Below are 51,313 nucleotides of genomic sequence, written 5' to 3' on the forward strand. Positions count from 1 at the left end.
CCCACCATCGGAATGCCTGATAAACTCCGTTGTAATCGCTATTCTTGTCATCCTTGAGTTCCGATACCCCACCATCGGAATGCCTGATAAACTCTACCACTCGGTCGATGTTCTCAATGACTTCGTTCCGATACCCCACCATCGGAATGCCTGATAAACTCTACCACTCGGTCGATGTTCTCAATGACTTCGTTCCGATACCCCACCATCGGAATGCCTGATAAACTCAGTTTCAGCAGCTATATCGCGAGTCTGGATGTTCCGATACCCCACCATCGGAATGCCTGATAAACTCATACCTTTCCCCGATCCCATCAAGTCGCTGGTTCCGATACCCCACCATCGGAATGCCTGATAAACTCATCTGCACCTCCAGCCCCACCTTCTGCTGTGTTCCGATACCCCACCATCGGAATGCCTGATAAACTCATACGGTCCCTGCTGTAACGGCAATCTTTAGTTCCGATACCCCACCATCGGAATGCCTGATAAACTCGACACACTTGACGGGGGCAACGTGCCATAAGTTCCGATACCCCACCATCGGAATGCCTGATAAACTCTGCCGAGCTACAGCAGCAAGCGCAGATGCAGTTCCGATACCCCACCATCGGAATGCCTGATAAACTCCACAATGCCGTTGTCAATTGCCGGGGTGGTGTTCCGATACCCCACCATCGGAATGCCTGATAAACTCTGGACATCATCAAGTAATCAACAATCGTGAGTTCCGATACCCCACCATCGGAATGCCTGATAAACTCTAACGCTGATGACATGCCAGCCAGCACACGGTTCCGATACCCCACCATCGGAATGCCTGATAAACTCCACCTCTCGCATATTCGTCGGGGACGTGTTGTTCCGATACCCCACCATCGGAATGCCTGATAAACTCCAAATTGACGATGTAAATGGAACTATCGTTGTTCCGATACCCCACCATCGGAATGCCTGATAAACTCTGATTGTTTGTAACTAACTGATATATAGCTTTATTTAATTAGAAAAGCTCAACTTGCTCTGGCATGTTGGGCTTTTTTCTTGTGGGGTTGATGCCAAAAAACTCTCGTGTCATGCCGTATTGTTTGTCGGTCACTATAAAAAAAACGACTTGAGCGCCAGCGGGGATATGACCGCGCAAACGGATAATGGTCGCCTCGCCTACCGCCAGCGTCGGGAAATGATGCACATAAAGTGAGTTTTGCAGTTGCACGAAATTTTCCTGTAATAGCCTTTTACGGAATACAGTGTAGTCGTGCCTAGCTTCGGCATCAGTCATTGGGCAGTCGTAAACGCATATCACCCACATAACGCGCCAGCCGTTTACGCCCATGCTTTGCCAGACGATAACGCTAGAGGCAAAGCATCCTCCGGTAAAATCAGCTTTTCAGCACGCTTATCCAGTATCCTGACAAAACTGGCAATAGTTTCATTTATTGCGGCGGGTAGACGATAACCTGCTCCATTAAGTTTGATTTCCTGTTCGACAAATCTAAGCAACTCCTTACGAGCCAAACCATCAAAATCGCCGAATGTGCCTGATGCAATATGCCGCTCAACAACAAACCGATACGGTTCGATAAAATCATCAGCCAGATTAAAAGGGTTTTCCGTACTGCAATGCCCCAAGCCTAGCGCAGGATTTAGTCCAGCCATGACCAAAGAACGAGCAACCATAGAGCGCAAAACTGCATAACCAAAATTTAGCCGGGCATTGATGTTATCTTCTGCACCTTGTTTCTCACGTTTAAAATCGTGTTTAAATAAGTAGCTCCAATAATGACGTGCCCCTTGGCCTTCACACTTCCCAGCATCTCCCGGCGCTACCTCTTTGACCAGCCGCTCCAGCCGCAATGCACCCTTACGACCCAATGTCCGCAAGTTTGCAGCTTGAGTGCTCAATCGCGATTGCACAATAGCTTGCCATAAGATGCCTTTGTGCTCTCGTGCATCCAGCTCTATTTGCTGACGTAGGCGCCTCACCAAGTCACCATTGCCCACACTAGGAAGCATCCAAGCGCAGGGAAGATGCATCGCATCCGTTACAACTACTCCAGCCCCAGCTTCGGCCAAAACACGTAAAGCATGTACGCTGATTTGGATGGTATGGTGGTGGAGGCACAGCACCGCAATGTCGAGCGGCAATACGAAACTATCGGAATAACCTTCACGTCGGATGCGGAGTCTACCTAGGTCAACCGACAAGGAGGCAGGATTCTCGATTAGCAGGATGCGATGCTCTGCCATGGCTACAGATTAACCACTTTCAAACGTCTTGCGGCAGGACGGAAGGACACAGTTTTTCCTACCTTGCACTCTTTCGAGGCTTTTTCATTTGCTTCTTTAAACGACCTTGGTTCGCAAATTGGAAGTAATGCGATGGTGCCTGCGGCCTTAAAAAAACAGATTCGATAAGTTTTACCATCTTCCATATCGATTACCGTGTCGCCTTTATAAAGTCGCTTGACCCCCTCTGCGGTCTTCTGCTTCTTGTACCTAATTGCTTGCTGGATAGTTACAGGAGCTTGTCGAATAATACGTCCCTCGCTGATCTCTGTTTCAAGATAAGCGTAACCATTGTGTAAAAGACGTTTTATATGCTCTCGACCATCTTTGCTGACGTGCCTTATCAACATGACATCCTCGGCATACTTATCTGTATAGCAGCAAACTTTTTTAACTTGGATGGGCTTGCCATAGAGTGTTTGGTAAATTGGTTCAGCCAACGCAGCCGGCGCTGTATAACCAGTTGCTATACGTGTCTCGAATACTTTAAAAATTAATTCGCGAATGGTATCGCTGACTATACTAGAGATAGCCTTTCGGGCCTGCTCGACAGTACCTTTCTTGCGATCCACTAACGTTGCCAGTGACGTACGTAAGGTGAGCCGTAATTTATCCTCGCCATCTTTTTGAGCAACACCATAAGCTGTTTCCTGAAACATAGCTCCATCTGGGTAATGATCCGGTTTAATGGATAACGGACAATTCTTAATTGCATGCAAGGCAAGCTCGCGGATGTTTTTCAGTGGTGGCTCCACCACTTGCAGGCGGGGCCGCTCTCCATTGGCAACAAGCTCGCTGTCCAGCTTGTATTGCTGTGCCATTCGCTGGAACAGACTTCGCGATGTCAATGCTATAGTGATGGCATCAATCAGGTGGTGACGGTGGTCAATTCGCTTGTTAAGTCTGCGGTCGGTATGTCGAGATTTATCCTTGGCGCGATGACCTTCCCATACGCCACGATAACGCTCAAATTCTTCCGGCGTAATAACGCTCCCCTCCTCATCCAATATCGGTAGGTTTTCGGTGATGCGAGCTTGCGGAATAACGGTTTCTAGTTTCCATTTGCGCCGCAGCATTGCCGTGAGTTCGCCTCGTGAGACGGATACAGGCTTGGCGCTGATGCTTTGCAGCCAGAGCGCAGCTTCCTTTGCGATCCACGAAGTCTGATGAAATTGACGGTCGGCAAATCCTGCGATGGATTCGTCGTTCAAGACTTCGACTTCGAAATTCTGAAGTCGTAGCAGTCTGGCTTTGCGAAATTGCCGATTTTTTTCGAACCACTCCGCGCGATGCTCAATGATTGCCCAGCGTGCGTTGTCGCGACCTTGGCCCCATGCCTCATAAGGCGTGCGATTGCCTTTCTCCTGATTACAACTACGATGCGCGAGCACGATTTCGCTACGCTTCATACCGACTTGTGTTAATGAACGGGGCAGGATGTGTTCATATTCCGTTTCGGCTCCGTTAAGCGCATCGGCCAATGTGATTGTGCGCTCGCAATAAGGGCAGAATTTCTCGCCTTGCTCACGCCATAATAAGTAGCGACGCACTCTTGACGATGTTACGGTCGCTCCATGGTCACTGATAGCTTTCTCGGCATCTTTTCGAGCCGCGCGGCTTTTATTGTTTTCGCTTTCGCGCTCGTTGCGCTTGCTAACGCCCACACTCATCTCACGTGCCATTTCCACTACGATTTCATAAGGCGGAGCGCCTAATTCATCAATCATGCGGTTGATAACAAAACGTATCTGACGTAGGGAGCCATCCACCACGGCATTGCCTGTTAGCTTTGGGGCAGACAACCGGGTTAGCTGGACTCGGGATTGGTCTTGCGATTTAGGGTAACACGCACGAATAGCGGCATCTTCATCGAGTCGCATATCATTTTTCCCGTTCTCTGGCCACCAAGGATTGGCTAGCCATTCCGTCAGGCGATTAAGCGCCTTTATAGAATAAGATGCACGTCCTCCATCAAAGCCCATCTTGACTAGGTGGTCGAATTTCTCGCTCTGCTTGAGCCTATTAATGAAGTTTACAAACTCTGGATCAAGTAAACGTTGCGTACCGTCTTGTTTGGAAAAGCGTATATGCCAGAGCGGGTCGTCTAGTTGCTCTGGAGAGCCAAGGTCGGCAAGGAAATTAATTGCTTGTACTTGTGTCCGTTTGCCTAAACTACACCACTCGTCGTAAAGCCCCAGCTTGCGAAATACATGATTGGTCTTGTTACCCGGCAATTCGTCTCGGCTCAAGCGGTCAAGATTTAAGCCGAGACCTTCCGGTTTTTGGCAGCCGTTTTTTTCGAGAGCATCGTATATGGCTTTGAAGCCAACCACATCCCTTTCGTCCAGCAAGCTGCGAATCACGGCTTTTTGATTACCGCTCAGGGCTGTAGCACGTTTTCCGGCACCCCAACGCAAATCAGCTAGAGTTTTCTCAATTCGAAAATGCTGAAAAGCAAGTTGCGCACGTGGTGCACGGGACAACGTGGGTTCAAGTCCACATTGACCAACCATACTACCAACCCCCTTTAATGAGCGCTGATGAAAAATCGCTGCGTGGAAAATTTCCTTGACAGATACTCCATCGTGTTGCGATTGTAGACATGGATAAAATGCCGATTGTGTCTGCCAAACTTGCTCAAACTCTGCTTCGACCTGTTTACGCAAAGCATACAGATTGGGCAAAGGGCTGCTGTCATCCGTACGGTTCTCCTTGATCTTCAGCTTGGTTGGCAATCCTTGTTGCCATCGATGATATAGATATTCCCCAATCGTAATGGCGGTTACCCCACGCGATTCGGCCAACGCTTTCATTTGATCTTCGAGGTCCTTGCTGCCCCCTTCAACCTCTCCTAGCTTTGCATTTTCTTTTTTATGACGGAATTCACCTGCATACCCTCGCCGCTTTCCATAGCGAATGAATATCCGCATCAAATCTGAAAGATCAATTTGCTCGCGCGCCGCACGAGCTCGAACCTCAAGCAGTGTCGAGCCGCTATCGATTGAGGGGGCGATAGCAATACCTATTAGTTTAGCAAGCGCGGCAATACGTTTTGTCCGGCCACTTCTTCTATCTATTTGCCGACGTTGCATTCGAGCCGCACGGCGACCAGCTTTTTTGGAAATTAAACCACTTTGGCTTTTCTCCAAAGGCTCGTCAAAAATCCTGATTGCAGACCATATCAAGTCCTGCGGTTCGTTATTGTGATTTAAAGAAACTGCGGCAATGCCCAATGATGCAGTACCAACATCCAATCCTAGCCGATAGCGCATTACTTGCCCCTTCTGCTTATTTTTGTTGTAACATAATAGCGTATTAGGCATTCCGATGGTGGGGACTATCGGTAACAAGGGGAAGGTTGAAAAACCAACCCCACCGATACAAGACGGCGACTTCGGTCGCCGTTTTCATTTGCATAATCAAGGTACAGTTATTAACAGAACTCCAAGGGGGCTAAAAAGCCCCTAACCCCACCCGCACTATCGCCTAGGCTCTCCGCTGCACTTTGGCCTAGCATGTTTTGCACCAATGGGATTGGCTTGATAACCTCACGCTTCCCCTTAAAGGTAATGCTCCATTGCTCTAACCTCGTTGGCACAACCACTGTGCCGCACTCAATGCCAATGATCTGATTGCCACTCGGCTCCCTGTAACGGTTAGGCTTGTCGCTCCATACCTTGGCAAGTTGCACAGGCATTTCCTTCCGCTTGCCTAACGGGCCACCCATAAGCGCCATGAAGGTTTTCCAGTCGCCTTTATCAGCAGCCTCCCAGATAGCCTGCATGTCAGGGCTCAACTCTGCTTTCTTGAGTCGTCGCATTTCCCGATAGATGCCGACAGGCGGCCCACCAATTTGCTGATACTGACGAATACCCCATGTGCGCGCCCATGCGGCGATGCGCTTCGCCGATTGCTTGGCGTCTTCGTTGTAGAGGTCAACATCCATCCCATAGCCATCAAGACCTTTAGCAATGTATTTGGCGATATAGCCCGTTGCACTGCCCTTGGCGGGGTCGATTTTCTCGGCTTTAAAGCGATGTTCGGCGGCTCCGCGTTCATCGGGGTCCGCCTTTAACGCGTATTCGCGCAATACTTCGGTGAGGCGATTAGATTGATTAGGGCTAACGAATAACAGCAAGTGCCAATGTGGCGTGCCGTCATGGTGTGGCTCAACTACCCTGAAGCCGTATACGTAGATGCCCTCTCGCGCCAGTTGCGCCCGTATCTGCGCCCATAGCTTGCTTAGATACTTCTGGGCTTCCCGAGGTGTGGTCTTGTCGTATTTTGTATTGAGATAGGTTTTGATATTGCCTTTGGCATCTACCCGCGATTTATACCGATGCATGCGGGATGGGCAGGTGATGGTATAGAACATGGCCTCATGACCGAGCTCTTTACTGGCCTCTTCGAAGCCACGTATACGTACCATTAATTCCCCGCGCCTTAGTTTGGGGTTGGCCTGGCTCTTCTCAGCCAGCTCATATAACGAAACCTCTTCGCCCGTACTCTCGTTAACGGCGAAGGTGTTCTTTAACGTACGTATGTTACGTTGGCTCTGCTGTTGGATAAATTTATAGGATTCATCGCTAACGTATATGTAGCCGTTACGATGCACGAGACCTGTGCTGACGGCATAGCCTTCAACGTTACGTACGTATACGTTACGTAACGTACGACGCCACCAGTATTCATCACACAAGCGATTGAGTGCCCCGGTAACCGTCATGCCCTTTTTGTCTGTTCCTGTAACAGTACCGCCTACGGTTACCGATACCGTTACAGGAACAGACTGAAGCGGCTCATTTAGCAACGCAGGATGAAGGTTGAATCGTTCCTGTAACAGATACCGTATGCCATAAAGCCCCGCTTCTTCACTCGGGGCCGTATCACGAAGGCGTGCACAACGCTGGCTCAAGTCTTTTGCGCGGGCATTCAAGTCATCATCGTTAGCCGCTAGCGGTACGCCTAATTCGGCAAGCTCATCCTGTACATCCAGCAAATACAGATTGGCCCAGCGGCGGCCCTTTATCTGATATAGCTCCGTATACGTATGCGCTACCGGAATAGCAAAGCTATCCGGGAGGCTACGTAGGGGCTTGCGACGAAACTTAACGTCGCTCCCGTCCTCATCAAACTTTGCGGCGATGATTTCCGCAGGCGTGGCATCGTTGGGTAAATAGGAAAATTGGGCGGCGATCATTTGCGCACTCCAGTATCAGAGGTGGAGAGGCGAACGCGGGATTCGATATAGGCTTGCAAATCCTCCAGCCGATAGCGCACAGCGCGTGCGCCTATCTTGATGAAGGGGACTTTAGCGCCTGCCCAGCGGTCACGTTCTAGGAAGGCTTTAGACAGGCCCAGGAATTGGGCTGCTTGTTGGGTGTTAAGTAGTTGTGCTTGCATGTTCTCGCTCTTTCAAAGTTAAGGAAATGCGAGAATGCCTGCACGATATATTTTTGTAGATGGGTGTATACGTATACACCCATTGACAAAGAAGAAGGCTGATTTAATGCGGGTTTTCGAGGAATTGAGTTTTTAAAATATTTTTTACTTGCTGGTGATTGATTGTCTGTGATAGTGACTGATGCAGATGGCGCACACATCTAAGCATTCCTCCGCGATTTGGGGGGGTGGGTGTTTTCTTAGTGCGCGTTGGCTTGTGCTAGGCGTTCATGGCGGCCAATAGATAATCCGTTATCCGTTGCATAGGCGCCCTTAGGCGTTCTGCATCGCCAATAATGTACCCGGCAGTCACATCATTCGCCATTTTGTGATTGGCTAATCGTTTAAGTGCATACGCGGATATATCCAAGCTTTCCGCGATCGTGATGAATGTGCGCCGTAAATCATGCGGTGTAAACGACACGCCTGAGGCTTCAATCACTTTTTTCATCTGCTTACCGGGGTCATCCATATACCCTTTGGCACCAGAACCGGGAAACACGAATAAGCTTTGCCCCTGATTTTGCTCATACCGTGCTTTGAGCAGATCAAACAGAAAGTCACTCAATGGCAAGGTGTGAGGCTGTCGATTCTTGGGATCGGGCACCGTTAAGGTTTTGGCCTTGAGGTCTACATATTCCCACCTCAGCCCTAAAGCCTCCTCGCGGCGTAGGCCTGTAAAAATCAATAGTAATAGGTAGTCCTTTACCGCATGCCGATTAATGCCGTTAGAGGTCTCAGGAAGTGCGTTAACGGCCTTAAACCATGCAGGTAGCTCATGGGCTTTAATGACGGTCTGCCGTCGATCTACGCGATACCATGACCGCGTCTGTGATAGGCGCTTGATCGGATTGTCCGAAATAATCGGGTTCCCTTCGGAGTCCTCATATTGCCCAATGGCAAAATTGAAGATGGCGCGCATGAAGCGCATGGCAAGATTGGCTTGGGCTTCACTGCGTTCACCAATCTGCCGATGCTTGCGCTCGATGAGGTCTTTCGTAATGTCCGCTAGGGGCTTGTTCTGCCACTCCTCGAAATAGGTTTTCATGAAACGGGAGTAATCGTAGACGGTTCTGGGCTTTAGGCTATTACGTGCCTTAAGGTAAGCATCGAACACTTGCTGAAGTGTGACGCTTTTAGCCCTTTTGGCTTTATCTGCGTCATTAGGGTTAATGCCACCGGCAATCATCCCTAAAATGTTTTTGGCTTGTTGTCTGGCTTGCTCTGCGGTAAACACACCATGATGGCCGATGGTTACCCGTACCGTTTTATTATTGACCTTGCCTTCCGCGAAGTAGACTTTACTGCCAGTGCCGACGCGCAGCCCAAAGCCTTTCAATTCGGTATCGCGGTAAAACATTTGCCCCGAGTCGGGGTTGGGGATGGAGTCCACAAGGGATTTGGTGAGTTTGTGTGCCATGGCTACTAACCGTAATTTAGTAGCCATATAGTAGACTGGATATTTAAAACAACGTCAACAGTCCTCAATGAATATAAAACATTAATTCATTAAAAACATAAAGTTATAAAACATTTTAAAACACGATAAAATCCAATAAAACTTATTTTATAGAACTCTTAATCCGTTTGTCCGGGGTTCGATCCCCCGATCTCCCACCAAAAACAAAGGCTTGTGCTCTGCACAGGCCTTTTTTATTTGCCTGGATTGCTTCACATTCACGGGCAACACTGCCCGGCTATCATCAGCCGTCACACCGGATTCCTGCATGTCGTTCAGCGAAAGCAAAACCTTTATCGGCAACGCCAGTCTCATATGACAACAGCATCATCAGTATAATCGGTTTTTCAGAAAATCAGGTCAGGAGCAAAGCGCATGGAGACATTCAAGGTAGAAGGCATGGTATGCGGCGGCTGCGTTAATGCTGTTACCCGGGCGATTCAGAACGAGGATGCCGGGGCCAGGGTGGAGGTCGATCTGGCCAGCGGCAAGTTGACAACCGAAAGCGCGCTCAGCAAGCAGCAGGTCGCTGCCATTATCGAAGAAGCGGGTTACACGGTAGTAGGGTAACCATAGGAGCAGTGGCCTGCCATCAGATCGCCAGGCCCATTTCCAGCCCATAAAAAAGCCGACGTTTCAGCCGGCTTTTTTCATTCAGTACTGCAGTCAGCATCACGCTGATACAGCTGCATCCTGCGCGGGTTCAGAACCCCAGGCTATCGAGCAGATCATCCACTTGTGCCTGGCTCGCCACCACATCGACCGCGTTCGGGTCAATCTGTGGACCATTCAGCAGGCCGGTGTCGGCTTCTTTCTTGGGCACATTGATATGGCCTGGCGAGAAGTCGATCAGCACTTGTACCAACTGCTGTTCCAGATCCTGCGCCAGCGTAGTGATTTTCTTGATCACCTGACCGGTAAGATCCTGAAAATCCTGCGCCATCATGATTTCCATCAGCAAGTCCTTGGTTTCAGAGGTGTTCTTCACTGTCTGATCCAGAAAAGCCATGGTATCGGTCGCAATCGCATCATATTGGCTCTTGAGCGCCGGGGTTGCCAGCAAGGCATCCCAACGCTTCTGCAGATCGGCTGCCTGGGTCGACAAGGCATTTTGCAGGGGGGTGGCGACATCGGTGGCATTCAGCACGCGCTCGGCCGCTTGCTCGGTCATCTTGGCCACATAATTCAGGCGTTCGCGCGCATCGGGGATTTCTGAGGCGGCTTTTTCCAGTATTTTGTCAAAGCCCAGACCGGAGAGATTGTCGTGCAGGGCCCGCGTGACATGGCCGATACGGTTGAGGATTTCGTCGTTGGTATTCACTGGAGCTGCCGACGAGCTGTTGTCTTCAGAAGTAAGAGGCTCGCTCATGTTATGCCCCTGACTTTTCCAGTTTTTCAAAGATTTTCGCGAGCTTCTCATCCAGCGTGGCAGCCGTAAATGGCTTCACCACATAGCCGTTGGCACCGGCCTGGGCAGCGGCGATGATGTTTTCCTTCTTGGCTTCTGCCGTCACCATCAGCACGGGCAGCGATGACAAGGTGGGGTCGGCGCGGATTTCCTTCAGCATGGTCAGGCCATCCATGTTCGGCATGTTCCAGTCGGACACGACAAACTCAAAATTGCCGCCACGCAGCTTGCTGAGGGCCATGACGCCATCTTCGGCTTCATCGACATTGGTATAGCCCAGCTCCTTGAGCAGGTTGCGCACAATTCGGCGCATGGTTGAAAAGTCATCAACCACGAGAAATTTGGTATTTGGATTAGCCATCTAAAACTCCATAGTTATGTGCTGCCATGATTCAATCAGGCTGATCCGTGATGTTAGCGAATTGAATCATGTTACCGAGCATTGATTAAGGTCTTACCTTGTTTATCGTCCAAAACCGGGCAAGCTTTAATCAGCATCTTAGCAAAATTACACACGCAGCGACTGCGAGCTGTTGGCCATCAGGTACGCCAGCACGCGTGAAGGCATGTCACGCAGGTGAAGTTCCTCATCCACACCACCGTGCGCTACCGCTTCGCGCGGCATGCCATAGACCACGCAGCTCTCTTCATTCTGCGCAAAATTGTAGGCACCTGCCTCCTTCATGGCGCGCATGCCGAGGGCGCCATCCTTGCCCATGCCGGTCATGATCACGCCAATGGCATTTTTACCAGCCTGTGCGGCCGCCGAGTCAAACAGCACATCCACGGATGGCTTGTGACGACTCACCGGCGCGGCATCGCTTAACTCAGTGACGTAGTTGGCGCCACTGCGTGCCAGCAGCAAATGTTTGTCGCCGGGCGCGATAAAGGCATGCCCCGGCAGGATACGTTCACCACCTTGCGCTTCGGCAACCGAAATCTGACACAAGGAATCCAGGCGATTGGCAAACGAGCGGGTAAAGCCGGCTGGCATGTGCTGGGTGATCAGGATGCCTGGACAGTCAGGCGGCATTTCCATCAGGAATGATTTGATCGCTTCCGTTCCACCTGTGGAGGCGCCAATAATGATCAGCTTTTCACTACTGATCAGCGGGTTGCGGATGGAGGCATTCTGCTGTGGTGCACCGGGGGCAGGTGCGGTGCTACGTGGCGCGAGGGTTGAGATACGGGCTTGCTTGGCAGCGCGGATCTTGTCTGCAATGAGGTCGGCGTATTCACGGATGCCATCACTGATGGCGAGCTTGGGTTTGGTGACGAAATCAATGGCGCCAAGTTCCAGCGCGCGCATGGTGATTTCCGAGCCACGCTCGGTCAGGGTGGAGACCATCACCACTGGCATGGGCCGCAGGCGCATCAGGCGTTCCAGAAAATCCAATCCATCCATCTTCGGCATTTCCACATCCAGCGTCAGCACGTCAGGATTGGTTTGCTTGATCAAATCACGCGCGATCAACGGATCCGGCGCAGTGGCGACCACTTCCATGTCGGGCTGACTGTTAATGATCTCCGTCAACAGGCTGCGTATCAAGGCGGAGTCATCTATCACCAATACTTTGATCTTCATTCTGCGTAATCTCTTCCCTAATTTTTTTTGTTATATGTTGATTAATGGTTAAAACAGCTCAACCTCACCACCCACACTGTCCGTCTTGAGGCGGCTTGCGTATGTTTCTTCGCGCTTGATAAGCGTGTAATTGTTCAGCTGCTTGAGCTTCTTGACCAATACTTTACCCGTTTTCGGGAAAAAGTAGACTTTGCGCGGATAGATATCATTGAGGTCTTCACCGGTGACCTTGATGTTTTCATCCTTGAGGAACTGGCGCACGAACAGCGCGTTGCGTTCGCCCACGTTCATGGAAGTAAAACTGCGCAGCACATTGCCGCCACCAAAAATCTTGGCTTCGAGATTTTCGCGGCGCGCACCATTGCGCAACAGCTGGTTGATCAGCACTTCCATGGCATAGGCGCCATAGCGCATGGATTCCGACGCCGGGTTGTCTTTATCGGCATTGCCGCCATCGGGCAACATGAAATGGTTCATGCCGCCTATGCCGGAGACGGTATCGCGAATACAGGCCGATACACAGGAACCCAGCACGGTGACAATCACCATGTCCTTGTCGGTGTAGTAATACTCGCCGGGTGATATCTTGGCGGCATCGCAATCGAAGGTGCGATCGTAGTAGAGCGACGTCGAGATTTCTTCATTCACTACCATAGTTACACCGTCTCCCTTGCCAGTCGGCTCAAGGCAGACTCCGTGGCCGCACCTGCGGAGGCAGGATTCAGCTCATAGACGGTTTTCCCACGCAGCTTGATGTCGTGTGACACGTACAGGAAGTTTTCAGAATGGCCCGCAAACAGCAAGCCATGCGGCTTCATCAACGGCACAAATTTGCTAATGATCTTGGCCTGTGTCGGCTTGTCGAAATAAATCATGACATTGCGACAGAAAATCGCGTCAAACGGCTCTTTCAAGGGCCAGTCATCTGCCAGCAGATTCACCTGTTGAAAGGTTATCAGGTCGCGCAATTCATTGCGCACGCGTACCAGGCCTTCCTGCGCGCCCTTGCCCCGCAGGAAGAACGCCTTGCAACGTTCGGGGGACATCTTGCTGATACGGTCTTCCGGATACACACCACGCGCGGCAGTCGCCAGCACATTGGTATCAATGTCAGAAGCAATAATGGAGACAGGCGGATGCAGGGTGCCAAACGCTTCGCATGCGGTCATGGCAATCGAGTACGGTTCCTCGCCCGTCGAACTGGCAGAACACCAGATGGTAATGGGTTTTTGCAAATGGACCAGATGTTCGGCCAGCACCGGAAAATGGTGCTCCTCGCGAAAAAACGAGGTCAGATTGGTCGTGAGCGCATTGGTAAAAGCTTCCCACTCGTCCGGATTGGCATTGCTTTCCAGCGCATCCAGATAATACTTGAACGAATTCATGCCCAGGGCACGCAGACGGCGGCCGATCCGGCTATAGACCATATCGACCTTGGCTTCGGATAATGAGATACCAGCACGGGCATAAATCAATTTCCGTACTTTTTCGAAGTCCTGTTGCGTAAACTCGAACTCGCGCTCACCACCATGGCTGGATTTCGTTACCATATTTAACCTTGTTTTCTTTTCAACCCATCAAGCGCTTGCCACCCGGTCAGCATGATCTGATCGCTCTCTAACCTGCGGGCAACATCGCAAACAGCATCGCATGAATATGTGCGACAGGGAATCAGACGCTGCCGCAAACTGCACCCCTTAGGTCCAATGGCACATAATGAACATGGCAGGTGGAAGGTCGCACGTAGCATAGACCAGCAGCGCAGCCATCATCAGGCGACCTAGCCGAATCAAAAACAGGATAATGCATGGCTCTCTCCACCTGGCACTGGGCAATGTCCTGTGTTGGCATTACCTCTCGGTTATTGCACTGACAAACCTGGCGCCGGAAAAATCAGACTCCGGCCTGTCAGCGTATCGCGTTTACCGCCTTAAAACTCTTCCCACTCGTCATCTGTACCGGTCTTGGCTGGCGCTTGCAGCTTGGGCTGAGGCGCAGGCACGGGGCGACCTGCCGGTGCGGCAATGGCAGGCCGACGCGTAGTGGCGGCAACAGCGGCAGGCGCAGCCTGACCATCCAGCACGAATACACTTACCGAATTCAACAGGCCATTCGCTTGTTCCATCAGCGATTCGGCCGCAGCCGCAGCCTCTTCCACCAGCGCGGTGTTCTGCTGCGTCACGTCGTCCATCTTGATCACCGCGTCGTTCACCTGCGCAATGCCGGCGCTCTGCTCTTGCGAAGCCGCAGCAATTTCGCCAATGATGTCCGATACGCGTTTGACCGATTGCACCACTTCTTCCATGGTCTTGCCGGCATTTTCCACCAGGGTGGTACCTTCGGTGGTCTTGCTTACCGAGTCATTGATCAGTTCCTTGATTTCCTTGGCAGCAGCCGCAGAGCGTTGGGCCAGGTTGCGCACTTCGCCTGCCACCACGGCAAAGCCTCGGCCTTGCTCACCGGCACGGGCGGCTTCTACCGCAGCGTTCAGCGCCAGGATGTTGGTCTGGAAGGCAATGCCGTCAATCACCGAGATGATGTCTTCGATCTTGCGGGCGCTGTCGTTGATGGCGCTCATGGTGGAGACCACATCGGCGACTACTTCGCCACCCTTTACAGCCACACCAGAGGCGGCGGAGGCGAGCTGGTTGGCTTGCTTGGCGTTGTCGGCGTTCTGCTTCACGGTGGAGGCTAATTGCTCCATGCTGGCTGCGGTTTTTTCCAGCGACGATGCCTGATCTTCCGTACGGCGGCTCAGGTCAGAGTTGCCCTGGGCAATTTCTTTCGCAGCCGTGTTGATCGCATCCGCGGCTTCCTTCACTGTGCTGATCGGACCGACGATCATTTCCAGCGTTTCGTTCACGCCGTCCACAATCTTGCGGAAGTCGCCAGGATGGCGGCTGGCATCGGCACGTACCGATACGCGGCCTTCATTGGCGGCACGCACCAGCATCTCTACATCCTCATTCAAGGCCTTGAGGTTTTTGCGCACTTGCTCAACGGTTTCGTTGATATACGCCTTCTTGCCAGGGAACTGCTCCAGTTCGGCATTGAAGTTACCTTCACCAAAGGCTTTGACACAGGCCATGGCTTTTTCCATCAGCTGGATATGGCCACCCACCATGATATTGACGTTCTCGGCTACCTTGCTGAAGTCACCCTTGAACAGGTGCGCATGCAGCGTCATGTCGATATTGCCCTGCTCATGCTCGTTGCTGACCCACTTGATCGAGTCAATCAGGCCTTGCAGGTTGCCACGGACTTTTTCCAGGCTCTTGTTGATGGAAGCCTTCTTGCCGGGGAATGGATCGACCTTGATGGTGAAGTCACCGTTACCAATGGCGGTCACGAAGCTCACAATCTTGTTTTTCTCTTCAATATGGTCGCCGACCATGCTGTTCACACCGGCGGCAACTTCGGCATAGGAGCCGCTGTATTTGCTGATATCCATCACCACATCGTCCTCGCCCTCACGGTGCTGGGTCGACATGTAATGCATATCGGAGATCAGGGTCTGGATATTCTGGCGCAGGCCTTCCACGCCCTTGTTGATAAAGGCCAGGTCACCTGGCAGGGTTTGCAGGGTCTTGGTGAAATCGCCCTGGGAGAACGCCGTAATGCATGACATGGATTTATTCAGTACGTCAGCATAATTGCCCACCATGTGGTTGATCTTGTCAGCCAGGGTATTGAATTCGCCATTGAAGCGGCTGCTGACAATGGTCGCACGCATATTGCCTGCTTCGTGCTGGTCAGCCAGGGCTTCCAGATCCTTGAGCAGGGTGACGATGGTGTCGGTCATCTGCTTCATGGAATACATCAGGCTGCTTTTGTCGTCATTGGCCAGCTTGATCGCCACATGCAAATCACCCGCCGCAATACGTTTGGCCACCTGGGCAGCCAGGGCGGGCTCGCCACCGAGCTGACGCATGAGGGTGCGGATGATCATGAAGCCGATCACGGTGACCAGAGCCAGAGCCACGATGGCGATAATGATCATGAACTCGGTTGCACTGGCTTTGATGGCAGCAGCTTCATCCGCGCTCTGGATACCCAATTGCACGTTATGCTGACGATGATCCGCAATCGCCTTCTGCAGTTTGGCAATGGTGGTTTCACCGGCGAGCAGCGCATCGCGAGCTTCATCGTGCTTGTTGGCAAGCGACAAGGTCAGCACATTGCCGGCCAGGGTGTCATAGTCGGCAAGCAGCAGGCGATCTGTCTGCAGCATGCGCTTGTCTTCATCCTCGTGGAGGTGGTTTTCTTCGTATTTTTTCAGGGTATCAGTCAGACGTACATGCGCTGCCGCGACCTTGGTCTCGATCTCGGCCTTCTTGGCATTGTCCTGATTGGTCATGTGCTGCCATACCAGGGTATTCAGCTCTTCAAATTCGCTGAGCGCTTCATCGAGCCTGACAATACTGGGCATGGCATTCACATTGGAAAAGTTGGTGATGTCATAGACCCGATTAATCTGGTGATAGGCCAACCCGGCCAAGGACACCAGCCCCAGAATGGCAACCGCCATCAAAAGATACATACGCTTAGCGACAGTCATTTCTTTTCTCCGACTTCATTTTTATGTTGTTTCATGCCATGGCATTGATCCGGTACAGCGCTCGGCAAACCGAGCTACAAGCTTCTACATCTCTTACGTGTAAATTCCGCAGAACTTGAATCTTTAACGCATTTTTTTCAGTGCATCGCGCCTGTCCTGTGCAGGGTTTTACCCCATTGCCAGACTATAGCGGCTTGCAGTATCCGGTCATCGCATGAACAAGCGCGTATTTACAGCTTATTTATGCCATGCAGGCCATGTGGCCACGGCCCTGTCTGGGCAATATGCTGGATGACGCCCCAGGTACTGGCAAAAAAAAACCGCTTCAATAAGAAGCGGTTAGTACATCTTGGGAGCTATCAGTGCGAGAGCGGTGGTCGCGGAGATGAGACTTGGCTCTCGGGCACGTGCTACCCGGGGTGCTGGATTACTTGGACTGCACGTCCTTGGCATCTACCAGAACGGTCTTGCCATCCTTGGTGGTAGCAGCAAGCTTCTTGGCTTCCGCTTCGGCCACAGCGTTGCCCTTCATGTGAGCGGCGGTTTCAGCACTGTTGTCATTGGTGCAGATACGGCCCATTACGCTGACCTTGCACACTTCTTCAGCTTGTACATTGAATGCTGCCATTGCAGCTACCAAGGAAACGATTGCTACGATCATCTTTGTCATTTGTCATTCTCCATGTAGGGATATATAGGTACTGCAGACTGGTGAGGCGCTCACTTCTCGATCATCACCATCTGAACCTGCTACGACCTAACCCTCGGATTTCTTTAGGAAAATTACACATCATTAACAATAAAGTTTCCCGATATTGACGGGAATACATGGAATAAGACAAAAAATATTCAATTAAATCAATGCATTGAAAAACTTTAGGGCTTTAATTCAAAAAACAGCTACAAAATGCATATATTCATGATTTTTTACAGCATTTACACTTGATTACAGACTGCATAGGCTGAACTCCTATGCAAAAAAAACCCCGGAAATCCGGGGCTTTTTTTACTTCACTGAGATGCAATCATGATGTTTGCATTAAAACTCTTCCCACTCATCCTCATTCACGCTGGCCTTGGACGCGACCTTCAGCACTGGCGCAGCAGCCGATCTGGCAGGCGCTGGACGCGGAGCCGGGTTGCTTCGTACTTCTGGCCGGGACAGCATCTTGGCAGCGGCAGGTGCGCGGACATCGCCTTCACGCAGCTTGAAGTCGGCCACGGCATCGGTCAGCGCAGTGGCCTGCTCAACCAGCGATTCCGCTGCCGCAGCAGCCTCTTCCACCAGCGCGGTGTTCTGCTGCGTCACGTCGTCCATCTTGATCACGGCGTCGTTCACCTGGGCAATACCAGCGCTCTGTTCTTGCGAGGCGGCGGCAATTTCGCCAATGATGTCCGATACGCGTTTCACAGACTGCACCACTTCTTCCATGGTCTTGCCGGCGTTTTCCACCAGAGTGGTGCCTTCGGTGGTCTTGCTGACCGAGTCGTTGATCAGTTCCTTAATTTCCTTGGCAGCTGCCGCAGAGCGTTGGGCCAGGTTGCGCACTTCGCCTGCCACCACGGCAAAGCCGCGGCCTTGTTCACCAGCACGCGCGGCTTCTACCGCAGCGTTCAGTGCCAGGATGTTGGTCTGGAAGGCAATGCCGTCAATCACCGAGATAATGTCTTCGATCTTGCGGGCGCTGTCGTTGATGGCGCTCATGGTGGAGACCACATCGGCGACTACTTCGCCACCCTTCACGGCAACACCGGATGCCGCAGAAGCGAGCTGGTTGGCTTGCTTGGCGTTGTCGGCGTTCTGCTTCACGGTAGACGCTAACTGCTCCATGCTGGCAGCGGTTTTTTCCAGCGACGATGCCTGGTCTTCCGTACGGCGGCTCAGGTCGGAGTTGCCCTGGGCAATTTCTTTCGCGGCGGTGTTGATCGCGTCTGCGGCTTCTTTTACCGTGCTGATGGGTGCGATGATGGTATCCAGGGTCTGGTTGAGGCCCTCAGCCACCAGCTTGAAGAAGCCTTCACGCCCATCACTGCGCGCACGCTTGCTGAAGTCACCATCGGCAGCGGCTTTCACGATCTCGCCGATTTCGTGCTCGGCATGCGCCTCGGTCGTGCGATCTATCCACTGCACGGCGGTGCCCATGCGTTCGCCATTGGAACTGAAGATGGGCGAAGCATTGAGCTTGAAGATCTGCTCGCCCACCGTAATTTCGCTAGCGTAAGGGCTGTGCAGGCTGGCCAGCATATTGCGTTGGTGGCTAGGGTTCTTGTGATAAATGTCAAAGTTCTGGCCGATGATGTTGTTGGCATCAAACGCTGGCAATTGCTTGCGCAGATTGGCTTCGGAGCGCTTCATCAGGTCTTCGGTAAACTTGTTCATGTAGATGATGATGCCATCAGGGTCGGCCACCATGACACTGACAGCGGCATTGTCCAGGCTGGTCTTGATCAGTTCGGCAAAACGGGCAGCCTCGCCAGCGGCCTTCAACTGAGCACGGGTTTTTTCTATCGCCTCGTTGATGAAAGCTTTCTTGCCAGGCAACTGCTCGATGGTCGCGGTCAAATCACCCTCACCAAAGGCACGCACCACAGCCATGGATTTCTTCTTCACATCAATATGACCGCCTACCATGGTATTCACGCCATTGGCCATCTCGGCATAGGCACCCTGGTATTTGCTCACATCCATCTGCACATCGATATCACCGGCATCATGCTCCTGCGACATGTGGTTCATGTCCGCAATAAAGCTCTTGATGTTGCTGCGTACTTTTTCAATGGTGTCGTTGATGAAGGCTTTCTTGCCCGGGAATTTCTCCAGCGGCGCATCAAAATTGCCCGCACCAAAGCCTTCAACCGTAGCCATGGTCTTGCGCATCATGGCTACATGGCCGCCAACCATGCCATTGACGCCATTGGCAACGTCACGGAACAAGCCTTCAAACAGATCGGCCTTCAAGCTCTCATCAATATCGCCTTTTTCGTGCGCGGCACTGACAAAATTGAGAGAGTCGGTCAGGCCTTGCAGGGTCTTCTGCAGCCGGCGCATGGAGTACACCACGCTGGATTTATCATCTTCCGCCACCGTGATTTTCTGGCTCAGATCTCCCGCAGCAAATTTCCGGCTCATTTCAGCCAGCTCTGCTGGCTCCTGGCCCAATTGACGCATGATGGCGCGCAGCATGAAGATACCAATCACAATCACAGCCAGAGTCACCAGTACAGCCACCACAAGATTGATAATGGTGGCGCTATGGCTTGTTGCCAAGGCATCATCCGCTGCGGTAGTACCGATTGTCATGTTCAGCTTGAAGTGGTTTTCGATATGGGCGGTAAGATCCCGGGCAATATTATCGGCCTGCGCTTTCAGCAGTGCGGCGGCCTGATCGCGCTCACCTGCACGTGAAAGGCTCAGCACATTCTGCAATAGCTGCTGATATTTATCCCAGTCTGCCTTGGTTTTGTCATACATCTGGCGGTCTTCATCATTGCTGATGTAATTATCGCCATAGTTTTTCAATTCATCGTCGAGCTTGCCTTTGAGTTCCACCAGGCGCTTGTCATCCTTGACCATTTCCGCAGGCTCGGTATCCAGAATATGGCGCAGAACCACGATGCGGTAGCGCTGGAAATACTCTTGTATCAGGCCCAGACTTGCGACACTTGGCGTGGTGTTTTCGTTGCCATAGTTGGCTTTGTCGAATACCCGCCCAGTCTGAACATGACCGATGGCTACCACGATCAGCAGACCGATTACTGCAGAAGCAATCAACAGCTTGATACGATTTGCGACAGTCATTTTCATGATGTGCATACTCCTCAAATTTATAGTTATGTGCCGGCGCGACGCTCGGCAAGGTGCTTCACTTAATGCATGGCGACGCTATCCATCAGCTCCATGTCTGTACTGCTCATCAACTGCTCAATGTCCACCAGGATGAACATTTTCTCTTCCACCGATGCCAGCCCCACGATGTACTTGGTATCAATGCTGGCCACAATGTCGGGCACTGCACGAATCTGGTTGGGTTGCAGACTCATCACGTCGGATACGCCATCCACCACCATGCCGACAATGCGGCCATTGAGGTTGAGGATGATGACCACGGTGAATTCGTTGTACTCCACCTTGCCCAGATTGAATTTGATGCGCAGATCCACAATCGGCACGATACGACCGCGCAGATTGACCACGCCCTTGATGAAGTCAGGCGTATTGGCAATCTTGGTCACGGCGTCGTAACCACGGATTTCCTGCACCTTGAGAATTTCCAGGCCGTACTCTTCGTTGCCCAGTACAAAGGTCAGGAATTCCTTGGCATTGGTAACGCCGTCGTTGTTACCACTTTCCGTGATGCTGCTCATTGATACACTCCTTCAGAATTATTGTTCTGGCCCATTTTGATAATGGTGGGCACATCCAGGATGAGCGCGACCGAGCCGTCGCCCATGATGGTGGCACCGGAAATACCGGGCACTTTGCGGTAATTGGTTTCCAGACTCTTGATCACCACCTGTTGCTGGCCAACCAGACCATCGACAAACAGGGCGGCTTTTTTGCCTTCGGCTTCGATGATCACCAGCACACCATCCACCGGATTGGTGATCTGGGTAGGCTGATTAAACAGGGAATACAGCGGAATAATCGGCAGATATTCGCCGCGCACATGCACCATGAAACCGGCACCGGTGACGGTCTTGATGTCCGTCGCTTGCGGCTGCATGGTTTCCACGATGAGGTTGAGTGGCACCACGTACATGTTGTCGCCCAGCGAAACCGACATGCCATCCAGAATCGCCAGTGTCAGCGGCAAGGAGATCGACATGGTGGTGCCGTAGCCCAGCGCCGAGCGGATATCAATCACGCCGCCCATGGCGCTCACATTACGCTTCACCACATCCATGCCCACGCCGCGACCGGATACATCGGTCACCTGCTCGGCCGTGGAAAAGCCCGGGGCAAAAATCAGCTGCCAGACATCGCTGTCAGGCATGGTATCGCTCACCGGCAGGCCGCTCTGCTTGGCCTTGCTCAGAATGCGTTCACGGTTGAGGCCGGCGCCGTCATCGGTCACTTCAATCACAATGTTGCCACCGCGATTGGAAGCAGACAGCGACAAGCGGCCGGTTTCATTCTTGCCGGACTGGTGACGCACATCTGGCACTTCGATACCGTGGTCAATACTGTTACGCACCAGGTGGGTCAATGGGTCTACGATGCGCTCGATCAGGCCCTTGTCGAGCTCGGTCGCGGCACCACTGGTGACGAATTCCACCTTCTTGCCCAGACGGGTAGCCAGATCACGCACCATGCGGGGGAAACGCGAGAACACATAGTCCATCGGCATCATGCGGATAGACATGACTGACTCTTGCAGATCACGCGTGTTGCGGGTGAGCTGGCCCAGGCTGTTCAGCAGGTCTTCATGCGTGACAGGGTCCAGCTTGCTGATGCGTTCTTCCAGCATGGCCTGGGTGATCACCAGCTCACCCACGAGGTTGATCAGCTGGTCGACTTTTTCCACACCGACACGAATCGAGGTCGTTTCGACAGCGGCCGCTTTTTCCACTTCCTTTTTGGCCGCGGCGGGTTTTTTCTCAATGACCGGTGCCGGGGCAGCTTCGACAGGCTTGGCAGCTTCTGCCTCGACTGCGGGTGCTGGAGGTGGTGGCGTGATAGGCTCAAAAAAGCCAAAGCCATCGCCTTCAATAAACCCATTGGACGCAACTGCCATATCTTCAGCTGGCGCAGGCGCCGAAGCCGCAGAGGCATCCTTGATCACCAGCGTATCGAGATCGACCACAAAGGAACAGATGGATTCGATGCTGTCCTTGCTGTCTTCGGTGGTCAGCGCAAAGATGGTTTTGCCGCCCGCTTTGCTGATACTGACGTCGCCCAGCAATGCCAGCTCGGATTTCAGGTTTTCTGCATCCTTGTCGCTGAGCTCGGGCACTTCAATGTTGAAGCGGTGCTTGCCATCCGCAGAGGCAGGAGCAGACGCTGGCGCAGCAGCGCCAGACTGCAGAGTGATCTTGATATCTTCGGGTTCAACAATAAACGCGCAGATGGAGATGATGTCATCTTCACTGTCTTCTGTTTTGAGCGAAAAGGCGACATGCCCATTGTCCAGGCGCTTGCTGCTGACGTCGCCGAGCAGACCCAGCTCGCCTTCAAGGTTGGCAGTGTCTTTTTCGCTCAAGGCTTTGACGTCGATATTGTAATGACGCATCTTGTCTGCGGGTGCAGCCGGAGCGGCAGCGGCGGGCTTGGAAGCCGCAGGTGCAGGTGCCGAAGGAGCTGCAGGTGCCACTTCCGCAGCAGCCGAGACCGGCTTGCCTTCAGACAGGGCCTTCAGCTTGCGTTTGACTTCTTCCTGTACCTCACGGTCCACATCGGCACCAGAGCGGTGGCCTTCCAGCTGGGAGTTCAACACATCCTTGGCTTCGAGAAAGGTGTCCACATGCTCACCGGTCAACGCCATCTCGTTCTTGCGGATCTTGTCCAGCAGGTTTTCCAGGACGTGCGTGATTTCTGCCATGTCGGTCATGCCGAATGTGGCGGCACCACCCTTGATGGAATGGGCAGCGCGGAAAATGGCGTTCAGGTCTTCCGAGTCGGGATTGTCCAGATCGAGGGCAAGCAGCAAGTGCTCCGCCTCGGCGAGCAATTCCTCGGCTTCATCAAAGAAAGCCTGATAAAACTGACTCATATCAATCGACATTTGCTGACTCCATTTTTGCTTGCCTGCATTGCATCATGCGACTGGCATATTCATTAGGTCGAAAAAAGAGGTATTAACCGATTACTTTTTGTACAACATCAATCAAACGCTTGGGATCAAACGGCTTGACCAGCCAGCCATTGGCACCGGCAGCACGGCCTTTGGCCTTCATCTCGTCGCTGGATTCGGTGGTCAGCATCAGGATGGGCACCTTCTGGTAACTACTCATGCCGCGCAGGGATTTGATCAGCGTCAGCCCATCCATGTTGGGCATGTTCTGGTCGGTAAGTACCAGATCCACCACTTGATCGCGCGCCTTGTTCAACCCGTCCTGGCCATCCACGGCTTGCACGACCTGATAGCCAGCCGCCGTCAGACTAAACGCCACCATCTGGCGCAAAGACCCCGAATCATCGACTGCTAGAATTGTTTTTGCCATTTTTCATACTCGCTTGTTAATTAAAATTCCAACATGAACTGCTCTATACCATGAGTCCGCCGATCTCAATCCTTAGAACAACTCAATTTCTCCACTTCCCATATGGTGCTGGTCTACCGCTTTACGCAAACCACCCGACAGCTCCACACTGCGGCTATTCAGGCGTTGATTCATTTCCTGCAACAGACGGGCGATTTCCTGGTGCTCCTGCTCGCTATCCATGCTATTGCCGTGCGTAGCCAGCGCGCTCAGCAGCTCCTTGAGCCCGTTGACGCGCTTGATGGTTCTGGCAATAAGCTGACTGGTTAAATCCTGGAATTGCAGCCCGGTAACGGCCGTGTTGACTTCTTTTGCGATGTGCTCGCGATACTGGAGCAGCTTTTGCTGCTGCTCCGCAGGGAGTTGGGATTGTTGCAGCAGAATATCCAGCTCCTGCTGCTGGGCCGTGACGGCCTCATGGACAGACATGAAACAGGCGCCGAGTTTTTCAATCGCCTCACTCAGCAGGTAGGTGGTTTGCATCAGATCGGCCTCGACTTCCAGCAAATGCTGTGTCCCATGGTCGGACACGCCTGCCAACAACTGTCTCAGCTCTTCTACTGGTATTGTCTCCGACTGCATATTCCCATCATCCTTCATTTTTATTCGCCGCATTCAGTACCAGTACGGTCGTTGTTCTATGTCGTCATTGGCCAGTCGCCGCTTTCTGGACTTCAATGGCGGCGTTATCCGACGGCACATTGACCGTCGCGCCTTCATCCTTGACCGCGTCTTCTTCCGCCTTCTTGTTCATGATGATAATGCTGATACGGCGGTTCACCGGGTTCAACGGATTATCCTTGTCAAACAAGGATGCCGATGCCAATCCCACCACCCGCAACAGCTTGGACTCATCCATTCCTCCTGCCACAAGCTCGCGTCGCGAAGCATTCGCGCGGTCAGAAGAAAGCTCCCAGTTGCTGTAGCCTTTATCCCCCGTGGGGTAAGGCACAGCATCGGTATGTCCTGACAAGCTGATCTTGTTTGGCACATCGTTCAGCATGTTGCCGATCTCATGCAAAATCTGCTTGGCGTAAGGCTGCAACTCGGCTTTGGAAGAAGCAAACATCGGCCGGTTCTGCTCATCCACGATCTGGATGCGCAACCCTTCTGACGTAATATCGATCAGCAACTGCTTCTTGAACTTGCTCAAGGTGGCGCTGGCATCAATCGCCTCTTCAATCTTGAGTTTCAATTCCGCCAGTTTTGCCTGTTCTGCCTTCTCCAGAGCAGTCTTCGCATCTTTTATATCGACCTCTTTTTGCTTTCCTTTAGGCCCATCGACAGGTTTTACCTGCGCTTGCTTTTTGGTGAGGTCTTTGCCGCCGCCTTTTAGTACCGAATCGCTGGCTGCGACCGAAGGCCCGCCTTGCAGCGCAACCTTGAGCGGCATCTTGAAATACTCGGAAATGCCTTCCAGCGTGGCCTTGGAGGTGGACCCCAACAGCCACATCAGAAGAAAGAACGCCATCATGGCGGTCACGAAGTCGGCATAGGCAATTTTCCATGCGCCCCCGTGGTGGCCACCGGCCACTTTTTTGATGCGTTTGACAATTATCGGCTTGGTATCTTCTGCCACGACAGACTCCGCTTACGCTATGGACTTATTTAGATTTGGCTTGCTTGACGTGCTCTTCGAGCTCGGTGAAGCCAGGGCGTTCGGTGGAGTACAGCACCTTGCGGCCAAACTCGACGGCAATCGCCGGAGCGTAACCATTGAGGCTGGCAAGCAGCGTTGCCTTCACGGTCTGGTACATCTTGGTGGATTCATCCAGCTTTTGCTCCAGCAGGCTGGAAAGCGGGCCGATAAAACCGTAGGCGAGCAGAATACCAAGGAAGGTACCCACCAGCGCGTGAGCAATCAGAATGCCCAGCTCGGCAGGCGGCAAGGCCACGTTTTCCATGGTGTGCACCACGCCCATCACCGCGGCCACAATACCGAAGGCAGGCAGGCCATCGCCCAGGCGGGCGATACAGTGCACAGGCACATGACCTTCCTGGTGGTGGGTCTCGATTTCGTTATCCATGAGGTTTTCCACCTGAAACGCATCCATGTTGCCGGAGATCATCAGCCGCAGATAATCGGTAATGAACTCCATCAGATGGTGATCCGACTGCAAGGCAGGATATTTGCTGAAGAGCGGACTGCTCTCGGGATTTTCAACGTCGTTTTCAATCGACATCATGCCATCTTTGCGAATCTTGCTGAGAATCTCGAACAGCAAGGCCAGCAAATCCATGTACAGCGCCTTGGTGAATTTGGAACCTTTGAACAGTGTGGGCAATGAAGCCAGGGTGGCTTTCAGCGCCTTGCCATTGTTACCGACAATAAAGGCACCAATCGCACCACCAAAAATCATCAAAACTTCAAGGGGTTGCCACAAGGCCCCCAAATGCCCCCCTGCCAGCGCGTATCCCCCGAACACGGCCGCCAGGACCACAACATACCCTACGATTACTAGCACTTTTAAACCCCCCGATTAAAAAACAGCGTCTATCGCCCGTGATGCATGCCACATATTAAGCCATTCCCCTAAGCTTAGCAGGGTATTGTTATCCGCCAAACGTCGATCAGCCTGTGTTTTCCATTTTATATTGCCAATCCAGTCATGTGTCAGGCGCTCTCAAATCCAGCACGGTTTCAGGCTCGACACGCAGCATGTTGACATAGCTTCGATTGATTAAGGCCAGAATATCAAGATGCACAACGTTGCCTCAGACCTTATGAACAATCACGGCGATCAACATAATGGGTGGATAGCGGTTCGATGATTCAGAGGCAAACTAAAGACAGTCTGGTCTCATGTTTGAAAGCTTCAAGGTGCAACAGAACCAATAGATTAAGCTAAATGTGGCGGATAGCACATTCAATAGAGAAGGCTTATTGACCACTCAATAACGCGTCTGTAATTTCAATCCCAATAAACCACTAGCCTTTGAATCAGGCGAAAATAACAAAAGAATCAAGAGGGACAGCATCTTACATGTTTCATGCCGTTAACCTAATGAGACAGGTGAGCACGCAAGGGAGTGTGATCATCTTCTTATTCTTGTTGCCATTATTACTCGCCGGCTGCAAATCCATGGCCCCCCCACATCAGCGGCCAGCCATGCCTGTCGCGCAAGCCTTCCCAGGGGTGGACAATGCAGAAACAGGGGCCAATGCAGCGGCCAGTCTTGGGTGGCAGGATTATTTTGCTGATCCTCAGTTACTGGCACTGTTGAGCCGTGCGCTGGATTACAACCGGGACCTGCGCCAGGCCGTACTACGGGTTGAAAGTGCACGGGCACTGTATGGCGTTCAGCGTGCCGATCTCTTTCCTGGCGTGAATGCCCAAGGGAGTTATGCACGGTCCCGCACGCCAGCAGACATGAACCTGACTGGCCGTCCGCTGTTGGCAAATGAATACCAGGTGGACCTGGGAGCTACCAACTGGGAGCTGGATTTCTGGGGCCGTGTACGCAATCTCAAGGATGCCGCCCTGGAAACCTTTCTGGCGAGTGATGCTTCGCGTCAGGCGTTCACCATTTCATTAATCTCCGACGTGGCGAACACATACCTGAGCTTGCGCGAGCTGGATGAACGCTTGTTGATCGCCAAGAAAACCATCGAAACCCGCAGTGAATCATTCCGCATCTTCAAACGACGCTTCGAGGTGGGATCCATTTCCAAGCTGGAGCTGAACCAGATCGAGATATTGCTGGCACAAGCGCAGACGCTGGAATACCAATTGCAGCAATCCCGTGCAACCCAACTGAATGCCTTGACCCTGCTGGTCGGCAACGAGGTCAGCATCTCCCCGGCAGCACATGATGTTGAGGATGAGCAAATCCTGCGGGTCATCAAGGTCGGCTTACCATCGGACATGCTGACTGCGCGCCCTGACATTGTGGCTGCCGAGCACACACTTAAGGGCGCCAATGCCAATATCGGAGCTGCACGCGCTGCGTTTTTTCCCCGCATCACCTTGACCGCTGCCTTCGGCACGGCGAGTCGCGAGTTGGACAGTCTTTTTGATTCCGGCACCCAGGCTTGGCGATTTGCACCCAGCCTGACATTGCCGATTTTTGATGGTGGACGTAATCGCGCCAATCTTCAGCTGGCAGAAGTCAGGCGCGATATGGCTGTGGCCAATTATGAAAAAACCATACAGGGCGCTTTCCGCGAGGTAGCCGATGCATTAGCCGCGAGGCAATGGATGACCAAGCAAATCGGCAGCCAGAAGCAAACCGTGGATGCCCAGGCAGAACGCGCACGCCTTGCCGAGTTGCGTTACGACAACGGGGCCACCTCCTATTTCGAGGTACTGGATGCCCAGCGCACCCTGCTCGAAGAAGAGCAGCAACTGGTTCAAATGCGCCGCGCCTTGCTCTCCAGCCAGGTCAGCCTATATGCCGCTCTGGGGGGAGGATCACAATCCATTGCCGCGACAACACCTGCTGAGCAGCCTTCTCATTAATCGGATCAGGGATATGAATAGCACAGTTAAAAAATTTATGCCGCTGGTGGCAGTCATCTTAATGGTCATCGCTGGTTTTTATGGCTGGAAAGCGTTGTATGGAAATGATGACCTGAAAGGGCTGGCGAGCGGGAACGGACGTATAGAGGCAACAGAAATTGATGTAGCAACCAAGCTGGCGGGCCGCGTGGATGAGATCCTGGTAAAGGAGGGCGAGTTTGTACAGGCAGGGCAACCATTGGCACGCATGCAGATACAAGTACTTGAGGCACAACGGGATGAGGCAAGAGCGCAATATCAACAAGCAGTAGATACTGTGGCGGGCGCCCAGGCGCAAGTCACTTTGCGAGAAAGTGACAAGCTTGCCACTCAGGCATCGGTGATACAGCGTGAGAGCGAACTGGACGCAGCCCAGCGTCGTCTGGCCCGCTCCGAGGTTCTGTCGGCAGAAGGCGCCTCGTCAATACAGGAACTGGATGATGATCGTGCACGGGTACGCGGTGCGCAGGCGGCCGTGAATGCGGCCAAGGCTCAGGTGGCGGCGGCAGAGGCCGCGATCAAAGCGGCCCAGGCGCAAGTGGTGGGAGCTCGCTCTGCCGCGACGGCAGCCGAAGCCACCATTGCCCGCATAGAAGCAGATATCAACGACAGCCTCTTGACATCGCCCCGCAACGGACGGGTGCAATATCGCATAGCTGAGCCGGGAGAGGTGTTAGCCAGTGGTGGCAAGTTACTTAACCTGGTCGATCTCTCTGATGTGTATATGACGTTCTTCCTGCCGGAAGAAGAGGTAGGCAAGCTTTCATTGGGAGCGGAGGCCAGGATAGTGCTGGACGCAGCCCCGCAATATGTGATCCCGGCCACCATATCTTTTGTTGCCAGCACGGCGCAGTTCACCCCCAAAAGCGTGGAAACCGCCAGTGAACGGCAAAAGCTGATGTTCCGCGCCAAAGCGCAAATCAGCCCTGAACTGTTGCAAAAACACTTGAGCGAGGTCAAGACTGGCTTACCTGGTGTTGCCTGGGTCAAACTGGATAAGCAAGTTGAATGGCCTGCTGACCTTGCGGTGAAAGTACCTCAGTGAACGCTGGGCAATCCCTTTTACAGCCTGTGGCCCGTTTGCAGGATGTCAGCCTCCATTATGGCAAGGTTGCAGCATTGGACGATATCAGCCTGGAGATTCCACCTGCATGCATGGTGGGCATGATAGGCCCGGATGGTGTTGGCAAATCCAGCTTGTTGTCATTGGTGGCGGGTGCCCGTGCTGTCCAGCTTGGTATGGTTGAAGTGCTGGAGGGCAATATGGCCAGCAAGCAGCATCGCGACAAGGTATGCCCTCGTATTGCCTATATGCCGCAAGGCTTGGGCAAAAATCTGTACCCCACGCTTTCGGTGGAAGAAAACCTGCAGTTTTTTGGCCGCCTGTTTGGACATGATGCGAATGAGAGGAGGCGGCGCATTGACGAGCTGACCCGTAGCACGGGCCTGCAGAAATTCCTCTCTCGCCCTGCCGGCAAGCTGTCAGGGGGCATGAAACAGAAGCTGGGGCTGTGTTGTGCGTTGATCCATGACCCTGACTTGCTGATACTGGATGAACCCACCACAGGAGTGGATCCGCTTGCCCGTGCGCAGTTCTGGGACTTGATTGCACGTATCAGAACACAGCACAACAGCATGAGCGTCATCGTGGCAACCGCTTATATGGATGAGGCTCAGCGGTTTGACTGGCTGGTTGCCATGGATGACGGAAAGGTATTGGCGACCGGAACCCCGCAAGCGCTGCTCGACCGGACAGACACCCAGTCACTGGAATCCGCCTTTATTGCCTTGTTGCCCGAGGCAAAAAAGCGTGGCCACCTGGCGGTGACCATTCCTCCTTTGCCGGAAGGAAATGAAGCCAACATTGCCATTGAGGCACGCAATCTCACCATGCGCTTCGGAGATTTTGTCGCTGTAGACCATGTGAGCTTCCGTATCCGCCGAGGCGAGATTTTTGGTTTTCTTGGTTCCAATGGCTGTGGCAAGTCCACCACCATGAAAATGCTCACGGGACTACTACCGGCCACGGATGGTCAGGCATGGTTGTTTGGGCATGAGGTTGATCCACGTGATATTGATACCCGCCGCCGTGTGGGCTATATGTCGCAGGCATTTTCACTGTACAGCGAGTTGACCGTGCACCAGAACTTGGTGCTGCATGCTCGCTTATTCCATGTACCCGAAGCACAAGTGAATGCACGTGTAGAGGAAATGGTGCAACGTTTTGACTTGGCTGAGGTGCTGGACGGTCTGCCAGACAGTTTGCCACTGGGCATCAGGCAGCGGCTGTCATTGGCAGTCGCCATGGTGCACAAGCCCGAGTTGCTGATTCTTGATGAGCCGACGTCGGGGGTGGACCCCGTGGCGCGGGATAACTTCTGGCGTTTGCTGCTTGAGTTATCACGCCGTGATCAGGTGACCATTTTCATTTCCACCCACTTCATGAACGAGGCCGAGCGTTGTGATCGCATATCACTGATGCACGCAGGCAAGGTTCTGGTGAGTGACACACCAGCCAGCATTATCACGACTCGCGGTACAAAAAGCCTAGAGCAGGCATTCATCGACTACCTGGTCGAGGCTGGCGGCGGCACAGAGTCGTCACCTGAACAGTCGCTCAAGAGCACATCCGAGGTGACAAGCCCCGCCCAGGATGCGCCGCAGCAACGTTTCAGTGTCAATCGCATGTTCAGCTATTTATGGCGAGAGATGCTGGAGTTGCAGCGGGACCCGGTACGAGGTGGTTTGGCGTTGATAGGGTCCATGTTATTGATGCTAGTCATGGGATTCGGCATCAGTCTGGATGTAGAAGATCTGAGTTATGCCGTGCTGGACCGTGACCAAACCACGCTCAGCCAGAACTATGCCTTGAATCTTGCCGGGTCCCGCTACTTTATTGAAAAGCCTGCTATCCGCGATTATCAAGACCTGGATAAGCGCATGCGTAGTGGTGAACTATCCCTGGTCATTGAGATTCCGCCTGGCTTTGCAAGAAATGTAAAACGCGGCAACAAAGTCGAGATAGGTGCCTGGGTCAATGGCGCCATGCCACAACGTGCTGAGACAGTACAGGGATATATCCAAGGCATGCACCAGGGATGGCTGGAGCAACAATCTCAGGAACGCTGGGGCGTCAAGCCGACCAGCCTAGCCACCATAGAATACCGTTATCGCTATAACCCGGATGTACGGAGTCTGCCTGCCATGGTGCCGGCCGTCATTCCCATACTGCTCTTGATGCTGCCAGCCATGCTCGCAGCATTAGCCGTCGTACGCGAAAAAGAGTTGGGTTCCATCCTCAATTTGTATGTAACTCCCGTCACGCGACTGGAATTCCTGCTCGGCAAACAATTGCCTTATGTGGTCTTGGCGATGCTGAATTTTTTCCTCATGGCATTGCTGGCCGTCATCGTGTTTGGGGTGCCGGTGAAGGGCAGTTTTGCCACATTCACCTTGGCCGCCTTGATGTACTCCGCTATTGCTACCGGCATAGGCCTGCTTGCTTCAACATTCACCAGCAGCCAGATAGCCGCCTTGTTCTCCACCATGATTGCGTGTATCTCACCGGCAGTACAATTTTCCGGCATGCTCAATCCGGTAGCTTCGCTCGAAGGCGTTGGAAGGATAGTGGGCGAAATCTATCCAACCACTTACATGCTGATCATTTCACGCGGCATATTCAGCAAGGCATTGCATTTTTCTGACCTCTACCGTGAGTTCTGGCCGATTCTGATCGCCATTCCGGTGGTAATGGTGACGACCATCTTGTTGCTTGATAAGCAGGATAAATGAGGTAGTAACATGCGATTTATTTCCACAATCTATCACCTGAGTATCAAGGAGTTATGGAGCCTGATTCGTGATCCCATCATGCTCTGCCTGATCGGCTTTGCCTTCACCGTGATGATCCACAACTCTGCCACGGCAGTGCCCGAAACCTTGCACAAGGCGCCGATTGCCATTGTGGATGAAGATGCTTCCCCGTTATCGGCCCGCATTATCTCTGCCTTTTACCCACCGCACTTTGCCACCCCACCGCTCATCACGCAAAGCCAGATTGATCCCGGCATGGATGCAGGCCAGTACACATTTGCCTTGCATATCCCGCCGAATTTCCAGCACGATGTGCTGGCAGGCAAATCTCCAGCATTGCAGTTGAATATTGATGCCACCCGCATGTCGCAGGCCTTTTCTGGCAACCGCTATATCCAGGATATCGTGCTGTCTGAGGTCAATGAATTTGCACGACGTTATCGCACTACCACCGAAATGCCAGTGGGGCTGGCGTTGCGCATGCGGTTTAATCCTACGCTCACCCAATCGTGGTTTGGCGCCATGTCCGAAATCATCAATAACGTCACCATGCTCTCCATTATCCTGACTGGCGCCGCCCTGATTCGCGAACGTGAGCATGGCACCATAGAGCACCTCCTGGTAATGCCGGTGACGCCGACCGAGATCATGCTGGCCAAGGTCTTGTCCATGGGCCTGGTCGTGTTGCTGGCAGTAACGTTATCACTGCTGTTTGTCGTTGAAGGGTGGTTGAAGGTACCGATTCAAGGTTCCATCATTTTGTTTTTGCTGGGAACTTCATTGCATCTTTTCGCTACCACTTCCATGGGCATTTTCATGGCCACCATTGCTCGTAATATGCCGCAGTTTGGCATGCTGATGATTCTTGTATTGTTACCATTGCAGATGCTCTCTGGCGGCCTTACACCACGGGAAAATATGCCTGAAATTGTGCAGAACATTATGTTGCTGGCACCGACCACACACTTTGTGGAACTGGGGCAAGCCATTTTGTTCAGAGGTGCCGGCTTTGATGTAGTTTGGGGCTCTTTCCTGGCACTGCTGCTCATAGGCACCCTATTGTTCATCGTGTCCTTGGCTCGCTTCCGCAAGACGATTAGCCTGATGGCTTAAATTTACATTTGTCTGCGGCGGGCATGGCGGCTGGCGAGAGATAGGCAAACACCGCATCAAATTCGCCAAAGTCGAGCTTGTGGTAATCCCCAAGTACAAAAGGGGCGGATGAGCGGCGCCACTTCAATCCCCAGCATCTGGCAGTCAGGCCTCCCAGCTGGATCAGCAAGGCACGGGTAGCAGGCAATACACGAGGGGACTCAGATGCTATGAAAAAGAGGCATGTCTGGATAAAGACCGGATGCTGGATCAGGCGCAATGGCCGCCATCGAAAAAAACAGGACCACACAAGAGGCCAGGCAACATGATGTGACCCGAGCAAGCATGGCAAATAAGCTTCGCTCCGATGTCACGTTGAGATATATCCTGCGTTTGTAATCCACCCTGCCCCTGATTCAGCGCCCTGGGGCGCGGGGCGCTATTCACTGGCGATGTGGTGATACCTCAACAGCGCGAATTTGCCCGGCGCCCATTTCCCTGGTTTTTTTGGTTTTGCCAGCACGCGAAGGCACATGGCACACGCTGCCTGTCCCCGTGGTGGTTTCCGCATACCATCTGCGGAAAAGGTAAGCCCCTGCGGCCGGGAGTTGCGCATCGGCCTGTGTTCAGCAATAATTGATATTAATTCTCATTTGCTGTTGAACATCTCCCATTGAGCCACGCCTCCTCTCTTCTTGAAAATCTTTATGTCCATCATCATGGCTGGCTGCAGGGGTGGTTGCGCCGTCGCCTGGGCAATGGCGCCGATGCCGCAGACCTTGCACATGACACCTTTGTCAGACTGATCAGCGGTCGCACGCAGCGGCGTTTTGACAGCGTGGCAGAGGCGAGAGCCTATCTGCGCACCACGGCCCAGCATTTATGCATCAACCTGTGGCGGCGGCAGGAAATCGAAAAAGCCTGGCTGGACACACTGGCCAGCATGCCGCTAGCGAACCACCCTTCGGCCGAACGTCAGGCCATGGTTCTGCAGGCGCTGGAAGAGGTTCTGACCATGTTGCACCAGTTGTCCCCCAAAGCGGCCCGTGCCTTCACCCTCGCCGTGATCTGCGAGATGACGGACGATGAGGTTGGGCTGGAGCTGGGCGTCTCTGGCCGCATGGTGCGCAAGTATGTCGCACAAGCCATGCTGGGCTGCCTGAGCTTGCGCGCCCGGCAAACTGCAACCGAATTAAGCCATGAGCCCGCTGCCTGACGGGCCGCTACCAGCACTGCACCGCAAGATGAGTCGCATCACCTCCAGCTCCTTGAGTCCAGAACCTTCTCACACCATACTGACGCAGGCTGCCGAGTGGTATGCCCGCCTGCGCGATGGCAAAGCCAGCCGACATGATTATGCGAGCTGGCAAACCTGGCTAGACGCCGCCGAGGAGCACCGGACTGCCTGGCGTTATGTGGAAGAAATCAGTCGCGGAATGGACCCTCTGCGTCATATCGCAGATCCGCGCCGGGCGGCAAATGCGCTCAATGCAGCCAATGCCAGCTTGCATGCCCGGCGCCGCGTGCTGGCAAGCATAGCGGCACTGGTCGGCGGGGGTATGCTCGGCTGGTTGGGCTGGCGCGAAGCCCGGCTGCCATCAAGCCTGCTAGCGTGGACAGCAGATCACCACACCAGCACCGGCGAGCAGCGCGCACTCACCCTGGCCGATGGCTCCCGCCTGTGGCTCAATACCGCCAGTGCCATCAATCTGGACTTCAACGCCCGTGAACGCCGCATTACCCTGCTGGCAGGTGAAACCTTCATTGAAACGGCTCCGGATAGCGCACGTCCTTTCCTGGTAGAAACCATGCATGGTCGGCTGCGGGCCTTGGGCACCCGTTTCAATGTGCGCCTCAATGCAGCCAACACCCGGCTGGATGTCTATGACGGCGCCGTGGAAATACGAACCTCTTCCAACGGCATCACGCGCCTGGTGGCAGCAGGGCAGCAGTCCTTTTTCGATACGGGTCATATCACGTCTCCCAAGCCCGCCGATATGGCGCGTGAAGCCTGGATACAGGGCACCCTGGTCGCGGATAACATCGCGCTACGCGAGGTCGTCGATGAATTGCGTCGCTACCGACCGGGCCATTTGGGGGTGGCAGATGCCGTGGCCAACCTCAAGGTTTATGGCAACTTCCCCATACAGGACACCGACCGTGCGCTGCACATGCTGGCAAGCGCGCTCCCCATCCAGATCCAGCAGCCTCTTCCCTGGTGGACCACACTGGAAGCCCTTCCCTGAAAAAATCCTGATTAAGCGGTTCCGGGTTTTGCCCGCTCATTGGTTTAACAATGCAAGAAGACACCATGACCGTTAAACCCGCCAAGCCGGCGTGACGCAGACCGGGCCTCGCCCGCTGCCCATCCCGGTAGCCAGACAGTTCGTGTGATGAGGGTCTTCGTTTTATTGACCCTATTCCAGAGGAAATCCATTGATGTCTCACCATCCGAAACCCAACACGCTTCCTGCTGCTGCATCCTTGCCCGCCGTTCGGCCATTGGCCATGGCGATTCATTTACTCCTGCTGGGAAGCACATTTGCCGAGGTCGCCTGGCTACCCACTGCACAGGCACAAACCCCAGCGGCAACCCAGAGCGTGCGTCGTTATGACATTCCGGCAGGTCCGCTCAGCAGCGTGCTGATCCGGTTCTCGCGTGAATCCGGTATTTATCTGGCAGGCGCGGGCGAAGCCGCCGCAGGCAAGACCAGTGCCGGACTCAAGGGGAGTTATGCCGTGCAGGAAGGCCTGGCCGCGCTGCTGGCAGGAACCGGACTTGAGGCATACCAGCAGGCAGATGGCAGCTATGGCATGCGCGTCGCCGCCAAGGCAGAGGGCGCGGCGGATGCAAGCGTGTCAACGCTTCCGCTAGTGTCGGTCACGGCCAGCGCCGAGCCGGCGGCAAGCCTACCGCCACCGTATGCTGGTGGCCAGGTGGCCCGTGGCAGCCGACTAGGCTTGCTCGGCAATAAAGAGGTGATGGATACGCCATTCAACACCACCAGTTACACCGCCGAGCTGATGGAAAACCAGCAGGCGATCACCGCCGCGGATGTGATGCTCAACGACCCTTCCGTGCGCACCGTGTCTTACAGCCTGACCAACGCAGCTGCCGGAGGGGATATCTTCCTGATCCGCGGGTTTTCGGTTCAGGATTCCGTTCTGTTTGACGGCATCAGCGGTATCGCATCCAACCGGGCAGCACCTGTCGAAATGGCAGAACGCATCGAAGTGCTGAAGGGGCCAAGTGCCTTGCTGAATGGCATGGCACCGGGCGCCGGAGGGGCCGTGGGCGGCACCATCAATATGGTACCCAAGCGGGCGGATGACAAACCCCTGACGCGACTGACAGCCACCTATATGTCCAATAGCAACTTCGGTGGCCATGTCGATATTGGACGTCGCTTTGGCGAAGATAATGCCTGGGGCATCCGCTTCAATGGCGTATATCGCGATGGTAAAAACGCTACCGCCGGGCAATCGGTTGAACTGGGCGCAGCCACCATCGGCATTGATTACCGCGGCAATCGTCTGCGGGCATCGCTGGATGCCGGGCACCAGACCATGAACAACGAAGCTCCTCAGGGCGCCGCTGGTTTCGGCATTGCCGACGGCATCACCATCCCCTCTCCGCCTAGCGCCAAAAAACGGATTGCCCAGGATTGGGAATATGCCAACTCCAAAAGCAATTATCTGCTGGCAAAAGCCGAGTATGACCTCACCCCGGCCTGGACTCTCTACGGCGCGGCTGGCGGCAGCAACACCACCTCCAGTTATCTTTCCACCGATGTCAGCGTGGCCGATACCCAGGGCAATGCCCAGGCCACCATATATTACTGGCCGAACTGGACCAATTACCGCACCGCACAGGGCGGCGTGCGTGGCAATTTCAGCACGGGTGCCATCCAGCATCAGCTGAACATCAACGCCAACTATGTGATGAAAGATAGCGGCTATACGGCCGACTATTATGGCTTCAGCAGTTTTGCCACGAATATCTACAACCAAACTAGCATTAGCCGCCCATCGACGGCCAGTATGGACTCGCACCCGGCCAAGACCAATCGCCTGCAGCTGCCCTCATTGGCGGTAGCCGACACCATGGCATTTCTTGATGACCGCCTCGCCATCACGCTGGGGGGACGCTACCAACGGGTGCAAGTGATTGACTACGACACCACCACGGGGGAAAGCAACACAGCCTATGACGAACATGCCCTGACCCCGGTATTGGCGGCGGTGATCAAACCCGGTGCAAACTGGTCGATCTACAGCAATTACATTGAAGGGCTGACGCAAGGCGACACCGCGCCCATTGGCACCACCAATGCAGGCAAGGTGTTTCCCCCGGTCAAAACCAAGCAACACGAAGTCGGGGTGAAATACGATTTTGGCCGCTTCACCACCTCGCTAAGCACCTTCCAGATTGAAAAACCAAGCGGGCTGACGGTTTCCAATGGCGACGGCACCTCGACCTATCAGGTAGGGGGAGAACAACGCAATCGCGGTATTGAGCTGAATGTTTTCGGCGAGGTTCAGGGAGTGCGGCTGCTGGGCGGGGCGACTTACATCCAACCCAAACTCACGCATGCCAGCAGCGATGCGTATGACGGCAACACCGCACCGAATGTATCGCGCTGGCAGCTAAACCTGGGCAGCGAATATGATCTTTCGCTGCTGCCAGGCATGACACTCACTGCCCGCATGATGTCGACCAGCGCCCAGTATCTGGATGAAGCCAATACACGCAGCATTCCAGGCTGGACACGCTGGGACATCGGTGCCCGCTACAAGACAGAAGCCACAGGGCGACCCCTGGTCATCCGGGCAGGGATCAACAATCTGTTTGGGCGCGACTACTGGGCCAGCAGCACCGGAAACTGGCTTTATCTTGGCCAGCCACGCACAGTGATGATTTCGGCGACGATGGACTTCTAGTCGGCGAGACCATACTTCCTGACCCCCATACAAGCCTTGGCCTGACAAGCTTGCATGGGGATTTTAGCTTCAAGTCTGACTACCCGGCATGATCCAGCCATACAGCGACTTCCCCGCTTCGCCGACAGGACACTGACAGGTCGGCACCACGCCAGGTATTTCAAATTCATAACTGATCAGCAAGCTGCCCGGCCGCATCTCCTCACTCGCCTTTTGCCAAAGCGCGGGCATGGCCGCGGGTGACAGATAGGCAAACACCACATCAAACTCCTGAAAATCCAGCTTGTGGTAATTGCCCAGCACAAAGCGGGCAGAGGATTTACGCCAGCGGGCCCGCACATGGCTTATCAACCATGGCAGCGGCGCCACTTCAATGCCGAGCATCTGGCAGTCGGGTCTTACCCTGGCAATATGCATGGCCATGTCCCCGAGCCCGCTGCCTATATCAATCATGCGCAAGCCCTGCCGCGCCGGCATCCATGCCAGCACTTGCTGCCACACCGCCGGAAAGGAGGGGTAAAACGGTACCTGCGTGCGAAATGTGGTCCAGAACAGCATCAGGCTGAATAAAAACCCTGTCAGATACACCCAGTTGGGGAGATGCAGCTGCACCATGAGCCAAGCGATCAGCGGAAAAAAGAGATGGATGAGGCGCCACCACGAGGCCATGCCCCAGAGTCGAGCCAATAAATAAGCCCCCACCGCTTGTATGAGCACCAGCAACCAGAACGGATAAACGCGCCCGGTGAGCTGGCCAAACAGCAAGGCAATAAGCACATTGATGCCCAGCATGCCCAGCTGTATCAGCAAGGCGCGAGTGGCAGGCAATAAATGGCGGGATGCAGATGGTTTATGCAAGATAACCACCTGTAGCAAAAGAAAATATCAACGATAGGCAACCATGGATATCACCACTGTGGCGATGGTGGGCATGGAGGACTGGATGATGCGCAGACCGAAACGGACATGCGATGGCAGGCCGATCGTGCGCTGATGACGCAGCGCTTTTCGCGCCGTAATTCTTGTAAACCAACATACCCCCAATAAGCGCCAACCCATTGACTGGCGCCTGCTCATCAGGGGGTGACGCTAATGTAATCCCCGCTGCGATTCCGCTTGGTGCATCAGGCGGCAGCCATTTCCCTGGTTTTTTTGGTTTTGCCAGCACGCGAAGGCACATGGCACAAGCTGCAGGCAAAGTGCTGATTCAGATCATACACATTCACCACAAAGTGGCCGCCGCAGCAACTGCAGGCTTGCAGCTTGAGCATCTTGCTCTCGACAAATCTTACCAGAGTCCAAGCGCGGGTGAGCGACAGCACGGCAGTTTCTGGATCTTCGGTACCGGTTTCATCCAGATACAGTTGATAGGCCTTGATTACAGCGGTTATGCCGTTCACATCCGTATGCTCCCGCATGAAATTGTAGATATTCAGGAACATGGAAGAGTGAATATTCGGCTGCCAGGTCAGGAACCAGTCGGTGGAAAATGGCAGCATGCCCTTGGGTGGCGATACGCCTTTCAGTTCCTTGTACAACTTGATCAGGCGCTCACGGGACAAGGTCGTCTGCGATTCCAGCAGTTGCAACCGTGCGCCCAGCGTGATCAGCTGTATCGCCAACTGGATTTGTTGTGCTTCATTAACTACGCTTTTCTTTTCCATGATAATGCCTGCCTTCTTGATCAATTTGCCGGAACGGCGCTATCCAAAACCTAAGCCATTGCCTCTGGCGACTGGCCTGCCATCAGGATGGCGGCATGCGCGCTGGCAAGGTGTCGATCCTTGGTATAGCTGGTCAGCATATTGAGAATGGCGCAGTCGTCGAAGCGAAAGCGGGCCAGCATCATGTTAGTGCTGGAGAGTTTGAGAAGTTGGGCAGTGGTCAGGCTTTCCAGAACATCAGCGATTTCTTTGCTGACGCCCAGACGGAAGATGGCGGAAGCCTTGTCGGAGCGTATCATTTGCTGGGCCAGCATCAGGTAGCTCAGGTTGGCATCTTTGATGTCAGACATCATGTCTTTTTCAGTCATTTTGGGTCCCTCGTGTGTGTGTGCGCTGTGTGTGGGGCGCGTGAGACGTACTTTGAACCCAAAGGGATTCTGGCATAACTGGAGTCTGTCGGTTTTTTGCGTAAGACGCGAAGGCGCGCAAATGTAGGCGTTTGTCTTACAAACGCCTACATCCGGCTGGGATACTTAACTGATTTTTCACTTAAACCCTTAAAAATCAAAGAGCTAAGTGTTACCACTTTACTACACACATTGGGTAGGCGCTAAAAGCAGCCTGACACACACACGATTTACTACACACACATCCATTACGGCACGCCTGAGAAAAACTTTAGCGCTTACCCGAAATGCATCATAAACAATTTCATAAGTTGTTGTTTATAAAAAACTTAATTTTTACACAACCTTACACAAGTTTACGACTGTCAGATTTGTTAAAGCCACACACCCCAACAAATCAATTACCACACACACTACTGGACTACACACAAAGGATTTATCGGCCCGACTTTTAAAAACTTTAGGGATTTTTTAAAAAAATTAGAATTAAATCGATAACTCATTGTTTCAATTAATCTAATTTTATTAAAAACCCCTAAAGCCAGGCTGCTGCTACACACACCAACTTACGCACTACGCGCCGCCAACCCCTTGAAGACGCATTAATCCGTATCACACAAATGGTCTATCGGCTGGCTTGAGGAAAACTTTAGGAGTTTTTTAAGTTTTTTTAATTAACTCGATATCCGATTGTTTTGTAAAGATTTTTATTTTTAATTTTTTTAAGACATTCCCCTAAATCCTCTTTTTCAAGACATTCTCATGGCAATTAGGCATGGGTTTACCCCTTTTATTCATGAAATGCTCCCAGGGGTCGGCCACTGATAATGTGCTCCATGTCAGCGGGACCGCACATCCCCATCACACACACGGCACACAGGATACGAAATGGCTGAAGACAGCGATTTGGAAAAGACAGAACCGGCGACGCCCAAGCGCCTCGAAAAGGCGCGCGAAGAAGGTAATGTCCCCCGCTCACGCGAGTTCGTGACCTGTGCCATGCTGCTGGCTGCCGGGATGGGCATCGCCATGATGAGTTCGCAGTTTGGTGATGCGCTCAAACATAATATAAGTGGCAGCCTGCATTTTGAGCGAGCCCTTGCCTATGACAGCAACCTGCTGTTCCTCAAGATAGCGGACGGTATATATAGTCTGCTGATCGCTTTTGCCCCCCTGGCCGGTCTGTTGTTTGTCATGGCCATCGCCGCCCCCATCATTATCGGTGGCTGGAATTTCAGCAACCAGGCCTTCGTTCCCAAATTCAACCGCCTCAACCCCATGAGCGGCCTGGGCAACATGGTGTCGAAAAACGCCCTGGCTGAATTGCTGAAAGCCTCCGGCAAGGCACTGCTGGTCGGAACCGTGTCCTACTTTGTCGTCATGCACGATGTAGACTCCATACTCTCCCTGGCTCTGCTGCCGCTCAATACCAGCATTGGTGAAGTAGAAGACATGCTGTTGAAAAGCTTCTTCTTTATCGTCAGTGCATTGATTCTGATCGCCGCGATCGACGTGCCTTTTCAGTTAAAGACCTATGCCGACAAACTGAAAATGACCAAGGAAGAAGTCAAGCAGGAAGCCAAGGAGTCCGAAGGCAACCCGCAAATCAAGGCCCGCATCCGTCAGCAACAGCGTGAAATTGCCCGCCGCCGCATGATGTCGGAAATTCCAAAAGCCGATGTGGTGATTACCAACCCTACCCACTATGCCGTCGCCATCCAATATAAGGAGTTGGGCATGCGTGCGCCGACGGTGATTGCCAAAGGGGCGGATGCCGTGGCGTTGAAAATTCGCGAGATTGCCGCCGAGCACAGCATCATGACGCTGGAGTCGCCCAAACTGGCACGTGCGCTGTATGCACATACCGAATTAGGGGATGAAATTCCATCCGCCCTTTACTCTGCCGTGGCAGAGGTATTGGCTTATGTCTTTCAAATGCGGGTATTCAACAAGCATGGCGGTCGCCATCCGGAAAAACCCCAGAATCTGGAAGTGCCGGATGACCTTGATCCCCATAGCAAGCTGAGCAAGGTGGTCGCCTGATGAATGCGCTCGCATTGAGAAAGATTCTGGGCAATATGGGTGGCGCCTCGGTGGCCGCTCCCCTGATTATCGTCATGCTGCTGGCGATGATGATATTGCCTCTGCCTGCGATTGCCCTGGATGTGCTGTTCAGCTTTAACATCGCCCTGTCCATCATGGTGCTGATGATCGGTCTGCAGACATCAAAACCGCTTGATTTCATCGCCTTCCCCACGGTGCTGCTGGTGACTACCATGCTGCGCCTGTCCTTGAATGTGGCATCCACCCGCGTTGTGCTGACAGAAGGTCACTCCGGGCCAGATGCTGCGGGCAAGGTGATTGAAGCTTTCGGTCACTTCCTGATTGGCGGCAACTACACGGTCGGTATCGTGGTGTTCGTCATCCTGACCATCATCAACTTTACCGTGGTGACCAAAGGTGCAGGCCGGATTGCCGAAGTGGGCGCCCGGTTTACCCTGGATGCCATGCCAGGCAAACAGATGGCGATTGATGCCGACTTGAATGCCGGTCTGATCGGCGAAGATGAAGCCCGCAGCCGCCGTGCCGAAATTGGCCAGGAAGCCGAGTTCTACGGCGCCATGGACGGTGCCAGCAAATATGTACGGGGCGATGCAATCGCTGGCATTCTGGTCACGGTCATCAATATCGTCGGCGGCCTGATCGTCGGCATGGTGCAGCACGACATGGCATTTGCCGACGCCATCAAGAATTACACCCTGCTGGCGATTGGTGATGGCCTGGTAGCGCAGATTCCATCCCTGGTCATTTCGGTCGCTGCCGGTGTGGTGGTATCGCGCGTGGCCAATACCGAAGACGTGGGCACACAACTGGTGACTCAGCTGTTCTCCAACCCCAAAGTGATTTACCTGACCGCCGGGATTATCGGCAGCATGGGCGCCATTCCCGGCATGCCGCACTTTGCGTTTCTGGTACTGGCTGCCATTTTGTCCGGCATTGCCTATTTTGTGTCGGAACAGAAAAAGCGCGTGGCCGCCCCGGCCGTTGAAAAAGCACCAGCCCCTACCGGCGAGCCTGAAGAAGCCAGCTGGAGCGATGTCGTGCCAGTGGATGTCATCGGCCTTGAAGTGGGCTATCGCCTGATTCCGCTGGTCGATAAAGCCCAGGGCGGCGACCTCTTGAAACGCATCAAGGGCCTGCGCAAGAAATTCGCACAGGAAGTCGGCTTTCTCGCCCCTACCGTCCATATTCGCGACAATCTGGAACTGCGTCCTTCCGGCTACCGCATCATTCTGAAAGGTGTGGAAGTGGGCAGCGGCGAATCCAACCATGGGCAATTTCTGGCGATCAACCCTGGCATGGTCAGCGGCACTCTGCCCGGCACTGCCACCACCGACCCGGCCTTTGGCCTGCCCGCCATCTGGGTGGAATCCGCAGTACGTGATCAGGCACAGGCCATGGGCTACACCGTGGTGGATGCCAGCACCGTGGTGGCTACCCACCTGAACCACATCATCACCACCAATGCCGCTGACTTGCTGGGTCGCCAGGAAGTCCAGCAGCTGCTCGACCATATCGGCAAAGATTCGCCAAAACTGGTCGAAGACCTGGTGCCCAAGCAATTGCCGCTGTCCGTGGTACAGAAGGTATTGCAGAACCTGCTGACCGAGGGCGTGCATATCCGCGACATGCGCACCATCGTCGAAACCTTGTCCGAATACGCTTCACGTACGCAGGATCCAAGCGAGCTCACCGCCTTTGTCCGCGTTCAGCTGGGCCGCGCTATCGTGCAGCAGCTGTTCCCTACCGGCAATGAAGTCTCCGTCATGGCGCTGGATAACCAGCTGGAACGCCTGCTGATGCAAGCGCTGACCAGCAGCAATGCCGGCGGCGCTGCCATTGAGCCTGGCTTGGCCGAAACCCTGTCCAGACAGGCCGAGGCCGCCACCCGCAAGCAAGAGCAGATGGGCATGACGCCTGTGCTGCTGGTACCAGGCCCACTGCGTTCGGCCCTGTCAAAATTCCTGCGCCGTGCTATTCCGCATCTTCGTGTGCTGTCGCATGAAGAGCTTCCTGATTCAAAAACTATCCGTGTCACTAGCCTTATTGGAGGTCAAGCATGAACATCAAACGCTTTTTCGCATCGAGTTCCCGCGAAGCATTAGCCATGGTCCGTAAAAGCCTGGGTGAAGATGCCGTTATCCTGTCTAACCGTGCCGTCAACGGTGGTAACGAGATCCTGGCCTTCAAGGAAGAAGACATGGCCTCTTTCATGTCCGATGATGCCCCGGTGCAAGGCAGCAAGCGCCGTGCAGCGCCCGCCATGGAGCCCCTGCAACCAGTGCAGGCGCGCCCCGCCGCTCGCCAGGCACGTCCGCCTGTGCGTCAGGCCGCGCCCGAAGCCGAACCTTATCGCGCCGTGCGTACCGAGCCTGCACCTACCACCACGGCACGCCCCAAGGTGACCACCACCCCAGCACAAGCAGCCGCGCCACAGTCCAACAAGCAGATCAACGACATGCTGAACGAGATCCGCAATATGCGCAGCGTGATCGAATCGCAACTGGTGGAAATCTCCTGGGGTAATATCCAGCATCGCGACCCGGTCAAATCCAACACATTGAATATGCTGCTGTCCGCAGGCTTCAGTGCTGCGCTGTCGCGCCAGATTGCCGAAAACATGCCAGACCATCGCACCAGCGCTGAAGCCAATGCCTGGGTGCAATCGATTCTGGAAAAAAACCTGCAAGCCATCCCCAATGAAGATGAAATCCTCAATCGCGGTGGCGTGTTTGCCCTGATCGGGCCAACTGGTGTGGGCAAGACCACCACCACCGCCAAGCTGGCCGCGCGCTTTGTCATGAAGCATGGCCCTGGCAAGCTGGGCCTGATCACGACCGATGCCTACCGGATTGGCGGTCATGAGCAATTGCGCATCTACGGCAAGATTCTGGGCGTGATGGTGCATGCGGTGAAAGACGAAGCCGACCTGAAAATTGCCCTGGAAGAGCTCAAGGGCAAGCACACCATTCTGATCGACACCGTGGGCGTCAGCCAGAAAGACCGCATGGTGGCCGAACAGATCGCCATGTTGTCCAGCACCCGCCAGCCGATCAAGAAGCTGTTGTGCCTCAACGCCACCAACACCGGCGAAACGCTGACCGATGTGGTGCGTGCCTACAAGGTCAAACAGCTGGATGGTTGCATCATCACCAAGCTGGACGAAGCCGCCACCATTGGCAGCGCGCTGGATGTGATCATCCGCGAAAAACTGCGCCTGTATTACGTGGCCAATGGCCAGCGCGTGCCGGAAGACCTGCATGTGGCCAATAAAAAGCTGCTGATCCATCGCGCCTTCCGCGCGGGCGCGCAGAACACGTCGTCCTTCCAGTTCAAGCATAACGAACTGCCATTCCTGATGGGCAATACCTCGCCAGTGGCCACCAAACTGAGCATGGGAGCCGATCATGTCTAGTTTCCGCGAAGATCAAGCCGCCGGTCTGCGTCGCATCATGTCCGGCCCCCGGCCCCGTATCGTGTCGGTGTTATCCGCCATGCCGGGCAATGCCCAGGCCAGACTGATCAAGAATCTCGGTGCGTCGATTCAGGATGATGGCAACAATGTCATCATCGTGCATGCCACCGCCAATACTGGCGATGCCCTGACGCATTACAAGCTGGGCAATACCCCCAGCCTGCTGGAAGTTGCCAATCAGCGCGTGCCTTTGAACAAGGCGATCAAGTTTTCCGAACAGGGTTATCGCATCAGCCGCCTGCTGCCCAAGCAGGGCAGCATGCAGTTCCAGCAGGCAGAAGGCCTGCAGCTGGATCGCATTTTCGGCAAGCTGGCGCAGGAATATGACATCGTGCTGGTCGATACTGTTTTAAATAATAACGCTCTGCCATTACAATCGCTCAACGATGGCGAAATTGTGATCCAACTCACGCGTGATCCGGAGTCGATCAAGCAGGCCTACATCCTCATCAAGCAGGTATGCAGCCAGTTGGGACGACGCTCTTTCGGTATTGTGGTGAGCAACGCCAGTCAGGCGCAGGCCATGCTGGTGTTTGAGAACATTGCCCAGGTAGCACGCCGCTTCATGCAAATAGACCTGGAGTTCATGGGTGCCATCCCGGCCGATGAGCACCTGAGCCGGGCGGAAAAACTGGGGCGTGTGGTCATTGATGCATTTCCAATGGCACAAGCCTCGGCCGCCTTCAAGGCACTGGCACGCAAACTGGATTACCGGCAGGCGATTCTGGCCGAGATACAGCGAACATCGGTCACGCTGTAAGCCAGCACACAATACGCAGGGCAAGACAATGCCGCAGCCCCGGCTCAACAACGGCTGCATATACCGGAATGGTATGCGCAGCCGCGGGTGGGCTGGCGCTCGCGCGGCACGGGTGTAGAATGTGGGCAAGCAATGCTTGTGATACGTCTCACACCATTAAACGACAAGGTGCCCAAGCAAGGAAAGTATGTATACGGCAACGGGAAAACCCAATCAGAAAGATAGTCTGCTGCACCAGCATGCCACGCTGGTCAAGAAGCTGGCCTATCAGCTGAAGGCCAAGCTGCCACCCAGCGTAGAGCTGGACGACCTGGTGCAGGCCGGGATGATGGGCCTGCTCGATGCGATCAATCGCTATGAAGATACGCATGGTGCGCAGTTTGAAACTTACGCGGCCCAACGCATACGCGGCGCCATGATAGATGAGCTGCGCAATGCCGACTGGCTGCCGCGCAGTATCCGCAAGAACATGCGCGATGTGGAAGGTGCCATTAACCAGCTGGAACAAGTGCTGGGGCGCCCGCCAACAGAAGGGGAAGTCGCCAAGCAACTCAAGATGTCACTGGATGACTATTACGACATGCTGGGCGAATGCAGTGGCCACCAGTTGCTGTATTACGAGGATTTTCATGAATCCGAAGGGGGCGATCACTTTCTGGATCGCTTTCTGCAAGATGATTCGGGCAACCCGATCAAAGGCCTTCTCGATAGCAATTTCCGGGAAACCCTGATTGAGGCCATTGAAAACCTGCCCGAGCGCGAACAGATTTTGATGGGCCTGTATTACGAACAGGAACTTAACCTGAAGGAAATTGGCGCGGTGATGAATGTCTCCGAATCACGTGTTTGCCAGTTGCATAGTCAAGCCATTGCTCGATTACGCGCTTACATGAAAGAGCAATTATGGACTGGGGCAGCCTAGGAGGCATCCTACTCGCCGTTTTCGGCATCCTGTTAGGGCAAGCGATTGAAGGCGGGCAGATTGCCTCACTGATTCAGCCCGCGGCTTTCCTGATCGTGGTTTTCGGCACCTTTGGCGCGGTATTGCTGCAAAGCAAGCCTGCCAACTTCAAGCTGGGACTCATGCTGTTGCGCTGGATAGTGCAACCGCCGATCGATGACAGAAAAGAACTCAGTCGCCGCATCATAGGCTGGAGCCACACCGCCCGCCGCGATGGCCTGCTCAAGCTCGAAGCCCAGCTCTACAACGAAACCGACCCCTTTATCAAAAAAGGCTTGCGCCTCTTGATTGACGGCATTGCCGCTGACAAGATCCGCGAAATCTGCGCCATTGATATCTACTATTACGAAAGCCAGTACCGTAGCGCCGCCAAAATCTGGGATTCTGCCGGAGGGTATGCCCCTACCATCGGTATTCTGGGCGCGGTGCTGGGCCTGATCCATGTCATGGAAAACCTGTCCGACCCCAGCCGTCTGGGCAGTGGCATTGCCGTTGCGTTTGTAGCCACAATATATGGCGTGGGCCTCGCCAATATCGTGTTCCTGCCCATAGGCAGCAAGCTCAAGGCTTACGTTACACAAGAAGCGAGCCGGCGCGAAATGCTCATGAATGCCTGGGTCTCCATCGCGCAAGGCGACCATACGCGCGTGGTGGAAGAGCGCCTCAACAGCTACATGCGTTGATACGGACCCCTATCCATGCGCAGAAGACAGGTAGAGGAAGACGAGGACAACAAGGAGCGCTGGATGGTGTCCTATGCGGATTTCATCACCCTGCTGTTTGCGTTTTTTGTGGTCATGTACGCCATTTCCTCGGTCAATCAGGGCAAGTATGAACAGCTGACATCGTCACTGGGCACCGCCTTCACTGGCGAAAACACGCCTCAGCTCAACAATCCGCCCGATGGCAATAACGAGCATGCCAATATCAAGGGCTTGTATGGGCAGCCATCATTCATACGCCCACTGGAGCTCTCCCGCCGCAACGACAAGCAGCGCCGCGAACGCGAAGCCATGACCGCCATGGCCAATAATCTGGCCAACCATCTGGCCCCCATGGTGCTGGAGGGCAAGATCAAGGTCATGCAGAACAACCGTGGCGTGCGGGTGGACATACACGACAGCCTGCTGTTTGCGCCCGGCGCCTCCGAACTGCAGCCCATCGCCAGTGGTCCGCTCAATGAGATCGCCCAAGCCCTGAAAACCAATAATCATGCGATTCAAGTGGAAGGCCACACCGATAATGTGCCCATCCATAATGACAAGTTCTACTCCAACTGGGAGCTGTCGGCCATGCGCGCCAGCAGCGTGGTGCGCATGCTGCAGGATAGCGGCCTGGATGAGAAACGCCTGAGCGCCGTGGGCTTTGGCGCCTCGCAACCGCTGGAGGACAACAGCACGCCACTGGGCCGGGCGCGTAATCGGCGCGTTTCCATCATGATTCTTTATGACTCGCTGATGCCCAATCAGACGGATGTTTCCGAGATCGTGCCCGATACCCCGACCATCATCCGGCCAACGGTAGCACCGCCAGATACTCCCTCGTCAGTAGCGACTCCGGCATCTGCGCCAACCAAGTCTGACGCGGCAACGCCCCGCCCCCCAGCGCCTGCCAGCAGCAAACCTGCCGCCAACTAGCCTCCGCCCACGGCTCAGCTAGCCGCAGCCCCCGAATTCTGCCATTATTCAAGGCTTCTCTTACCACCATGAGGCCTGTACATGAGCTCAAGTTCTCGCCTGCGCTGGGGCATTCTGGGTGCTGCCAGAGTCAACGAACGTCTGCTGCCAGCCATCGTCGCTGCACCCAATGCCGAGCTGGTGGCGATTGCCAGCCGCCGTCCTGATGCCGCAGCAGAAACCCTGAAAAAATATGCGCCTAGTACGCCAGGCGTATCGTTTTACCCCACACTGGAAGCCCTGCTGGAAGATGAGCGCGTAGAAGCTGTTTATCTGCCGATGGCCAATGACGAACATGCCGAATGGGCATTGAAAGCGCTCGCCGCCGGCAAGCATGTGCTGATCGAAAAACCCATGGCACTCACAGTGGAAGATATCAACGCCATTGAGGCCGCCGCCCAAGCCAAAAACCTCAAGGTAATGGAAGGCTTCATGTATCGCTTTCACCCGCAGCACCAGCGGGTGCAGGAGATTGTGGCCAGTGGTGTGCTGGGTGACATTCGCTACGCGCACGCCAGCTTTTCATTCATGATGCGCCCTGCGCGGCTGTACCGTCTGGCAAAAGATACCGCCAATGGCGGCGGTGCCATGTGGGATGTCGGGCCATATGCCATCCACACCTTGCGCCACTGCTTTGGCAGCGAACCCATTGCCGTTTCGGCCATGGCCAAATACGCCGAAAGTGGCGCCGACATTGCTACCAGCGGCATCCTGGATTTTGGCGATGGCAAACGCGGGCATTTTGATGTGAGCTTTGAGTGCAGCCGCCAGTCCGAATACCGCATTGTCGGCAACAAAGGCTCGCTGATCTGCCATACGGTGTGGCAACTGCCGGGCACCAGCGATGTGCCGTTGATCAGCTGGTGGACCGATGACGGCCAAAAACATGTGGAAACCTACGCGCCCAGCAACCATTTCAATCTGGAAATCGCCCATTTCAGCGACTGTGTACTCAACGATAAAACCCCACTGCTCAGCTTGCAGGATGCCAAAGCCAATTGCCGCACGATTGTCGCCTCGCTTGAAGCCGCCGCCAGTGGGCGCACCGTCAGCATTGCCGGTCAGTAAGCGAAGGAAGCCCTGCAATGGATAGCCTGCTGAACGAAGTCATGAACACCATCATGGCCGAATTTTCCGACCTGCCCAACGGTGCCGAGGTCACGCGCGTGGTTCTGCGTCTAGGCATTGCCGCGATGCTGGGTGGGCTTTTAGGCTACGAACGTGAATTCCGCGGCAAGGCCGCCGGCATGCGCACGCACATGCTGGTGGCGCTGGGCGCGGCCATGTTTGTGCTGGTGCCGATACAGGCCGGGCTCACCGACGCCGAAATCAGCCGCGTGGTACAAGGCGTGATTGCAGGGGTAGGTTTCCTGTGTGCGGGCACCATCATCAAGCATGGGCACGATGGCGAAGTGCATGGCCTCACCACCGCTGCAGGCTTGTGGATGACGGCGGCCATTGGCGTCGCCGCTGGCTTGGGACGCGAATCCACGGCTATCCTGAGCGCCATCCTAGCCTATGCGATCCTGCATATCGTGCCCAAGCTAGCCCACCGCTATTACCATGCGCAAGAAAGCAGCAAAGATGACAGTGACCATGCGCCCTAAGCCTTGCATCACATCGTCCTAGCGTAAAAGATTTAGTACTGGAGATTACATATCCCAACGACCTCAGGAGTGGTCATTCGCCCTTAAGGGCAATTTCCTGATCAATTAATCCGCTGCATCATCGGTTTCCCTTCTTGCCCGGACCCGATGTGATGCTTTCCTCGCTGCTCTCCTCCCGTCGCCTGCTGACCCTGCAATGTCCCGCGCTCGATAAGATCCTGCCTGATGGGTTGGAGCCCGTCCGCCTGCAAGGGCGGGAGGGCATCAACACCCTGTTTGACTACCAGCTCACCGTGCGTAGCCGTTTGGGGGAAGTCGGCAGTGATCTGGACGTTGGTCCGCTGATGGGTCAAGTATTGACCTGCGGCATCAGCCTCGAAGGCCACGGCCAGTTCCTGCCCGGCGCGCTGGGCGAT

At 54.1% G+C, this 51,313-nt stretch carries 41 protein-coding genes and 1 CRISPR repeat array (1 of these 42 only partly in view); of the genes, 18 read left to right on the forward strand and 23 right to left on the reverse strand.

The genetic code is table 11. The annotated features are described in order from the left end of the window. Window positions 1-965: direct repeats of the CRISPR family, unit length 37 nt; unit sequence GTTCCGATACCCCACCATCGGAATGCCTGATAAACTC (it extends 546 nt beyond the left edge of the window). 38 nt (window positions 966-1,003) lie between these two features. The 6 genes from cas2 to LG203_RS09455 all read right to left on the reverse strand — a co-directional run bounded on the left by cas2 (window position 1,004) and on the right by LG203_RS09455 (window position 9,151). Further along, complete coding sequence (gene cas2 / locus LG203_RS09430; RefSeq protein ID WP_328486859.1) at window positions 1,004-1,336, reverse strand: CRISPR-associated endonuclease Cas2; 333 nt, start codon at window positions 1,334-1,336, stop codon at window positions 1,004-1,006. After that, entirely contained in the window at window positions 1,327-2,250 is a 924-nt protein-coding gene (gene cas1, locus LG203_RS09435; protein ID WP_230345540.1) for a type II CRISPR-associated endonuclease Cas1, read from the reverse strand. Before cas1 ends, cas2 begins: the two co-directional genes overlap by 10 nt. Before the next feature lie 2 nt (window positions 2,251-2,252). Continuing rightward, window positions 2,253-5,561: a type II CRISPR RNA-guided endonuclease Cas9 gene (cas9, locus tag LG203_RS09440; RefSeq protein ID WP_230345541.1), complete on the reverse strand. Its 3,309-nt coding sequence runs from the start codon at window positions 5,559-5,561 to the stop codon at window positions 2,253-2,255. A 161-nt stretch (window positions 5,562-5,722) separates the two neighbouring features. Further along, on the reverse strand, window positions 5,723-7,489 hold the full coding sequence (locus tag LG203_RS09445) for a replication endonuclease (RefSeq protein WP_230345542.1): 1,767 nt from the start codon (window positions 7,487-7,489) through the stop codon (window positions 5,723-5,725). Then, window positions 7,486-7,692, reverse strand: a complete 207-nt coding sequence (locus LG203_RS09450) for a helix-turn-helix transcriptional regulator (protein WP_230345543.1) — start codon at window positions 7,690-7,692, stop codon at window positions 7,486-7,488. The genes LG203_RS09445 and LG203_RS09450 overlap by 4 nt, the downstream gene beginning before the upstream one ends. Before the next feature lie 259 nt (window positions 7,693-7,951). Next, a complete protein-coding gene (locus LG203_RS09455; protein ID WP_230345544.1) occupies window positions 7,952-9,151 on the reverse strand; it encodes a tyrosine-type recombinase/integrase in 1,200 nt (399 codons plus the stop codon). A 414-nt stretch (window positions 9,152-9,565) separates the two neighbouring features. On the opposite strand from LG203_RS09455, the gene LG203_RS09460 reads away from it, so the two are divergent. Next, window positions 9,566-9,760: a heavy-metal-associated domain-containing protein gene (locus tag LG203_RS09460; RefSeq protein ID WP_230345545.1), complete on the forward strand. Its 195-nt coding sequence runs from the start codon at window positions 9,566-9,568 to the stop codon at window positions 9,758-9,760. 133 nt (window positions 9,761-9,893) lie between these two features. Here LG203_RS09460 and cheZ read toward each other — a convergent pair whose 3' ends face one another. The 14 genes from cheZ to motA all read right to left on the reverse strand — a co-directional run bounded on the left by cheZ (window position 9,894) and on the right by motA (window position 26,406). Next, the gene (gene cheZ, locus LG203_RS09465; RefSeq protein WP_230345546.1) at window positions 9,894-10,559 is read right to left on the reverse strand and encodes a protein phosphatase CheZ; all 666 of its coding nucleotides are present in this window, start codon (window positions 10,557-10,559) and stop codon (window positions 9,894-9,896) included. A 1-nt stretch (window position 10,560) separates the two neighbouring features. Next, entirely contained in the window at window positions 10,561-10,959 is a 399-nt protein-coding gene (gene cheY / locus LG203_RS09470; RefSeq protein WP_013441654.1) for a chemotaxis response regulator CheY, read from the reverse strand. 147 nt (window positions 10,960-11,106) lie between these two features. Then, complete coding sequence (locus LG203_RS09475; RefSeq protein ID WP_230345547.1) at window positions 11,107-12,183, reverse strand: protein-glutamate methylesterase/protein-glutamine glutaminase; 1,077 nt, start codon at window positions 12,181-12,183, stop codon at window positions 11,107-11,109. Window positions 12,184-12,231: 48 nt separating this feature from the next. Next, a complete protein-coding gene (gene cheD / locus LG203_RS09480; protein ID WP_230345548.1) occupies window positions 12,232-12,837 on the reverse strand; it encodes a chemoreceptor glutamine deamidase CheD in 606 nt (201 codons plus the stop codon). 2 nt (window positions 12,838-12,839) lie between these two features. Continuing rightward, window positions 12,840-13,733 carry a CheR family methyltransferase gene (locus LG203_RS09485; protein ID WP_230345549.1) on the reverse strand — a complete coding sequence of 298 codons (894 nt, stop codon included), beginning with the start codon at window positions 13,731-13,733 and terminating at the stop codon, window positions 12,840-12,842. Between the two features lie 380 nt (window positions 13,734-14,113). Further along, window positions 14,114-16,741 (reverse strand): methyl-accepting chemotaxis protein, encoded by a 2,628-nt coding sequence (locus tag LG203_RS14420; protein ID WP_230345550.1) that lies wholly within the window; start codon window positions 16,739-16,741, stop codon window positions 14,114-14,116. 427 nt (window positions 16,742-17,168) lie between these two features. After that, window positions 17,169-17,411, reverse strand: a complete 243-nt coding sequence (locus LG203_RS09495) for a hypothetical protein (RefSeq protein ID WP_015829625.1) — start codon at window positions 17,409-17,411, stop codon at window positions 17,169-17,171. Between the two features lie 369 nt (window positions 17,412-17,780). Further along, entirely contained in the window at window positions 17,781-20,546 is a 2,766-nt protein-coding gene (locus LG203_RS14425) for a methyl-accepting chemotaxis protein (RefSeq protein WP_328486863.1), read from the reverse strand. 62 nt (window positions 20,547-20,608) lie between these two features. Next, window positions 20,609-21,106 (reverse strand): chemotaxis protein CheW, encoded by a 498-nt coding sequence (locus LG203_RS09510; RefSeq protein WP_159356031.1) that lies wholly within the window; start codon window positions 21,104-21,106, stop codon window positions 20,609-20,611. Further along, complete coding sequence (locus LG203_RS09515; RefSeq protein WP_230345551.1) at window positions 21,103-23,463, reverse strand: chemotaxis protein CheW; 2,361 nt, start codon at window positions 23,461-23,463, stop codon at window positions 21,103-21,105. The genes LG203_RS09510 and LG203_RS09515 overlap by 4 nt, the downstream gene beginning before the upstream one ends. A 73-nt stretch (window positions 23,464-23,536) precedes the next feature. Next, window positions 23,537-23,902, reverse strand: a complete 366-nt coding sequence (locus tag LG203_RS09520) for a response regulator (RefSeq protein ID WP_015829621.1) — start codon at window positions 23,900-23,902, stop codon at window positions 23,537-23,539. 72 nt (window positions 23,903-23,974) lie between these two features. Continuing rightward, complete coding sequence (locus LG203_RS09525; RefSeq protein ID WP_230345552.1) at window positions 23,975-24,523, reverse strand: chemotaxis protein; 549 nt, start codon at window positions 24,521-24,523, stop codon at window positions 23,975-23,977. A gap of 64 nt (window positions 24,524-24,587) precedes the next feature. Further along, window positions 24,588-25,520 (reverse strand): flagellar motor protein MotB, encoded by a 933-nt coding sequence (gene motB / locus LG203_RS09530; protein WP_230345553.1) that lies wholly within the window; start codon window positions 25,518-25,520, stop codon window positions 24,588-24,590. A gap of 25 nt (window positions 25,521-25,545) precedes the next feature. After that, window positions 25,546-26,406, reverse strand: coding sequence for a flagellar motor stator protein MotA (motA, locus tag LG203_RS09535; RefSeq protein ID WP_230345554.1), 861 nt, complete (start codon window positions 26,404-26,406; stop codon window positions 25,546-25,548). Between the two features lie 540 nt (window positions 26,407-26,946). Between motA and LG203_RS09540 the strand changes: the two genes are divergently transcribed. From LG203_RS09540 to LG203_RS09570, 7 genes are all read left to right on the forward strand, one after another. Next, window positions 26,947-28,401, forward strand: a complete 1,455-nt coding sequence (locus tag LG203_RS09540) for an efflux transporter outer membrane subunit (protein ID WP_268867380.1) — start codon at window positions 26,947-26,949, stop codon at window positions 28,399-28,401. A 13-nt stretch (window positions 28,402-28,414) separates the two neighbouring features. Then, complete coding sequence (locus LG203_RS09545; RefSeq protein WP_230345556.1) at window positions 28,415-29,485, forward strand: HlyD family secretion protein; 1,071 nt, start codon at window positions 28,415-28,417, stop codon at window positions 29,483-29,485. After that, window positions 29,482-32,232 carry a ribosome-associated ATPase/putative transporter RbbA gene (gene rbbA / locus LG203_RS09550; protein ID WP_230345557.1) on the forward strand — a complete coding sequence of 917 codons (2,751 nt, stop codon included), beginning with the start codon at window positions 29,482-29,484 and terminating at the stop codon, window positions 32,230-32,232. The genes LG203_RS09545 and rbbA overlap by 4 nt, the downstream gene beginning before the upstream one ends. Before the next feature lie 9 nt (window positions 32,233-32,241). Beyond that, entirely contained in the window at window positions 32,242-33,366 is a 1,125-nt protein-coding gene (locus LG203_RS09555; protein WP_230345558.1) for an ABC transporter permease, read from the forward strand. 652 nt (window positions 33,367-34,018) lie between these two features. Next, window positions 34,019-34,561 carry a sigma-70 family RNA polymerase sigma factor gene (locus LG203_RS09560; RefSeq protein WP_230345559.1) on the forward strand — a complete coding sequence of 181 codons (543 nt, stop codon included), beginning with the start codon at window positions 34,019-34,021 and terminating at the stop codon, window positions 34,559-34,561. After that, window positions 34,545-35,591 carry a FecR family protein gene (locus LG203_RS09565; RefSeq protein ID WP_230345560.1) on the forward strand — a complete coding sequence of 349 codons (1,047 nt, stop codon included), beginning with the start codon at window positions 34,545-34,547 and terminating at the stop codon, window positions 35,589-35,591. The genes LG203_RS09560 and LG203_RS09565 overlap by 17 nt, the downstream gene beginning before the upstream one ends. A 193-nt stretch (window positions 35,592-35,784) precedes the next feature. Beyond that, complete coding sequence (locus LG203_RS09570; protein WP_230345561.1) at window positions 35,785-38,286, forward strand: TonB-dependent receptor; 2,502 nt, start codon at window positions 35,785-35,787, stop codon at window positions 38,284-38,286. 69 nt (window positions 38,287-38,355) lie between these two features. On the opposite strand, the gene LG203_RS09575 is transcribed toward LG203_RS09570, so the two are convergent. The 3 genes from LG203_RS09575 to flhD all read right to left on the reverse strand — a co-directional run bounded on the left by LG203_RS09575 (window position 38,356) and on the right by flhD (window position 40,318). Continuing rightward, window positions 38,356-39,144 carry a class I SAM-dependent methyltransferase gene (locus tag LG203_RS09575; protein ID WP_230345562.1) on the reverse strand — a complete coding sequence of 263 codons (789 nt, stop codon included), beginning with the start codon at window positions 39,142-39,144 and terminating at the stop codon, window positions 38,356-38,358. 266 nt (window positions 39,145-39,410) lie between these two features. After that, the gene (flhC, locus tag LG203_RS09580) at window positions 39,411-39,950 is read right to left on the reverse strand and encodes a flagellar transcriptional regulator FlhC (protein WP_013441637.1); all 540 of its coding nucleotides are present in this window, start codon (window positions 39,948-39,950) and stop codon (window positions 39,411-39,413) included. Window positions 39,951-40,000: 50 nt separating this feature from the next. Continuing rightward, on the reverse strand, window positions 40,001-40,318 hold the full coding sequence (gene flhD / locus LG203_RS09585) for a flagellar transcriptional regulator FlhD (RefSeq protein ID WP_230337742.1): 318 nt from the start codon (window positions 40,316-40,318) through the stop codon (window positions 40,001-40,003). Window positions 40,319-41,245: 927 nt separating this feature from the next. On the opposite strand from flhD, the gene flhB reads away from it, so the two are divergent. From flhB to LG203_RS09635, 10 genes are all read left to right on the forward strand, one after another. Beyond that, window positions 41,246-42,400, forward strand: a complete 1,155-nt coding sequence (gene flhB / locus LG203_RS09590; RefSeq protein ID WP_230345563.1) for a flagellar biosynthesis protein FlhB — start codon at window positions 41,246-41,248, stop codon at window positions 42,398-42,400. Further along, window positions 42,400-44,481 (forward strand): flagellar biosynthesis protein FlhA, encoded by a 2,082-nt coding sequence (gene flhA, locus LG203_RS09595; protein ID WP_230345564.1) that lies wholly within the window; start codon window positions 42,400-42,402, stop codon window positions 44,479-44,481. Before flhB ends, flhA begins: the two co-directional genes overlap by 1 nt. Further along, window positions 44,478-45,833 (forward strand): flagellar biosynthesis protein FlhF, encoded by a 1,356-nt coding sequence (gene flhF, locus LG203_RS09600; protein ID WP_230345565.1) that lies wholly within the window; start codon window positions 44,478-44,480, stop codon window positions 45,831-45,833. Before flhA ends, flhF begins: the two co-directional genes overlap by 4 nt. Further along, window positions 45,826-46,653 carry a MinD/ParA family ATP-binding protein gene (locus LG203_RS09605; RefSeq protein WP_230345566.1) on the forward strand — a complete coding sequence of 276 codons (828 nt, stop codon included), beginning with the start codon at window positions 45,826-45,828 and terminating at the stop codon, window positions 46,651-46,653. Before flhF ends, LG203_RS09605 begins: the two co-directional genes overlap by 8 nt. Before the next feature lie 187 nt (window positions 46,654-46,840). Then, the gene (locus tag LG203_RS09610) at window positions 46,841-47,575 is read left to right on the forward strand and encodes an RNA polymerase sigma factor FliA (protein WP_013441630.1); all 735 of its coding nucleotides are present in this window, start codon (window positions 46,841-46,843) and stop codon (window positions 47,573-47,575) included. Further along, window positions 47,557-48,297 carry a flagellar motor protein gene (locus tag LG203_RS09615; protein ID WP_230345567.1) on the forward strand — a complete coding sequence of 247 codons (741 nt, stop codon included), beginning with the start codon at window positions 47,557-47,559 and terminating at the stop codon, window positions 48,295-48,297. The genes LG203_RS09610 and LG203_RS09615 overlap by 19 nt, the downstream gene beginning before the upstream one ends. Window positions 48,298-48,312: 15 nt before the next feature. Then, entirely contained in the window at window positions 48,313-49,251 is a 939-nt protein-coding gene (gene motD, locus LG203_RS09620) for a flagellar motor protein MotD (RefSeq protein WP_230345568.1), read from the forward strand. An 81-nt stretch (window positions 49,252-49,332) separates the two neighbouring features. Beyond that, entirely contained in the window at window positions 49,333-50,358 is a 1,026-nt protein-coding gene (locus tag LG203_RS09625) for a Gfo/Idh/MocA family protein (RefSeq protein ID WP_230345569.1), read from the forward strand. Between the two features lie 17 nt (window positions 50,359-50,375). After that, window positions 50,376-50,897, forward strand: coding sequence for an MgtC/SapB family protein (locus tag LG203_RS09630; protein ID WP_230345570.1), 522 nt, complete (start codon window positions 50,376-50,378; stop codon window positions 50,895-50,897). A 152-nt stretch (window positions 50,898-51,049) separates the two neighbouring features. Further along, a partial coding sequence (locus LG203_RS09635; protein ID WP_230345571.1) for a hypothetical protein occupies window positions 51,050-51,313 on the forward strand: 264 nt, incomplete at its 3' end.

This window comes from Methylovorus mays, from assembly GCF_020531915.1.
In the GTDB taxonomy this organism is placed as follows: Bacteria; Pseudomonadota; Gammaproteobacteria; order Burkholderiales; family Methylophilaceae; genus Methylovorus; species Methylovorus mays.

Bases quoted from the DNA above. Each gene is read 5' to 3' on its own strand.
- LG203_RS09445 (WP_230345542.1), bottom strand. From the start codon at position 7,489: ATGATCGCCGCCCAATTTTCCTATTTACCCAACGATGCCACGCCTGCG.
- LG203_RS09475 (WP_230345547.1), bottom strand. From the start codon at position 12,183: ATGAAGATCAAAGTATTGGTGATAGATGACTCCGCCTTGATACGCAGC.
- LG203_RS09525 (WP_230345552.1), bottom strand. From the start codon at position 24,523: ATGCAGTCGGAGACAATACCAGTAGAAGAGCTGAGACAGTTGTTGGCA.
- LG203_RS09625 (WP_230345569.1), top strand. From the start codon at position 49,333: ATGAGCTCAAGTTCTCGCCTGCGCTGGGGCATTCTGGGTGCTGCCAGA.
- motD (WP_230345568.1), top strand. From the start codon at position 48,313: ATGCGCAGAAGACAGGTAGAGGAAGACGAGGACAACAAGGAGCGCTGG.
- cheY (WP_013441654.1), bottom strand. From the start codon at position 10,959: ATGGCTAATCCAAATACCAAATTTCTCGTGGTTGATGACTTTTCAACC.
- LG203_RS09460 (WP_230345545.1), top strand. From the start codon at position 9,566: ATGGAGACATTCAAGGTAGAAGGCATGGTATGCGGCGGCTGCGTTAAT.
- LG203_RS09485 (WP_230345549.1), bottom strand. From the start codon at position 13,733: ATGGTAACGAAATCCAGCCATGGTGGTGAGCGCGAGTTCGAGTTTACG.
- cas1 (WP_230345540.1), bottom strand. From the start codon at position 2,250: ATGGCAGAGCATCGCATCCTGCTAATCGAGAATCCTGCCTCCTTGTCG.
- LG203_RS09570 (WP_230345561.1), top strand. From the start codon at position 35,785: ATGTCTCACCATCCGAAACCCAACACGCTTCCTGCTGCTGCATCCTTG.
- cheZ (WP_230345546.1), bottom strand. From the start codon at position 10,559: ATGAGCGAGCCTCTTACTTCTGAAGACAACAGCTCGTCGGCAGCTCCA.
- LG203_RS09610 (WP_013441630.1), top strand. From the start codon at position 46,841: ATGTATACGGCAACGGGAAAACCCAATCAGAAAGATAGTCTGCTGCAC.
- LG203_RS09455 (WP_230345544.1), bottom strand. From the start codon at position 9,151: ATGGCACACAAACTCACCAAATCCCTTGTGGACTCCATCCCCAACCCC.
- LG203_RS09515 (WP_230345551.1), bottom strand. From the start codon at position 23,463: ATGTCGATTGATATGAGTCAGTTTTATCAGGCTTTCTTTGATGAAGCC.
- LG203_RS09510 (WP_159356031.1), bottom strand. From the start codon at position 21,106: ATGAGCAGCATCACGGAAAGTGGTAACAACGACGGCGTTACCAATGCC.
- LG203_RS09555 (WP_230345558.1), top strand. From the start codon at position 32,242: ATGCGATTTATTTCCACAATCTATCACCTGAGTATCAAGGAGTTATGG.
- flhB (WP_230345563.1), top strand. From the start codon at position 41,246: ATGGCTGAAGACAGCGATTTGGAAAAGACAGAACCGGCGACGCCCAAG.
- LG203_RS09495 (WP_015829625.1), bottom strand. From the start codon at position 17,411: ATGACAAAGATGATCGTAGCAATCGTTTCCTTGGTAGCTGCAATGGCA.
- flhA (WP_230345564.1), top strand. From the start codon at position 42,400: ATGAATGCGCTCGCATTGAGAAAGATTCTGGGCAATATGGGTGGCGCC.
- LG203_RS09450 (WP_230345543.1), bottom strand. From the start codon at position 7,692: ATGCAAGCACAACTACTTAACACCCAACAAGCAGCCCAATTCCTGGGC.
- flhF (WP_230345565.1), top strand. From the start codon at position 44,478: ATGAACATCAAACGCTTTTTCGCATCGAGTTCCCGCGAAGCATTAGCC.
- cas2 (WP_328486859.1), bottom strand. From the start codon at position 1,336: ATGGGCGTAAACGGCTGGCGCGTTATGTGGGTGATATGCGTTTACGAC.
- cas9 (WP_230345541.1), bottom strand. From the start codon at position 5,561: ATGCGCTATCGGCTAGGATTGGATGTTGGTACTGCATCATTGGGCATT.
- flhD (WP_230337742.1), bottom strand. From the start codon at position 40,318: ATGACTGAAAAAGACATGATGTCTGACATCAAAGATGCCAACCTGAGC.
- LG203_RS09615 (WP_230345567.1), top strand. From the start codon at position 47,557: ATGGACTGGGGCAGCCTAGGAGGCATCCTACTCGCCGTTTTCGGCATC.
- LG203_RS09520 (WP_015829621.1), bottom strand. From the start codon at position 23,902: ATGGCAAAAACAATTCTAGCAGTCGATGATTCGGGGTCTTTGCGCCAG.
- cheD (WP_230345548.1), bottom strand. From the start codon at position 12,837: ATGGTAGTGAATGAAGAAATCTCGACGTCGCTCTACTACGATCGCACC.
- LG203_RS14420 (WP_230345550.1), bottom strand. From the start codon at position 16,741: ATGACTGTCGCTAAGCGTATGTATCTTTTGATGGCGGTTGCCATTCTG.
- LG203_RS09630 (WP_230345570.1), top strand. From the start codon at position 50,376: ATGGATAGCCTGCTGAACGAAGTCATGAACACCATCATGGCCGAATTT.
- LG203_RS09545 (WP_230345556.1), top strand. From the start codon at position 28,415: ATGAATAGCACAGTTAAAAAATTTATGCCGCTGGTGGCAGTCATCTTA.
- LG203_RS09605 (WP_230345566.1), top strand. From the start codon at position 45,826: ATGTCTAGTTTCCGCGAAGATCAAGCCGCCGGTCTGCGTCGCATCATG.
- LG203_RS14425 (WP_328486863.1), bottom strand. From the start codon at position 20,546: ATGAAAATGACTGTCGCAAATCGTATCAAGCTGTTGATTGCTTCTGCA.
- flhC (WP_013441637.1), bottom strand. From the start codon at position 39,950: ATGGAAAAGAAAAGCGTAGTTAATGAAGCACAACAAATCCAGTTGGCG.
- LG203_RS09540 (WP_268867380.1), top strand. From the start codon at position 26,947: ATGAGACAGGTGAGCACGCAAGGGAGTGTGATCATCTTCTTATTCTTG.
- LG203_RS09565 (WP_230345560.1), top strand. From the start codon at position 34,545: ATGAGCCCGCTGCCTGACGGGCCGCTACCAGCACTGCACCGCAAGATG.